Consider the following 47334-nt stretch of genomic DNA (forward strand, 5'->3'; position numbering starts at 1 on the left):
CCCAGGGCCTCATGAGCTTAACCGAACGCTATCTCAGTCTTCGTCAAGCTTGGTGAACCGCCGGATGCGGACCCGCATGTCCGGTGGTGTGAGGGGACGGGGGCTAGCCGCCCCCTCCTACTCGATTACCCCTCGGGCGCAGGCCTTCATAAGGCTTCCTATCCACTCCTGGCCGCCTGGCAAGTGTTTTTTATCCGGCTCGCAGAATATACATTTATAGTGATTCTTGGCTTTAGGGGGATTGAACGTGGGCCGGGTGCGGGTAGTGATAGTGGTTTTGCGTTCCCGTATTTTTAGGCTGGGGCTGCTGGCTCTCTTCGGGCTGGTGCTGGCAGCTATGCCCTTGCACCACCAGGTCTTGCCGGCCCTTGCGGCTCGCAGTGAACAGAAGGAACTGAGAGAGCGTCTCCAGCAGATCTTTACTGCCAGGGTCCGGAGCCTCATCAGCGGTAATTATGAAGGCCTGGAAGCTTATTACGATACAACGATTACCTCCGGCCTGTTTGCCTTAAATCATGAAATCGGCCGCATTAAATATGTCCGGGAATGGGTGAAGGAGCGCCAGATAATTCTCTCAGAGAGCAAGATGGACCTGGCCATTGTTGATACCGGCGATGAAAATGGGAGGCGATGGGCTTCTGTAGCCTTGCATATTATCCTTAATTACCGCCACCGGGGCGAGCCGGAAAAGACAGTCAACCAGATGGGCGTCCGCACCATTCACTGGTTGGAACTGGTGAAGCGGGAAGGTCAGTGGTTAATTACCCGGGACTGGTACTGGGACCCCTTTGAGGCCGACGACCTGGACCCGGATGTTGCTCCCGGCATTGCCAGATGTAACGCAGTAGTTTCCGACCCGCCACCAGGTAAATACCGACGCCAGGCAGCTGTTAAATATGCCGAACGTTACAGCGGTGTCCGGCTTGGCGCAGGGGATGGCCGCTATAACCAGGCTTACCGGGACTTCACCGGCCTGGGCGGTGATTGTGCTAATTTTGCATCACAGGTGCTGAGCGATAAAAATGCCGGTGCTATACCACGGGACTGGGTTTGGAATTACCATAACGGCGAGGGCAGCCAGGCCTGGGCCCAGGCCGGGGCTCTGGTCCAATACCTCCTGGACAGCGGCCTGGCCATAAGAATTATGCGGGGTGATTTTGCGGAGGTTACCAGGACTTCAACCACCTACCCCCAGGGGGCCGTCAATGTTCTCCAGCCGGGAGATATCATTGCCTATGAAGAAAAGGGCGAGGTCAGCCATGTGGCGGTGGTTGTTGGCCGGGATTCTGCAGGGTACCTCCTGGTGAACAGCCATACGGCTGACCGCGACCGTGTTCCCTGGGACATGGGCTGGGACAGAGGGACCATCTACTGGCTACTGCAGGTAGTCTATTGAGGTTGATAAAGGTTAATCATCAAAGCCAATCCAGGTAACAATTTCGTCCAGGCTTTTGCGCGGTGCCGCTTCAGGGCTTTCGGCCGGGTAACCTAAAGGAGTAATGGCTACAATTTCTTTACCGGCAGGTATATCCAGTATTTTCCTGAGTTCTGCCTCGTTGTTTAACGGGCCTGTCATCCAGCAGGTACCCAGGCCCTCGTTGGTGGCTGCCAGGAGCAAATGGGTGAAGGCCGCGGCAACGCTCTCCAGGTTCATTTTGCGGATACCTGGCTGGCCATGGGCCTGGGTCAAGGCGACAATGGCCACAGGCGCGCCACCCAGGGTTCTGGCCCACTGTAAAAAGCCCTCCTGCTGGGGAGTACGCTTACCCTCTGGCGGCATGCTAAATTCCACAATGCGGCCGTAACTACGAGCAAGCTCGTCCTTTTTAGGACCGCTTAAAACCATGAACTCCCATTGCTGCCAGTTGAGCCCTGAGGGAGCCCAGGTGGCCATCTCCAGGATCCGGCTGATTACCTCCCGCGGCACCATGTCTGGTTTGTACTGGCGGACGCTCCGCCGGGCTTTAATGGCTGCGTAGAGTTCCACTTGCAGGTCAGCTCCTTTGGATTGATAATATTAGCTAATATTTTATTCTTTTCCCAGCTAATGTCAAGATTGGGCAGCAGTCAGTTGTTTGTATAAACCCGTATTAAAGGAGGATAAACTAGCGAAAACATTTATTTTTACCTGGAGGTGACGGCATGCCTGATCGGGAAAAAGAATGGGAACAGTGGAAGGATTCCCTCTCTATGATGGTTAATATGGGCGGAAAACTAGGTTTTGAGGAAAAGACTATGAACAATATAGCCTATCGCCTGGGCAACTGGCTGGCTGAACACGTTGACCCTATGAACCGGGAGCAACGGGTCATTAAAGAACTATGGGACGTAGCCAGCGAAGATGAAAGACGGGTCCTGGCGGCCCTGATTACCAGAATGGTGAGCGATGGCCGCCGCCAGGAGGATATGGTCCATTAAAAAAAGGGGAGCTTAAAAATAGCTCCCCTTAAGTACTTTGCTTTCCTCTAGTAGTCGATTATGACTAAATTTCTTTGATAGCGTCGGTCGGACAGGACTCAATGGATTCTCTCGCACAATCCTCGGCGTCTTCCGGTACTTCCTCTACGATAACGTGGGAAAGCCCCTCATCGTCCCAGTCAAAAACGCTTGGGCACAGGTCGATGCAGGTGCCGCAGGCAATGCAGAGATCCTGATCAACGCTGACCTTCAAAGTCATCCCCCCAATATCCCCAAGTATTAGCTATTTTGCACCGCCACCAGCCATTTCATACTAGCGAGTTGCCTCTTTAGTACGTGGTGTTTTCACCCAGGTCTGGGGCTGGCGGTTCAAAGCCTTCATGATAGAAGCCGTTGTGTAGGGTAATGGCAGGAAGAAACTAGCAAGGGGCAAGGCCAGGAGCTGGAGGGCCCCACCCAACTGCTGCCACCAGTTAACTGGGGCCATATGGCGACTGAAGTGGCCATAGGCGTAAAAGGTAAAGGCAAAGTAAACAAATATCAAGTAATGGAGCACCGTACGGAAACCCAGGGGCAGGATGGAAGGATCCAGCCCGCCATTCAGTCCCAGGAATAGGATGGAAAGGGGCACCAGGACGGCACCTTGGTAAAGAAGCCACTCCCCTTGACCCTTCCAGAAAAGATTGTGCAGGATGAGACCCCGTTTATCCCAGGAATACTGGTAGGCATAGCGGAATTTCTCGCATACCTGGAGGTGACCGCTACCCCAGCGCAACCTCTGCCGGAAAAAGGCATAAAAGGTAGCGGGAGTCTGTTCGGTGCTGTAGTAAGGGAAGTATTCGGCCCAGACGCCTGTTTCCAGGTAGGCCCTTACTCCCAGTTCCAGATCCTCCGTCAGGGCGCGGTGGTCATAGCCGCCAATGCGCTCCAGCAGGCGCCGCCCCACGAAAAGGTTGGTTCCCCCCACGAAGGGTAACTTTTTCATTAATACTGGCAGGTAGATCTCGTGGGAAATAGCCTGGTAAATGGCAGCTATTTTAGTTATGAGGCCAAGCTGGTAGAAATTGCGGACCTGGAAAACCGGCCCCTGCCAGATGCGCTCCCGCGGGTCATTGAGCCAGGACCAGGCTATGTAGAGGAGGACATCGGCTTCTGGATGGCTTTCGGCGTCGTAAAAACCACAGATGGTGGTCCTGGGGTCGACAAACTCCAGGCCGTAGTTCAAAGCCCGGCCTTTAGTTGATGGAATGCTGTAGCCCCGGCGCGAACCCCGGAAGCGCCCATCAAAATCATAGGGGACGGTACAGTGTTTTAGCTGCGGTACATCTCGGCGGCCGGCAAATTCCCGGATTTTGGCCTCCACCACTTCCATGGTTGTAGGACCGGTGTGCTCACCGGACGCTCTGGCCAGGGCTTCTTTTTCGTCGGTAATTACCAGGATTTCGTAACGGTCATTGGGATAATTTAAAGCAGCCAGGTGTTCAATGGTATTGGCGATAACGTCGGCCTCGTTGCGGGCCGGGACCAGAATCGTAAAAAAAGGTAGCTCCAGGTTTTTGGTAGCTGCCAGGGCTACCACCTTTTCCTTGTCGAGGGCTAACCGCTTGCTCCAGTAATTACGGTAGGAATACCACATCCAGAAGAAATACCTTAGGAAAAGGGTGAAAAAAAACAGGTAAAAGCCAACAGCAACTAGATATAAAACCTGGGCAGGGCTTATTATTTCCCAATCCATTCTTATCTCCCCCAATCAGGGTATTTACGCCGCCACCTATTATAGCATTAGAAGACATTGCCACCAATTGGGTTTAATGATGGTACAAAGGCAAAAGACATTCTCCAGATTACAAAGAGGTCATTTATCCACATTTTTGTCTCATTTGCTTTGCATTCGGCTTGATTCCTTTTCCTGGCAGTATTATATTGACGGCGTAACTTAAAAATAATATAATCAAAAAGAGGTGAGCAACTCTGGGAAACTGGTCTATAGCCGTGGCCTTCGCCGCCGGTATGCTATCCTTTTTTTCACCCTGTATTATACCTTTGTTGCCGGCCTATTTTACTTACCTAGGCGGCTCAGCCGTAGCTAGCGGTAAGGTAGAGGAACTGGACCGCTCTTTTTTAGCCGGCCGGGCGGCTCTCTTTACCGCCGGCTTTTCCCTGATCTTTATCCTCCTGGGGACCTCGGCCGGTGGCCTGGGCTCTCTGCTCCAGCTGTACCGTCCCTTTTTAAACCGTGCCGGGGGAATCCTGATTATATTCTTCGGTTTGCAGGTGGCCGGAATTGTCCGTCTGCCCTTTTTAAATCAAGAAAAAAAGTGGTACATGCAGCCCCGGGCTCCAGGCGTCGCCCCTTCCTTTCTGCTGGGGATGGCCTTTGCCGCTGGCTGGACGCCCTGCATCGGCCCGGTCCTGGCTTCTATTTTGATTTACGCCGGCAGCCAGGCCACCCTTTTTAAGGGTATGCTTCTCCTTACTTTTTACTCCCTTGGGCTGGCAGTTCCATTTATCGCCAGCGCCCTGGCCCTAGGACCGGTTTTTCGCCTTTTACGCCAGTTTTCTCGTTATTTACCCATTATATCCTTTGTAAGCGGGATTATACTTATTATTATGGGTTTGCTGGTCTTTTTCGGGCGGCTGAATACTTTTATCTAGGAGGAGACCCCATGCCGAAAAACTGGAAGGTGCCCCTCATAATCATAGTCATTATGTTTGCTGTCCTGGCAGCTTCCTTTATCCTGCCGGGCCGCCAGGGCAACAAAGTCCTGGCACCTGCATTTACCCTGCCAACCCTGGATGGTGGTCAGGTCAGCCTGGCAAGCTTTAAGGGCCAGGTGGTAGTATTGAACTTCTGGGCCACCTGGTGTCCCTATTGTGTGGCCGAAATGGAGGAACTGGATAAAGCAGCGGGGAGACTGGCGGACCAGGGGGTGAAGGTCCTGGCCGTCAATATCATGCAGCGGGAGACAGAGGCCGGCATCCGGGCCTTCCTGGGAAATAAGGAGCATAATTACCTCGTACTCCTGGACCACGACAGCCGGGTTGCAAGGAGCTACGGAGTCGCCGGCATTCCCACTACCTTTATCATCGACCGCCAGGGCCAGATCCGCCGGGTCAAACAAGGGCCCCTGGGGCCAGGAGAACTGGATAATCTTGTAAAGGATCTCCTTTGAGTTTGAGCCTCCTTGTTACCCGCGAAAAAACAGCCCCTTAACAATGGGGCTGTTTTTACTTAAGTTTAGCAAGAGATAAGGTAGTGTGTTGCTTTACAAACCCATATAACCGCGCATCATGGCAGGGCCGTAGAAGGCTGAATTCTGGTTACCCGGGTTGGGGTTATTGCCAAAACCGCCCAGGAATCCGCGGCCCCAGCCTCCCATCATGCCATAGCCCGCCCCGCCATGGCAGGCGCCGGGAACTATACCATATTTGCTATGGTATTCTTCCATGTCCCGGATACTTTCTTTAATCGCCTCACCTTGTTCCTTAGTTAGTTCGCCAGCTTCAACATACTTGTCGACAATTTGCTGACGCAGCTCGATAATCTGCTGGTACAAGGAATCAATCTCAGCTTTTTGCTGGTCGGTAACTGCCGCAAAGGCCACCGGTGCCAGCACCCCCAGCATCAACACTATGGCGAGGACGAGGGCAATTTTTTTCGTCACCCGCGCCACCTCCTTTCGAGGTATATTCTACCTGGCAGGAATGATAAAAATATGAATAAAGTATGAAGAAAATTTGAAACTTGACAGAGCTGGAGCCTTTAATTTATACTTTATTCGATAATACTATAAATTAATTTAAGTTAAATCCCAGGAGAGCGAAAGAAAATGCGGGTCTGTGGTAAACGCATCCGGGAACTGAGGGAAGAACGGGGTTATTCACTTCAGGACCTAGCTAAAAAAGCCGAAGTTTCCGTTTCATATTTAAGCGAGATCGAACGGGGAGCGAAAAAACCTTCCCTGAAAACCCTTGATAAAATAGCCGTGGCTTTAAATCTCCCCCGGGAGCAACTCGTGGAGGCCGGTAATGAGCGGGGCCTCGCCCTGGGGGAGAGGCTCCGCCTCTTGCGGGAAAAAAAAGGTAAAAGTTTGAGCACCCTGGCCGAGGAAGCCGGTATCTCTATTTCCTATCTGAGTGAAATAGAGAGGGGAAATGTATACCCGGCCATCGATACCCTGAAAAAAATTACTACCGTCCTCGATGTCCCTTTAAGTACAGTTATCGGTACAGGCGGTTCACTGGGACATAAATTGCGCCAGGCCCGGGAAGAACAGGGCTTTACCCAGGCTGACCTGGCCCGGGCGGCCGGAGTTTCGGCCGGCCTCATCGGCCAGATAGAACAGGGGAAGGTACAGCCTTCGTTAAAAACCCTGGAAAAAATCGGCGAAGTCTTAAATATTTCTCCCTGTTATTTTATAGCTGATGATGCTGGTTTGGATGAGATGCTAAACCAGATGAGCCCTGCAGTACGCCGGTTGCTAATGGAACCCCAGGTACAATCTGTATTGCGCCTGGTGTGTAATTGTACCGAGGATGAACTCCGTTTTATCCTCAATTTTATCCAGCTCTATAAACGCTGCCACTAACCTAAAGACGGAGCCGGGTGATAATATCCTGGAGGATGGTCGCCGAGTGCCTGAGGGCAGCCAGTTCCCCGGTTCCCAGGGGAATGGCCAGGACCTTTTCCCGCCCCTGGCTGCCTACCACACAGGGGAGACTTAAGGCCACCTCACCCTCGAGACCGTAAAGATCGCGGATGACGCTGGAAACGGTGAGGACGCTTTTCTCATCCCGGAGGATACTTTCGGTAATTCGACTTAAAGCCAGGGCTACACCATAAGCAGTAGCCCCTTTGCGTTCGATGATCGTATAGGCAGCCTCCTTGACCTGGCGGCTTATTTCAATACGGAAGGCATCTTCTTCTATAGTACCGTCCAGAAGGTAAAACTCCTCCAGGTATACCCCGGCCACATTGGCTAAACTCCAAACGGGCACTTCGGTATCACCATGCTCGCCGATTACATAGGCATGGATATTGCGGGGGTCGACGTGGAGGTGCCGGCTCAAAAGGTGGCGAAAACGGGCGCTATCCAGGACAGTCCCTGAGCCCAGGACCTTGGTCTCTGGTAGCCCCGAGAGTTTCCAGGCCACATAGGTAAGGACATCAACCGGGTTGGCAACCATAATGATTAAAGCATCCGGGCAGTGCTGCAAAAGGGGCGGCAGGGCCTCGCGGACAATGGCCGTATTGCGGTGCACCAGGTCCAGGCGGGTTTCCCCGGGCTGCTGGTTAGCACCGGCGGTGAAAATAATAATACGAGCACCGGCACAGTCGGCCGGGTTCCCGGCATAAATTTTTACGGGGCGGATTAAAGTGGCCGCGTGGGCGAGGTCCATGGCTTCCCCTTCAGCCCGGGCGCGGTTAATGTCGACGAGGACTATTTCTTTGACGATAGGGCTGAAGAGGAGGGCAAAAGCGGTACTGGCGCCAACATAGCCAGCGCCGATGATGGCTACCTTGGCAGGACCCTGCAAGGGCATAATATCACCTCCACGTATATTTTCCACTGTTACTAGGAGGGTTATACGGCAGCTGGAGCTATAAATTATGAACCTCAATTACTGGTTAACTTTTATTACCACAGTAGAAAAAGGCACCCTTTCCGCGGCAGCCGAGGATCTGCACCTTACCCAACCGGCGGTTAGCAAACAGCTTCAGGCCCTGGAGGATTACTACGGCGCGCGTTTGCTTGAACGCCGGGGCCGCGAAGTACGGCTGACGGCGGCCGGGGAGATTTGTTACCGGCATGCTAAAGCTATTGCCCGCCACCTGGAACAAAGCCGGCGGGAACTGGCAGAACTGACCCGGTTGGTGAAGGGCCGTTTGCTTCTTGGAGCCAGCACTACGCCGGGCCAGTATATCCTGCCCCGGCTGATTGGTAGTTTCCGGCGGGAATATCCCCGGGTGGAAGTCGTGGTAGAGATTGCCGACTCCCAGGAAGTGATCCGGCGCCTGCAGGATGGAGAAATCGACCTTGGGGTTGTCGGCGTCGGGGGCCGAGTCCGTAGCCTTTCCTATAGCCGTCTGGTAGAGGATGAACTGGTCCTCATTGTTCCCCCGGGGCACCGCCTGGCCGGGGTTAAAGTTGCAACTCCCCGGGATTTACAGGGCGAGGCCCTGGTCTGGCGGGAGGCCGGTTCGGGTACCCGCAAGGTGGTGGAAGAACGCCTGCAGAAAGCCGGTTTCACCGTTGATTCTTCCCAGATCGTCATGGAGCTGGGGAGTACGGAAGCCATTGTCAGTGCCGTGGAGGCCGGCCTTGGTATTTCCCTGGTCACCTGCTGGGCGGTGGAAAAAAGCGTCAAACTCGGCCGTCTCTTTACTGTTCCCCTCCAGGGTGTAAATTTAAAGCGCGATTTGTACCTGGTGCGGCGTCGCCAGCTTTTAAGCCCGGCAGCCGAGGCCTTTACCTGTTTTTTGGAAAAACATCATCTTCAGCTACCGTTACCTGTTAATAGTTAATCGGGACTAAAAGGACTATCAATATCTTGACGGGACAAAGGGATAAGAGTATGATAAAATAAAATTACATACCATCTCCGAGCCGGTATCACCTAAGGGCCACCAGCCTATGGGACACCGGCCTGGGTCGTCAGTACCCACGGGGTAGGTCGGGAAACGGGCCTGCCTCCCCTTGCTCGGAAAGGAGATGCGGCGTGGCAGGGCATTGACGCCCCGGCATCCTTTGCGAGCCGGGGCATTTACTTATTTAGGGCCGGCAGGCTCATAAAATTTGCGGGAGGTTGATTAACTTTGAGACGAATCTTGAAGATAGTAGTCATTACTATGCTGGCACTTCTTTTTTTAACTGGTTGTACCTCGCAAAAGGAAAGCGTAAACGCGGCCAGGCAAGGAGAAACTAAAGAGCTGCAAATTTTTGCCGGGGCCGCCAGTAAACCTCCCCTGGAGGAGATTGCTACGCTTTTTTGGCAAAAGTACGGTGTTAAGGTAAACCTTACCTTTGGCGGTTCGGGTTCTGTTCTTTCCCAGATGAAATTATCCCGCCGGGGCGATATTTACATCCCCGGTTCTTCTGATTTTATGGAAATGGCCAAGAAAGAGGGCGTTGTGGATCCCCAAACCGAACAGATACTGGTTTACCTTATACCGGCTATTAATGTGCCCAGGGGCAACCCGCAAGGGATCCGGTCTTTAAACGATCTAGCCCGTCCCGGGGTGCGGGTGGGCCTGGCACGTCCCGATACAGTCTGCGTAGGCCTTTACGGGGTAGAGGTCTTGGAGAAAGCCGGCCTGGCTGACAAGGTCAAAAAGAATATTGTTACTTATGCGGAAAGCTGCGAGAAAACAGCCAATCTGGTAGCCCTAAAGCAAGTAGACGCCGTTTTGGGCTGGGATGTCTTCCAAAAATGGGACCCGGCCAAGATTGAAACAATCTATTTGCCGCCGGAACAGGTAACCCGCATTGGTTATATTCCCGCAGCCATCTCCAGCTTTTCCCAGCAAAAGGAGCTGGCCGCCTTATTTTTGACTTTTCTCACCTCAGAAGAAGGCAAAGAAGTTTTCCGGAAATACGGTTACCTGGGAAGCATTGAAGAAGCGCGTAAATTTGCCCCGGAGGCGCCGGTTGGGGGCGAATACCAGTTGCCTGCAGACTGGAGGTAAGCTACCAGGCCAGGGTTTTAGAAATGAGGGTGAAGAAGGAAAGTGGGCGGGAAAAAAATTGCCGCTAAGGCCTTTACCATGGCTTTCAGCGGCCTTCTTACCATGGTGTCGATGTATATCTTACTACTTTTATTCTCCCAGGTTAGCTATTTGAACAAAGAAGTACTTCTCAGCAGTCTAAAAGATAGAGAGGTTCATTTTGCCCTGGCCCTCTCTTTAGAATCGGCCCTTATAGTGGCTACGCTGGCCCTTTTAGTTGGCATACCTGCCGGTTATGCCCTGTCGCGCTTCAGCGTGCCGGCTAAAGCGGTTATTGATACCATTATGGATCTGCCGGTGGTTATCTCACCCGTTGCCCTAGGGGCGATACTGCTAATTTTTTTTAATACGGCTCCAGGATTGTTTTTTCAGGAGCATTTTTTCCCGGTAGTTTTTAACGTAACCGGCATTATTGTCGCCCAGGCCACCATTGTCATTTTTCTGGCCATTCGTTTGATGAAATCCATTTTTGACTCTATAGACCCGGCCTATGAAATGGCGGCCCGGGTCCTGGGGGAAAGCAGGAGCGGGGCCTTTTGGCGAGTGACTTTGCCCATGGCCAGACCGGGTATTATGGCTACCTTTATACTCTCCTGGGCCCGGGCCCTGGGTGAGTTTGGCGCCACAGTTACCTTGGCAGGAGCTACCAAGATGAAAACCGAGACCTTACCGATTGCCATTTATTTAAATCTCTCTTCTGTAAAAATTGAAAAGGCAGTGGCCCTGGTAAGCATTATAGTTCTGATGGCCTTTTTAATTCTCCTGGCTTTACGTTTACTGACGGATAAAGGAGCATTGTACCAGTGATCCACGTTGAAAATCTAACCGTAGCTGGCCCCGGTTTTTACCTGGACGATATTTCCTTCAAGGTAAACAAAGCCGAATATCTGATTATTCTAGGGCCGTCCGGTGCCGGGAAGACGGTACTGTTAGATACTCTGGCAGGCCTTAAAAAACCCCAGAAAGGCAGGATACTCTTTGCCGGCCGGGACGTTACCCGTGCTTTGCCGGAAGAACGGAAGATTGGTTATATTCAACAAAACCTTGCTTTATTTCCTCACCTTTCTGTCATGGAAAACATCACCTTTGGCGCCCGTCCCAACCGGATCCCGCCTGCCAGGGCCGGCGAGCGAGCCAGGGAATTAGCGGCACTCCTTGGCATTGAACACCTTTTAAGCCGTGCCAATCCCCTGACTTTAAGCGGCGGTGAAAAACAGCGGGTGGCCCTGGCCAGGACCCTGCTGGTAGAACCTGATATTATATTGATGGACGAACCCTTTTCTGCCCTTGATAGTTTTACCAGAAGGCAGTTGATTTTTTTACTCCCGGAGATTTTTGCTCAATTCCAGGTCACGGTTATCCATGTCACCCATGACCTCCAGGAAGCCTTTCTCCTGGGGGATAAAATTGCCGTTTTAATTGACGGGCGCCTGCACCAGATAGGCAGCCGGGACGAGATTTACCGCCGGCCGGCCACCCTGGCCGTAGCCAGGTTATTATTAAACCGGAATACCTTGAGCGGCAGGGTGATAGACTTTTCCACCGGTGAAATTGTCGCCCGTATTGAGGAAGGGCTTGATTTTAAATTGCCGGCAACTCCCCATATACAGCCGGGCGATAAAATTCATTTTGGCATCAACCCGCGGGAAATAGTTATTATTCGCCCCGACCGTCCCCTGACGCCGAGGGTGCGGTCTAATATTTTTCCAGCCACTGTACGGCGGATTTTTGACCAGTATGGTAGTTACTTATTGTTCTTAGATCTTGCCGGTACAGGAATAGAGATTGAATTGGAGCTTCCAAGTTATATTTACCATGATATGGCTATCAGCATAGGTAACAACGTGACTGTATCTTTAAAAAAAGATTCTTTCTGGGTTTTACCGGCAGATAAAGAAGGATAATCTGGCAGTAGAATCTAAGGTAAGATTGCAATAACATATTTATTCAAATATAATCATTTTAAAACCAGGAACCACCTTACCGGAGGCGCAACTTGCAATGTATGAAGCAGCCGGGATCGTCCTGGCAGGAGGCAAAAGTACCCGTATGGGTACCAATAAAGCCCTCCTGCCCCTGGGGAAGGAATCCATGCTGGCCACGGTCGTGGCAGCTTTACGGCCGTTATTTTCTGACATAATCGTTGTCACCAATACCCCGGAACTGTACCGGGACTTAAAGGCGCGCCTGGTCCCGGATGTTATCCCCGGCCGGGGACCTTTAAGCGGTTTCCATGCCGGCCTCTTGGCTTCAACTTATCGATACAACTTTATCGTGGCCTGCGATATGCCTTTCCTGCAACCGAGTTTTATAATGTATCTCCTTGAACAGGCTCCGGGTTACGATGTGGTAGTGCCGCGCCGGGGTGAGTACCTGCAGCCCCTGCACGCCGTTTATTCCCGGGATTGTTTAAAAGCCATTGAAGATTGCCTGATAGAGGGAAAATATAAGGCCTTTGCCTTTTATCCCCGGGTAAAGGTGCGTTATGTGGACGTTGACCGGCTGGTTGGTTCCAATGACCCCGAGAAGATTTTCTTCAATATCAACACCCCGGACGACCTGGCCCGGGCGCGGCGCATGCTGCGGGACAGCACCACCTCCGGTGAAGTGCAGCCTTGATAGCACGAGAGGAATAAATTCGTCTATTCCTGGCGAAAGGATGCAACGCAATGCCACCTTTATCCCTGGAGGTAGCCCGGGCGATGTTACTGACCGGGTTAAAACCGCCCGGCCGGGTTAAAGTAAGACTGGAGGAGGCTGCCGGACGGGTCCTGGCGGTAGCGGTAACAGCCCCGGGGCCCTTTCCACCTTTTCCCCGTGCCCTGGTCGACGGCTACGCCGTGGGGCCGCCGCTCCCCGCCTCCGCTACCATCCCCGCCGGGTCTGCTGATCCGGGGGCAATCTACCGCCTGGTGGGGACGGTTCCGGCCGGCAGCAATCCCGGCATCACCTTAAGTCCGGGGACGGCGGCAGCCATTTTTACCGGTGCCCGTCCTCCGGCAGGGACGGTGGCCATTATTCCCCGGGAGCTGGTAAAACAGCGGGGAGAATTTATCAGCATACCCGGCCTGCCTTCCGGCAGCTATCTGGAACCGGCCGGAGCCGAAGTGAAAAGCGGGGAGGAGATACTGGCCGCCGGTACCACCCTGGGACCCGCGGAAATCGGCCTTCTAGCCGCCCTGGGTTTGCGGGAAGTGCTGGTTTACCAGCGGCCCCGGGTGATTCTGGCCGCCACCGGAAGCGAGTTGTTGGACCCGGCCGGTCCAGGGAAAAGTCTCCCGGGTGACAATCAGGCAGGGAACCCTCCTAACCGCATGGCAGATTATCCTGATGTCAATGTTCCTCCCTATATATATAGCAGTAACTTTTATGCCCTGGCAGCAGCCGTAGAAGCCTCCGGCGGCCAGGCAATATCCTTGGGCCTTTTAGCCGACAACCTGGAAGAACAGGTAAAGGCCTACCGTTGGGGACTGCAGGAAGGGGATCTGCTTCTGACCACCGGCGGCGCCGGCGGCAGCCCCTTTGACTTTACACCTGCTGCCTTTAGCAGGACCGGGTGCGAGATACTCTTTACGGAACTGGCTATTCGCCCCGGACGACGGGTCATAGCTGCACGCTCGGGGGCAAAATTGATGCTGGGCCTGCCCGGAACGCCGCCGGCGGCCATGGTGTTGTTTTACCTCCTGGCGGTGCCAGTTATCCGAGCTCTCGGTGGCCGGGAGCCGGCACCGCTAACTTTTTTAGCTCGGCTGGGGGAAGCCATTGACCGACCGCGACCGGAACGAACCTTTCACTGGGCCCGGGCCCGGGCCTGCGGCAGTTATTGGGAGGTCACACCCTTGCCGCGTCGACCCGGCGGCATTCGCGCTGCTATAGGGGCCAACGCTTTGATTGATTTACCTCCACACGCAGCACCCGCGGCCGGGGAAGAAGTCCGGGTGATAATGATTAAGTAAAATAATGGGAATGGAGGTTTTTGTGATAACATGAGTACACCTGTTATCTCCGTAGTTGGCAAGTCCGATGTCGGGAAAACAACATTACTTACCAAACTCCTGCCGGAGTTAAAACGGCGGGGTTACCGGGTCGCTACTATTAAGCATGATACTCACGGCTTTGACATCGACCGCCCTGGTAAGGATACCTGGCGCCACGCCGAAGCCGGGGCCGACGTTGTCGTAATTTCTTCACCCAGCAAGATGGCTTTCATTGAAAAAGTTGATGCAGAGCTCCCTCTGGATGCCATTGCAGAACGCATTCAGAATGTCGATCTGATTATCACTGAAGGCTACAAGCGCGGTGACAAACCTAAGATCGAAGTCCACCGTGCGGCTGTAAGCGGCGAGCTCCTGTGTGAACCGCAAGAACTTCTGGCCGTGGCTACAGACGAGCCCCTGGCCATTGACGTCCCTTGTTATGGTCTGGATGACGCCGCGGGCCTGGTGGACCTGATTGAAGAGCGGATTCTTGCGCCGGCAGGCAGGAAGCGGAGGGCAATTTAACATGGGCAGAGGAGGAATATTACATGGGCCGGCCACTTAATGCTTATGACCGGGCGTTAATGAACCTGCAAGAAAACATCTTACAACTGGGTGATTACGTTGCCGACCAGGTAGATAAAGCCCTGGCTGCCCTTAAGGCCCAGGATTGTAACCTTGCACGCCTGGTGGTAGAGGGCGATAACTTTGCCGATGACCTGGATTACAACATTGAGATGGCGGCCCTGGACCTGATCTCTCTACAACAACCCCGAGGGGAAGACCTGCGTATCCTGGCTACCGTCATGCGGGTAGGCAAGGAACTGGAACGCATCGGCGATTATGCCGTCAATATTGCCGAGATAGCCGGCCGCCTCGCCAGTCTGGGACCATACTTCAAACCCCTGGTAGATATTCCCCGCATGAGTGACCTGGCCCAGGCTATGCTGAGGAAAAGCCTCCAGGCCCTGGTAGACCGCGACCTGGAGGCAGCCAGGGAAATAGTCCGGGCCGATGATGCCGTCGACCGTCTTTTTGAAGACCTGTACGACGAACTGGTAGGTTTTATGAAGCAGGGGCCGGAGTATGTCGACCAGGCCAGTTATCTCGCCCTGGTGGCCCGTTACCTGGAACGTATTGCCGACCATGCCGTGAACGTCGCCGAGATGGTCGTCTACAGGGAGACAGGACAGCGCCGCGCCTTTAAAGACTACCAGGGGCCTCAGAAAACAATCCTGCCGGGGTGTGACAATAAGAGGACCAGCTCCGGTAATGTAGAGGGATAATAGCTTGAGTTCGTTGATATTCCCCATTGCCACCGGGCTGGCAGGTGGTCTGGCCCTTTTCCTTTTTGGCATGCATCTTATCAGTACCGGCCTGCAAAAGGCGGCGGCCCGCCAGGTGCAGCAGCTCCTGGGGGCGGTAACGAAAAATCGCTTCTTTGGTATGCTGGCGGGGCTGGTGGTGACCATTTTCCTTCAGACCAGCGCTGTCACGACGGTGCTGCTGGTAGGCTTTGTCAGCGCGGAGCTCATGAGCCTGGGCCAGGCCCTGGGGGTCATCCTGGGGGCGGCTATTGGCTCTACCCTGACGGCCCAGCTTATTGCCCTGCGCCTCAGCGACTACGCCCTGTGGGCCGTGGCAGCCGGCCTCATACCATACTTCTTTGCCAGGCGCCTGCGCTGGCGCTACCTGGGACAGGCTATCCTCGGTTTTGGCCTTATCTTTTACGGGGCGGCCCTTATGGGTACGGCCGTAGCCCCCTTAAATACCCTGCCCGGCTTTAAAACTGCCTTGAGCCCCCTGGCCGCCCACCCCTGGCTAATGATGCTGGCAGCCACCCTTTTTACCGGCGTTGTCCAGGCCAGCGCGGCAACAGTGGTCCTGGCTATGACCCTGGCCGCCCAGGGTGCCCTGCCCCTGGAAGCGGCTCTGGCCATGGTCCTGGGAGCCAACCTGGGTACCACAGCTACAGCCCTCATTTCCAGCATTGCCCTGTCCCGGGAAGCCAAAAGGGTAGCCCTGGCCCATTTCTTTTTTAAGCTGGCGGGTACCCTCCTCTTTCTACCCTTTTTGGGACTGTACAGTTATTTATCCCGGCTGACTTCTCCGGATATTGCCCGCCAGGTGGCCAACGGCCACACCCTTTTTAATGTTATTAATATGATCCTCTTTCTTCCTTTTACTCCCCGGGTAGGCCGCCTTATGGAAAAGGTCCTCCCCAGCGCTCCCGAGGAAGAAAAGGTGGCCAAGTACCTGGATACAAAAGTCCTGGAGATACCAGAACTGGCCCTGGCCCGCGCGACCCAGGAGCTTTTACGCATGGCCGGCATCATCAGGGAAGAGATGTTTCCCCGGGTGATGCAGCCCTTAGCCGAGCGGGAAGTTGAATTACTGGAAAAGCTGCGCAGCCTGGATAATATTCTTGACTATCTTTACCGGGCGGTGGCCAGGTATCTCGCCCAGTTGAACCAGGGCAACCTTACCGACGACCAGTTAGTGGCCCAGACCAAGCTCCTCTATATAGCCAATGACCTGGAGCATATTGGCGACGTGGTCGTGGAAATGGCCCACCAGTGGCGGAAAATTGAAGCCAGCGGGGTGGAGTTTTCCCCGGCGGGGCAGGCTGAACTCCAGGAGATGTTTAATAAAGTCAAGGAGAATTTTGCGACGGCCATCCAGGCCTTCGCCGCCGATGACGAAGCCCTGGCTGCCAGGGTCATAAGGGATCATCCTGAAATCTTACGCCTGGAAAAGAACCTGCGCTACTCCCATTTCCAGCGGTTGCAGCAGGAGAACCGCCTCAGTTTAGAAACCACATCCATCCACATGGATCTCATCAACCAGCTCCTGCGCCTCAACATGCATAGCGTCAGCATAGCCCAGGCGGTTATGGGGATTATTTAACTTGCAGGCCCTTGTGGTAAAGTTATTTTTTTGCTAAGATAGCTTTCTGGAAAAAAAGGAAGGAGTTGAATTAACTTTGCAAGGCATCTGGTTTTCTGAACTGCAAACCCCCGGCTTGGCTCTATCCGTCAAGCTGAAAAAAACCCTGCACCACGAAAAAACGCCCTATCAGGACCTGGCTGTGGTGGAGACGGAGGCTTACGGGCGCATGTTGCTCCTGGATAACATAATCCAGACCACAGTGGGTGATGAATTTTTTTACCACGAGATGATGGCCCACGTACCTTTAAATACCCACCCCAATCCCCGTACGGCCCTGGTCATTGGCGGCGGTGACGGTGGTGTTATCCGGGAAATTATCAAACATCCCAGCATTGAAAAAGCCACCCTAGTGGAAATTGACGCCCGGGTGGTGGCCAACGCCAGGGAATACCTGCCGGAGATCGCTTGCGGCCTGGACGATGCCCGGGTGGAGATCCGCTTTGAAGACGGCATCGAGCACGTCCGCCAGATGGAAAACACCTATGACGTGATTATTGTGGATTCCACCGATCCTATTGGCCCGGCGGTAGGGCTCTTCAGCACCGAATTTTACCGTAACGTTTACCGGGCTTTAAAGCCGGACGGGCTCTTTGTCGCCCAGACAGAGTCACCTCTCTTTAACGCCAGGCTTATCCGGCGTATCCAGCGGGATCTGGCAGAGATTTTCCCTATTGCCCGCCTGTACCTGACCACGGTACCCACATACCCCGGCGGTTTCTGGAGCTTCAGCCTGGGGAGCAAGGAGTATGATCCCCTGGAGGTTGACTGGAAAAAGGCACCCCAGCTGGTGACCCGTTTCTACACCCCGGCCATCCACCAGGCAGCCTTTGCCCTGCCGCCCTTTGTCCAGGAAATCCTTGAAAAGCGGGACGAAGAGGAGTTTTAGGGTGCTAAACGGGTTGGGTAAAAAAGGTTGAACGGGGGAAGTAAGATAAGTGTTACCGGGATTTGTCAAAAACCAGGGCTTTATGGCCAGTAGCGATAATTATGAAGCCGCCCGGGTGGTCCTGGCGGGCATCCCCTTTGACGCCACCACCAGCTTTCGCCCCGGCGCCCGCTGGGGCCCCCAGGCCATTCGCGCTGTGTCTGAAGTCCTGGAAGAATACAGCCCGTACCTTAAACGCGAACTGGGGCAGGTGCCTTTTTACGATGCCGGCGACCTCGACCTGGTACCGGGCCGGGTGGAGGCCAACCTGGAACGTATGGAGACGGCTGCTGCCGCCCTTTTCCAGGACGGTAAGCTTCCTTTATTCCTGGGGGGGGAGCACCTGGTGAGCTATCCCCTTATCCGGGCGGCCCGCCGCCACTACCCGGGTCTTGCCGTCCTCCACTTTGACGCCCATGCCGATCTGAGGGAGGAATACCTGGGGGAAAGGCTTTCCCATGCTACCGTCATGCGCCTGGTGGCAGAGGAAATCGGCCCGGGCAACCTTTACCAGTTTGGCATCCGTTCCGGTACCTGGGGCGAATTCGCCTACGGCCAGGAAGAGACCAATTTTTTTATGGACGTCATCACCACCCCCCTGGAGAAGCTGGTACCCGAACTGGCATCTCGCCCCCTCTATGTTAGCATAGATATTGACGTCGTGGACCCAGCTTTCGCTCCCGGCACCGGGACCCCCGAACCGGGGGGCTGTACGCCCCGGGAGATCCTGCAGGTTATCTACCTGCTGCGGCAGGCCAGGGTAGTGGCCTTTGACCTGGTAGAGGTATGCCCGGCCTACGATCACGGTAACATTACCGCCATCCTGGCAAGCAAAATCACCCGTGAGGCTATCCTCGCCTGGGGTTAGCAGGTGGGAGAAAAATATTTGACTTCCCGGCAGGACCATGCTATAATAACTAACGCAACAGGTTAATGGGGGCGGTTAGCTCAGCGGGAGAGCACCTGCCTTACAAGCAGGGGGTCGGCAGTTCGATCCTGCCACTGCCCACCAGGGAAGGAGCCGTAGTGTAGCGGTTTAACATGTCGGCCTGTCACGCCGAAGATCGCGGGTTCAAATCCCGTCGGCTCCGCCAGACATGCCTCGGTAGCTCAGTTGGTAGAGCAGAGGACTGAAAATCCTCGTGTCGGCGGTTCGATTCCGCCCTGAGGCACCAGTACCAAAGGCCTGGAGATACCAGGCCTTTTCTATTATCAAAACTGATTTACGGAGGCTGACTATGATCACCACTGAATACAGGGAGCGAATCAAGCGTTTCCAGGAGGCCCTGCAGGCCCGGGAATTAGACGGCGCTATCATTTTCCAGGCCGTTGACCTGTATTACCTGAGCGGTACGGCCCAGAGCTGCCACCTTTTTATCCCCGCAATGGGAGAGCCTTTACTCCTGGCCTACCGGGATACCGCCAGGGCGCAGGCCGAGGCTGCCTTAAACCGGGTACTGCCCCTGAAGAGCTTCAGAGAAATACCTGTACTACTGGCCGAAGCCGGCTGGCACGGGCTAAAGCGTTTGGGTTTAGAAATGGATGTCATCCCTTTAAGCCTGTTCCGGCGTTACCAGGAGATTTTCCCGGAATGTCAGTGGGTGGACATAAGCCAAATATTGCGCTCCCAGCGCATGGTCAAGTCCGGCCCGGAACTCGACGCCCTGCGCTATGCTGCGGGCAGGCACGCCGAAGTCTTTAAGTACATAAGCAGCGTGATAAGGCCGGGGATGACGGAACTGGAAATCGCCGCCGAGTTTGAAGGCTACGCCCGCCGTCTGGGCCACCAGGGTACAAAACGTTTCCGTGGCCAGGAGCAGGGAATGATACCGGGCATAGTTGCGGCCGGGGCCAATGCCGCCCTGGCTTCCTGTTACGACATACCCCTGGCCGGAAATGGCCTCACGCCCCTGTATCCCCTGGGTCCCAGCCAGCACCGCTGGGAGAAGGGGGAACCCCTGCTCATTGACTACGCCGGCGTTTACGGCGATTATACCGTCGACCAGACGCGCATTTACCTGGATGCAGCCGCGGCGCCTGTTTTGCAAAAAGCCCAGGAAGTAGCCGTGGAGATAGCAGCCAGGGTGGCGGAGAAGGCCAGGCCCGGTGTGACGGCAGGCGAGCTTTATGACCTGGCCGTCAAGATGGCCGGCCAGGCCGGGCTGGGCGAATACTTCATGGGTCATGGCCGCCAGGTTAGTTATATTGGCCACGGTATCGGGCTGGAATTGAACGAGTGGCCAGTCATCGCCAGAGGGAATAATACCGTCCTGGCAGCGGGGATGGTCTTTGCCCTGGAGCCCAAGTTTGTCTTTCCGGGCCAGGGCAGCGCCGGGGTAGAAGATACGTATGTGGTTACGGAAAAAGGAGCAGTAAGCCTAACTTATTAAAGAAAACACTAACATCATTTTTCCTCCGGCCAGAAAATCTTTAAATTTATAAACAGGCCTGGTACCAGGGGGCGAGAGCAGGATTATATTCTTAATTGCCGAATATGTATATAAGAGGTAGTTACATACATTCTATCCGTGGTGGAGTATAGAGAGCCCAATGGATACCGGTTGCCAGAAAGCTATTGATGCACGCCTTAAATTAGCTAAACTTGAACTCCAGGTGGCCTTGCTGGCCCGGGCCGGTTTAAAGCGTTGGGAAATAGCCACGGCTTTAGGTTTACAGCAGGGTACCGTTAAATCCCAGCTTGAAAGAGTGGCTACCAAGCTCGGCTCTAATTGGAAGGACAGGAAAAACATCATCTGGCCGGAACTGGAAGAAGAGGTCTTACGGGCCGTAAGGTCTTTGCAGGAACAGAATAAGCAGGAAATCAGCTTTAACTCTGCCCGCCTGGCAATGGAAGGGGAAATCTCCCCGGATGAAGCTGCTATCCTCCAGCTGCAAGGTGTGCCTTCCAGGGTAGGGAGTACTTACCTGCGCCAAGCCCGGGCCGTCCAGTGGCACCTGCTCCTCCTGGGGGAAGGCCGTGTTTTGCATGTTGGTGCCGCCGCCCGCTTCTGGATAAAACCAGCCCTGGCAGCCCTTGCTGACAACAAATACATCCGTTATTTACACAGCGATAATGGGGACGATCCCTACCGGCCCTGGTGGTTGCCCTATACTACCAGTGGTCGTGCCCGGGGTACCCGGGCTGCCTATTACAAACTCGGAGATGCCTCTGCCGGCGATTACGTCCGCAATTACCTGCAAGCCTGGCTTGATGGCGAGCTAGCGGATTATATCACCCACCTTTATAGCCGTATGCAGCAGCGATGGCAGGCTTTAAGCCGGATTGCCCGAAGCGCCGGGCGACCTGAACCTATACCTCCTCCCACGCGGGCCGAGCTGCTAGGAGAGGCCCGGCAAGTTCTCGGGATAAGTTAAATATTAACCTTGTTACCTTGACGCCGCCCGGAGGGGCGGCGTCAAAAGCTTTACCGGACCACGTATAGTAGTGGTCATGGCCGCTGGCCCGTTATATAACCCGTATCACCTTCATTGCGCATCGCGGCGATAAAAGTTCCGCCTAGCAGAGATAGCCAGTTCTGCCGAAACTAGCCTGGAAAGAATAAAATTTACCAACGGCAGGAAGCGGGGATGTGGTGGCGAATAGTTATTGCAGAGAGGGGTTGAGTCATGAGGATTGTTGTAGTCGGTGGTGGTAAGGTTGGCTACCAGGTAGCCAAACAGTGTGCCGCCTGGGGCTGTAAAGTAGTGATGGTGGAACATGACCAGGAAAAGGGTGAGAAAATTAAGCAGGAACTCGGCCTACCGGTAGTAATTGGTGACGGCACCAGTTCGCAGGTACTCAAAAAGGCCGGAGCTGAAAATGCTGATATAGTTATTGCTATTACGGATGACGACCAGGATAACCTGGTAATCTGCCAGCTGGCAGAGCGCCAGTTTAAAGCCAAACGTACCCTGGCCCTGGTAAATAATCCTGGTAATGAGAAGCTCTTCCGCTGGCTAGGGGTCAACCAGGTAATTGGCCCGGCATCCCTTATCCTGGGATTAATCCAGGAAAGGGTGGATATGGATGCGACTACGGCTCTGTGGATGCAGGGCATTAAAGATTTAAAAATGATCCAGTTTAAACTTGGTCCTGATGCCCCTGTCCTGGAGCGGAAAATAAAGGAGATACCCTTTCCCAACGAATGTATCCTGGTAACCATTGTCCGCGGTGATACGGCCATTGTCCCTTGTGGCAATACGGTCCTGGAAGCAGGGGACCTGGTCTTTGCTCTCACTAATCCGGCTGTCCAGGCGGAGGTTGAGTATATCCTGATGGGCAGGGTCGAAAATGGGGAAGGGTGATAGCCTGGCTTATCCCGTAATAATACTTTTGCTTTGAGCCTGCAAATGCGGCTCTATAATAAAAAGTGTGGGAGGGGATAGGAAGAGATAGAAGGACAGAGGAGAAGAGATTTTAGAAGTTAAAGGAGGAAAAAGAGGGGGGCACATCCAAATCAAATGTTAGCAAACAAAAACCCCATTAGGAAAGGAGTGCCCCCATGAATAAGAATAGCACGATCACCCTCAAGGGACAAGAGAATTTTGATAAAATACTCCAGTCCATTTTAGGAGAACGGCAGGAACGTAAAGATATTGTGTTAAGGGTGACGCTAGAGCCGCCAGCATTATGCCCTGCATGTAACAAAGGCAAATTACATAAGCACGGCATTTTAAAGAAGAACCGGAAGCCCCAAGAAAGGAAAATTCGTCACGCTTTTTTATACGGGAGATGGATTTTTTTATCCTGGGTTCCTGTACGGTATAAGTGTTACCATTGTCATAAGACTTTTACCCTTCGTCCTCCGAATACCATCCCCTGGGCCAGATTTACAAAACTAGGAGTGCAGACAGTAGTGTATTATGCCCAGAGGATGAGCTTTACCTATGCAGCCCGAATATTACACCTTACTCCTAATAGGGTTATAAGATTACTAGACAAGTATATCCAGTCCGGTCTTCCAGCAGATGATACTCAAGAGCCCATAGTCTTAACCTTAGATGAACTGTCCTTTAGCGGGAATGATTATGTATGCGTAGTAGGGCGCCTGGAACCGGATAAGAGGCCTTTGACGATTTTGGGTGATGACAGGAAAGCAACTATAAAGGCTTACCTGGAGGGGCTCAAAAAAGCCGGGGTTAAAGTAGAAGCAGTAGTAATTGACATGAAAGACTCCTGGCGCAAGTTAATAAAAGCAATCTTTCCTTCAGCCAGGATAATAGTAGACCCTTTCCATGTAATTCAGGATGCCAACCGTCGCTTAAATGAAGCACGCAAGATAGAGCAAGAAGCAGGCAAGGAGAATATACCTCGCCTACCCTTGCTCAAGGCTAAAGAAAAACTTACTTCCAGACAACAACAGCAGCTAGAAGAAATTAAGAATAAATACCCGTCCCTCTATGAACTATACCAGCTAAAAGAAGATTTAAGACAAATCATAAAGATGGACCGGGTTGAAGAGGCAGAAATTGCCTTAAGCCGTTGGCTTATAAATGCAGAATGCGCTGAAAATGTAGAGGGACGGGTATGGGCTCGTACTATTAAGTTCTGGAGGTCAGAAATATTAAACCTGGTTAGATACACCCAGCAAGGCCGCCGGTACACCAATGGTTATATAGAAGGCAAGAATACTTTAAGCAAAATGCTGAAACGATTAAGTTTTGGTTTTAGGAATCGTAATCATTTCATCAAGAAAATTTTCCTGGGATGTTGCCCTCAAAATTTAATCCCACAACTATTGACATAGAGCCTGCAAATGCTTGACAGGACTTTGTGCCCGTGCTATAATCTAACATGCAGTGAGCGAGCGGAAATAGCTCAGCGGTAGAGCATCGCCTTGCCAAGGCGAGGGTCGCGGGTTCAAATCCCGTTTTCCGCTCCATTTTTTTACCGTGGCGCGGTGGCGAAGTGGCTAACGCCGCGGTCTGCAAAACCGCTATTCGCCGGTTCAAATCCGGCCCGCGCCTCCAGGTTGGTTACTAGAAGACCATTTTGCACAACGGCAAAATGGTCTTTTTGTATTGTTAAGGCGCTGCTTGCAATTTACGTTTGTATGAAGCATCTTACTTCCCAAAAGTTGACATATCAGCAGTTAACTGTTAGGATGTAATTGTTCCTCCTTTTGTTGCTGGAGTAACTTTTCCAGCTGTGGAACACAGCATGCTTTAAGGAGTGGGCAGGGAAACAACGCTTCAAATCGGCAATTTCCACCTGCAACTGGTTGATGCGTTCTTGTAAAATTGCCACATTAATCCCACCTCTATCCTTTATAGCATAGGAAGGCATAGTGATTTTTTGGGGCAAAACGTTTGCGATTAATTATATCAGAAGGGGTGGCATTATGGGAGGGGATTTTGCTTGGCCGGCGGGCGAAATTGATGCAGAAAAATGGCAGGCCATCGTTCAACCGGACAATCCCTTTGCCAAGTTACTGGGAATAGAAGTAGTCGAAGTAGGGCCGGGGCGCAGCTTGGTGCGCCTGAAAGTGCTTCCTAAACATCTCAACTCCTGGCACACCCTCCACGGTGGCGTTTATGCCGCTCTGGCCGACCGGGCCATGGGAATTGCCGTGCGCTCTACCGGTAAGGAGGCTGTAACCTTGAACCTCCAGGTTGGTTATTTAAAGCCGATTGAAGCCGGTCAGGTGGTGGAGTGCCGGGGAATGATAATCCACAACGGCGAGCGGATAGTAGTAACAGAGGCAAGATTGACTTCTGCCGGCCAAACGATAGCAACAGCGGGGGGAATATTTTATGTGAAATAATCCGGTTTTCACCGGGAGATACTGGCGACATCTACTCCGTGGCGACAAAAAAATACCGCAGTGCATCCGGTGGGTGGCGAGGAAGTTTAAAACTCAGTATTGAATATTCCCATCGTTATATGCTATAATATTCTATGCTTGCGAGAGTGGCGGAACCGGCAGACGCCCGAGACTTAAAATCTCGTGGACCCTTTAGGTCCGTGCGGGTTCAAGTCCCGCCTCTCGCACCACCTTGAGAATCAACGGTTTATGGGCTTAACAAATCGGCCTATAAACCGTTTTTTATTGTATAGTATCGAGTAGCTAAAGAGAGGAGTATCGGGTAGTTGGGCCAAAATCTCGTGTATTGTAGATCCTCACATTAATTCATCCCAAAATAATTCCATGGTCGCAAATTGAACAATCTGCATCTAAAGTTAATACCAGGAGAGTATGAGAATCCTATTTCACTTTACGCCAGTATTCAAACTATAGATGGGTTTAGTCCATCTTCTGGAAGGCGTGCTGCTTGGGGGCGAATAGAGTAGAATATTGGCTGGGAGGGTTTACCATGCAGCTGATATTCTACACCACCGTGTCGCCCGAAGAGTACAGCCGCCAGGGTAAAGATTTCCCCTTTCCGGAACCCGATTGCTGCCCCCATTGCCGGATAAAGATACCGCCCCGAAAACACGGGTTCTTTCACCGCAACGTTATTACCGCTGATTTCAGCGGCCGCATCTTAATCCGGCGTTACTACTGCCAATACTGCCACTCTACCATTTCTTACTTGCCTTCCTTTTGCCTGCCCTATTTTCAGTATTGTGTTGATTTGATTTTTACCGGCCTCAGGCTTATGCTGGAGTTCAATTTCTCCCTGCGAGGTTGCCTTAAGTTTCTAAAAGGGCGCTACCCAAAGCTCTACTGGGACATCTCACACTTACAGTTTTACCTGCGCCGTTTTCTGGCCAATTTGAAATTTATCAAATTAGCCTTACGCCAATTCATGCCCCGGGTTCGGCTGCCGGAGGAAATACCCGCCAAAAAGGAAGGAGCCCAAAAGGTACTCCGCCTCATTACCACTGGATTTGCCCACATCCAGTCCTTCAGTACCAGGTTTTACGAGGCTTGGGGGTACGCTTTTATGGCTCCTTTGCGTAATATTTTAGCATAACCGGAGCTCTTCTGGTACCCCTGGAGGTGAAAAATGGCAGCAACAAAACTTTTGTCTGGGGACCGGCTATCAGAGAATGGTATCATGATACTCAAGGGCGCCTGCGGGCTGTAAGCGCTTACGGCCTCCTAAAATTTAACATTTAGTTTTAAGGAGGCTTACGGTTCTTTATGCTTTCTTCTCAAGAACGGGAAGAGATCGCCCTGAAGAAGTTTGCTTTGATTGCGCCGGTGCTTAACGGCCAGGTGGAAAGTCACCAGGAGTACTTTAAGGACCTGGCCTCTCAACCTATTGTCATGCCCCATTATGGCATAAAGCGGTATTCTCCCAAGAGTTTTGCCTGGTGGTTGTATCTCTACCGCCGCCATGGCCTGGAGGGTTTAAAACCCGGTTATCGTTCCGACCGGGGGAAAAGCCGGCGGATAACGGAAGAGATGGCCCTAAAAATCGAGGCCAAAAGGACAGAGAAACCGGGGCTAAGTGGTATCATGCTCTATGAGGAGCTGGTGAAAGACGGGGTGTTTACTCCTGACAAAGTTTCTCTATCCACCTTTTACCGCTACCTCTCCCGGCACCCGCTTCCTTCGTCTTCTCCGGCAACAAATGCTAAAGGAAAGGAAATCAAGCGCTTTGCCCACCAGTGGGTGAATGAGCTCTGGCAGGGGGATATCATGTACGGCCCTTACCTTAAAACGGCCCGGGGTAAAAGGCAGACTTACCTCATTGCTTTTATCGACGACGCTTCGCGCCTTATCCTTCATGCCCAGTTCTTCTGGGAGCAGAATTATTTGGCGGTGCGCTCTACTTTAAAAGAGGCCATCTTAAAGCGCGGCGTGCCGAAGATGATTTACACCGATAACGGCAGGGTCTACCGTTCTGGGCAGTTGGCCGTAGTCTGTGCCAGTTTAGGCTGTGCTTTGCTCCATGCCGAACCCTTCACCCCTTATGCCCGGGGTAAGATTGAGCGTTTCTTCCGGACGGTCAGGACGCGTTTCTTGCCCCGGCTGGACCTGGAGAAAATTAAATCCCTGGAGGAGTTAAACCTCCTCTTCTGGCAGTGGCTGGAGGAGGACTACCAACGCAAAATTCATAGCTCCCTGGGCCTTAGCCCCCTGGATTATTTCCTCTCCCAAGTTCAGCGGATACGCCTCTTTCCCGACCCGGCGCTTTTGGATGAGTATTTTCTCCTGCGGGTCATGCGCAAGGTTAACCATGATGCTACCTTCTCTTTGGAGAATGTCCTCTTTGAAACGGAGCCGCAGCTGGCCGGATTGCGCCTTGAGGTGCGGTACGACCCGGAGTGGCTTTTAAACCCCGCCCGGCCCGTCCTTTTGTACCGCGAAGGGTTAAAGGTGGGCGAGGCCAGGCAGGTGGACTTTGCCACCAATGCCGGCCTGAAAAGAAGAGGGCGCGGCCGCCCGGCCGGCAAGGACCGCCCACCCCTTCAGTTGCCGGGGAAGGTAAATCTCCCTCATGCGGACAACCCCCTCCCGGCACCGGCGCCTTCCGTCTCTTTTGCCGCTATCCTCACCCCAGAGAACGTTGGAGGTGAAGGGTGATGTTTACCCAGTTCTTTGGCCTTAAATTTAATCCCTTCACCAAAGAAATACCCTTCGACCAGTTGTTCTTAAGCCAGGACCTCCTGGAACTTAACTCCCGCCTGAAGTATCTCCTTAACGTCCGGGGTATTGGACTAATTACCGGCGAGGCCGGCTGTGGTAAAACTACCGCCCTCAGGAAATTTGTCAGTGAACTTAACCCGGCCCACTACAAAGCTTGTTATTTTGCCCTCTCCACCGTCACGGTGCTGGAGTTTTACCAGGGCCTGGCCCTCGCCCTGGGCGAGGAACCCAAGCATAAAAAAGTCCATATCTTCCACCAGATCCAGGCGGCTGTCAATAGCCTTTATGCCGACCGCAATATTATTCCCCTTATTGTCCTGGACGAAATCCATCTCGCTGCCAACAAAATCCTGGAGGACCTGCGCCTCCTCTTTAACTTCCAGATGGACTCCCAGAACCCCTTTGTCCTTATCCTCGCCGGCCAAAACCTTATCCGTTCCCGCCTGAGCTTAAATATTAACGCTCCTTTAAGGCAGCGCCTGGCGGTCAAGTATTTCCTCCAGGGCCTTAGGCCGGAGGAACTGCGGGATTATGTTTTGAGCCGGCTAAAACTTGCCGGCCTTCATGAGGATATTTTTACCCCCTCCGCCCTGGAGGCTATCTACGGCATAACAGGCGGCCTGCCCCGCCTGGTTAACAACCTGGTCACCACCTGCCTCATCTGTGCCTGTGGCAAGAAACAGAGGCTGATTGATGATGAGATCGTCTACCAGGCACAAAGGGAACTGGAGATTTAGAGCCGGAAGAAGGTAAGAATTTGCTAAAGCCGGGTACCAATTTGTGGTGCCCGGTTTTGGCTTTATTTAACCTTTTTGCTGGCGCAATCTTAGAATGATGTTTGTCTATATCCGGTTTAATCTGAGAAACTTTATTCTTTTGCTGCTATCTTCGTCTAATTTATTGTGAGAAGCTTTTCCGAATTAAAGTGAGAATCTACAGTGTATCCAAAATTACACGAAACGCTAGCACCGCTGGTGGGCAGAGGTTGTAAAGGAGTGGAATTTTTAAAGATGACAGTGCCGGAAGAAATAATTGCAACAGTTTGATAGAGGATAGATACTACCGGCGGCGGGCCTACTTTCAGCTTAATTAAAATAAAATTTTTATTATAATGCAGGCAGGATATTTGCAGGTTTTTGTAGAATAGACTGGACAAAAAGGTAAATGATGGGCTGCAAGACTGACACATCCGGCAAGAAAATTTTGTGCCGATGTTTTTGCGGTGCGCAGGCAAAAAACGGTCAAATTTTAGGCAAAAATTGCCCGAGCCCCGCGAAGTAGCGAATCAGCTTTTGGGCCCCAAGGTTTCGTGGGCACGGAGTTACGAACACCCTCACCCCTTCGGGGGACGGAAACTCTTCCAGACGCCAGCTAAAATCAAACCCGTCATCGAGGTTACGAATACCCTCACCCCTTCGAGGGACGGAAAAGTGGCGGTCCGGAAATGCAAAACATGCAAAAAATTATATAATCGCCCCTTGACATGTTCTCTTTTTATGGTTACGCTGGAACCCAAGACCGGCTGAGGTTGATTAACCTGGCCGGTCTTTTACATTTTTCGGCGGGGCCGTCCTTCAGCCGGTCCGGCCCTTATCAGCACGCCCCTGGCCACGTCCTTCCGCATCCAGGTGCAGATGGGGACCGATACAAACGGCCAGCCCGTTTACCGGAAGCGTTCCTACAGCCGGGTGAAACCTGCGGCCGCGGACCTCGACATACCCGGCGCCCACTGCCGGGACGCGGGGATGAACTTCAAGTCCGCCGGCGTGGCCGTCATCGGCAACCTCATGGACCGCCCGCCCACCCCGGAACAGTGGAAATTACTTATCGGGCTGGTGCGGGAGCTGTGCCGGCGCTACAGCGTCCCGCCGGGGCGGGTCCTGGGCCACAGCGAGGTGCCGGGCGCGGCGACTGATTGCCCGGGGCGGCATATGGATATGGCGCGGTTGAGAGAAGAGATAGCCTCAGCAGGTGAGGACGACAGCAGAAAAGAAGCCGCAGCGCCGGGAAAAAGCGGAGGAGAAGGCGGCGGGGCATCAGAAACCTGCCTGTCTGAAAAGGCGAAACCCTTGAAGGGGCGGAAAGCGATAATGCAGATTAATGAAGGAAAATGTATAGCCTTTCACTCTAAGTTTGCCGCCATATCGAAATAGCGATGTATAGCGCCCCGATCAACTGGAATGCTGACTCTTCGTTGGGAAAAAGCGGATTACTACCCACACACCGGCGAATTTCCTGATTGAGCCTCTCGACACCGATGGCAGTGCGTAGCCGCTTGCGGTAGTCTTGGGGAGCGTCATCACCCTGGATAAATATCCCTTACAAAAAGGAAATTATCATTTTCTGGAGAATATGTCCTCATGAAAAGGATTTTTTGGGTTTTCAGTTGGGTCCTTGTGTATCAGGTACGGCAAACCTTTATCGACCTGGTCTGTTTACAAGATAGTTACTGAGTACGCTTTCAGAGCGAAACTGAAAGACGTTTGCCCCTATACGCTGCGGTGCACGTCCTGTAAGAATCTCATAGATGCCGGTATGCCTTTCGATCTGGTGGCGAACAGGGCACTACAAGGTGGAAATTATTAATACGGCACTTTCAATAAAGGACTTGCAGGGAGCAGTAGAAAAGGTGAGGTAGGAATGGCCAGGACGGTTTCTTTGTTGGAATTTCGTATTCTTTCCGAACTCCATTCTCACTTACAAAAACTGGGTTTTTCCACAGATAAGAATGGGAACCTGATCCCGCCAGGACAGAGCAAGGAAGCCCTGCGGGGTTTGCACTATGCGCAGAGAGAGGAAGTATTAAAAAAACAGAGCGATTTTGTTGCTAGGGCATGGGTTAGGTTGTCTAAATATTTTGCTGACGGGCGCAAGGTCGAACCGGAAAAGATATCGCCTAGCCTAGAACTGGTCGAGGGAGAAGGGTGGCGAAGGGATCTTTTCAAATTAGCTACCCTTTCGTGGAGCGTCCCGGTTTCAAATGGCTACGGGCGCAGGATGCGCTTTCTAGTATGGGATGAGCACAACGGGAAGCTCATGGGGATTATTGCTTTGGGTGACCCAGTATTTAACCTTAAAGCGAGAGATAACCTGATTGGCTGGACCGCTCAGGATAGAAAAGAGCGCCTAGTCAACGTGATGGATGCCTATGTGCTAGGAGCCGTCCCGCCTTACAGTTACATACTTGGCGGTAAATTAGTTGCCTGCCTAGTAAGAACGCGAGAAGTAGTAGAGATTTTCTCGCGTCGTTACAGTGAGCGCTCAGGGATTATTTCAAAGCAGAACAAAAATGCTCAGTTAGTACTGGTCACGACCACTTCAGCACTCGGCAGGTCATCGATCTATAATAGGCTAAAACTTAATAATCAAGTATACTTCGAACCTATCGGGTACACCGAAGGATGGGGCCATTTTCACATTCCAGATAGCATATTCGATTTGATGTGTAAGTATCTGGAAAGCACTGGGGATGACTACGTGAAGAGTTATTCGTTCGGGAAAGGGCCAAACTGGAGGTTCCGTGTTATCCGCAGGTGTATTGAGAAAATAGGGTTTAATAGTGATATCCTCAAACATGGTGTCAAGAGGCAGATATTCGCCTGCAGGGTGGCGGACAATGCCTATGATTTCCTGTCAGGGAAATATAGTTCTCCCCGGTATGATACCCTGCTGTCAACTACAGAAGTTGGCGAGCTTGCAAGGGATAGATGGCTCGTCCCCAGGTCCAAGAGAAAACCTGAATACCTTATGTGGAACCGGGAACAATTTTTAAGCCTCCTGGGAGCAGAGTACCAGTCTCTTAAAGGAGCGTTGGGCGTATGACAATAGCGAACCTGGACATGGAAGCCCTGCAGAAAAAGATAATCGAGGCTTACCAGGCCGACAGTCACCTTTTGGAGAAATTTAGGGAATACGCTAGGCGGCTAAAAGACAACGTGCGCCCGCTCAAGGCATATTCGGTGAACGCGGTATCTTTCGTCTCGGCAGACGGTGGAGACAACCGCATCATGTTTGACCCGGCATTGATCGAGCTTGTAAGGGTTGTGGATTCGCGCGGACAGGAGTATGTGCTTGATGTGGTAGCTAGCAGTTCGACCCTGGACGAGCTGGAAAAAAGAATTCAGCCAGGGCCGCAGTGCATTGAGCCATTAAGGAGGCTCTGCTCTGATCTGGGATTGAAATTAGGCGAGCTCTCATACCTGCTTAAAAACATGGGGCAAGGGGGGAACAGCACCAGTGCCCTGCGAGCCTACCGTGACATAGTCGAGTGGGCAGTGCTCTATGAAATGGTCTGCAACCCGCACCTTCAGTGGGGCGGGGACACGATACTTGTCAGGGATGGCCTGCTGCGGACCAAGACCTTCAGGCGAGACATCTTTCCCAAGATAAGGGAAAAGATAAAAGCCGGGATAGAAGTTCACGCCAGACGGAACGTGACTGTCTCCTTAGTCGGGGTAGCCAAGCAGAGCGCAGTCTTGAGCAAGCTGGCGGTAGCATTGGAACTCGAAGGGGTATTTCACAGGAAATACCCCTGTTATGTTGAAGTTCCCCTGGACATCGAAAGGGATTGTTACAACTACGACAGGACCTGGCTGTTGAATTACGATACGGCTGAGACTGAAGAGGAACGCGCGCGATTCCAGAGCATGGGATGCCTGCACTTGGTAAAGTTCGGTGATAAACCCGGGGACCCAGTTTGGCCTGTCGATATAGCGGACTGGCAGCGTGACCAGGCTCCTAAAATCCTGGGACAATTAATATACGATGCTCAGTACGGGTTTCCTATTCCCGATTACCCAATGTGCATTCAGAAGGCCCATGATAGGTCAAGGATTGGTCACATAGAAATAGAGATTCTTCAGGATATGGTTTTCAAGGGACTAACCCAGAATTTGAATGCGGACGAGTATAACAGGCTCCTCCGCTTCAGGTATTTAAGCCAGGATCTCAAAAAGTGGCGGTATATGGAGGGATGATAGTGTTATTCGCCAGCTCGCAGATAATGGGGACGTTCAAGGGGTTCACCGAGAAAGGGATGGAGTTCAATGCAGAGATAGTGGCTCCTTACGATGCCAGCATGCTTGACCGCCCGCAACTGGGCCAGTTTGTCCTTATAGAGCTGGCTACGGAAGAGGAAGCGGCTTTAGGAAGGATTACCCGCCTGGTACCTACTGGAATCCTGGTGTCCCCGCAGGGTGAGGACTATTTCAATACCCTCCAGCAGAGAGGGCACAGTATACCCGAAGACCTTATGGTACATCGCTTGAAGTACCGCGTGCAGTTGAAGCTCCTGGGAGCAGTAAGGATTGAAAAAAACAACATAATATATGTACCGTCCATGCGTAGACTTCCGCACCTTGGAGCCAAGGTAGCGTACCCCAGCGAATCAGTATTGAGGAGAATATGCCAGCTGAGTGGCGGAAAAACAGAACTTGGCGACTATGTTTTGGGAGAATTTGTCTACTGCGGGGCCGGAAAAACTCACAAGGATCCAGCGTTCAGGTCTCTCGACCCGAAGCTTCCGGTAACATTCAATGTCCGAAATCTTGTTTCTAGGCGGACGGTGGTATTTGCGCGGGCGGGCTATGGCAAGTCCAACCTGATAAAATACTTAATTTCTGAGCTTTACAAGGAAGAACCCATGACCAAAGCCGGGTTAAAAGTAGGAACTTTGATATTTGATGCTGACGGTGAATATTTTTGGCCGGACACTGTAGACGGCAGACCGGGTCTTTGCGATGTCCCCCACCTTAAAGATAAGATAATCGTATATACCAGCAGGAAGCCCCAGAATTCTTATTATGGTAGCTGGAAGGTAGGGGGAATAAAGCTTGATATTAGACAGCTGAAACCCCGTGATGTGCTTGGAATAGCCCTACCCTCAGAAAAACAGGAAAACCAGAATGTTCTCAAACTGAAAGGTTTGAATGAAATAGAATGGGCGAGAATGGTTGATTTAATATATAAAAGTGGGTTGAAGGCTCCTGACAATGAAATAGCAGGGATTTTAGGGTATGATTCCTCGGGAGCAAGCAATATAGGGGAAGTAGCAGCTGCCCGCAGTAATATGTATAACGTGGTACGTACCTTGCACGATCCTAACAGCAAGCTTCTGGAAGGCATAAAGAAAGGCCTGAAGGAAGGAATGATAGTTGTTGTTGATATCAGTCTCTTAAGCTCAGCAGTGGGCAAGATGCTTACGGGATTAATTCTAGGAGATATCTTTTCGCATAATCAGGAAAACTTTACAGGTGGAAATCCCATAATCCCAACCATAGCTATCATTGAAGAAGCCCAGAGTGTGCTGGGGAAATATCTTGATGAGAGCAGCCCCTTTGTCGAGTGGGTTAAGGAGGGCCGCAAATACGATTTAGGAGCAATACTCATTACCCAGCAACCTGGCTCAATTGCCCCCGAGATACTAAGCCAGGCCGACAACTGGTTCAGCTTTCACCTGCTTTCTGAAGGAGATGCGGGCACGTTAGGAAAGTACAACTCCCATTTTTCCGATGACATCCTGGCACATTTGGTAGCCGAGCCTATACGAGGTAACTGTTATATGTGGAGTGCTCCTAACCAACCATTTGTCCTACCAGTGCGGGTAAGGGATTTTGAAGAATTATACAGGGCCTATGTCAAGCCAGATGCCAGTGAAGGTGGTATTATCACCAAAGCAGGGATATTGGCGGAAGAACTGGATGCAGATTTCAAAAAAATGAAAGACGAACTAAAGGAAAGGCTTGATAATCCCCAGCGATACAATATCAAATATGCTAAGGCGGAAAAACTCAAAGGTAAAAAAGGTATCTACAAAGGACAGCTTTTCTTCATTATTAAAGAGATAAAAGATAAGTTCCCTGGCAATGCATATGCATCTGTTCCAGAAGATCGGCTGATGGAATTGCTTTTAAATGGAATATACGGTGAGGGAAATGTTTTATTCAAGAGGGCAACAGTAGAAGGTATGGAAAAAGAATACTTCTGGATACCGGCATTATGACCTTAAACTAGAGATGGATCCCGACAGCAGGATATTCCAGGAAACCGTAGAATTATTATCTAAAAAAGAGATAGCAGTAAACCTTACAATGGCCGGCCGTGTCTAAACAGGTCTCACTAAAAGACCTTCAGCAATTATAATGGACCCATAGGTTAAGACACAAAAACAAAAAAATTAAGCTATAATGGTGACATGGAAAAGAGAAAAAAATTTACAGCTGAACAAAAAGCAAACATCGTGTTGGAAATGCTCCGTGGGGAGAAGACAGTAGCCGAGATCGCTGCTCAATACGAAGTCCACCCCACCCAACTACACCGATGGAAGGCTGAGGCCATAGAGAACCTCCCTTCCCTTTTCACCCGCGGCGCCAGCGAACTGGAAAAGATGAGAAAGCAGTATGAAGCCGAGAAGGAGGAACTGATCAAGCAGATCGGCCAGTTGACCATAGAGGTCAATTGGTTGAAAAAAAAATCTGCTGAACTCAACGAGCGCCGTCGAAAGACGTGAAATGGTGGAGCGTCATCACCCCGAAATCTCAGTAAAGAGGCAGGCGGAACTTTTAGACGTCAACCGCACCAGCATATACTACAAGCCATCGGAGGAAGCAGACAAAGACATCGAGCTAATGCACCAGATAGACGAGATCTACACCCGTTGGCCGCATTACGGCTACAGGCGGATCCGGGCAGTGTTAAGGGATATGGGCTATGTAGTCAATAAAAAGCGCGTGCTGCGGCTAATGCGCCGGATGGGGATAGCCGGGTTATGCCCAGGTCCCAACCTGAGCAAGCGAAATCATCAAAACCATACATATCCCTATCTGCTGAGGGGCGTAAAGGCCGAAAGGCCCGACCACATCTGGGGTATCGACATCACCTATATCCGGATGAAAGGCAGTTTTATGTACCTGGTAGCCATAATCGACTGGTATTCACGCTATATAGTGAGCTGGGAATTATCCCAAACACTGGAGCGGTCATTTGTAATGCGAGCGCTTAAGAAAGCGCTGGCAGTGAGGAAGCCGGAAATCATTAACAGCGACCAGGGCAGCCACTTTACCTGCAGCGAGTACATTGAGCTTTTAAAAAGAAACGGGATACAGATCAGCATGGACGGCAAAGGCCGTGCAACCGACAATGCCATTACAGAACGGTTTTTCAGGAATCTGAAGTGGGAAAAAATCTATTACGAAGAGTACCGGAAGCCCCGGGAAGTATACCGGGCGGTACGGACCTATATTGACGAATACAACTTTGAGAGGCCACACCAGGCCATTAACCACCAAAAACCGGCAGACTTATATTTCGGTCAGCTCAAGCTTGCAGAGACTACATTAGTCACCATGTAACAACTAATAACAGGTAAAAGCCATAGATAAATGGCAATTATCAACAAATATGGCAACTTGCAATAAAGAAGAAGGGAGGATAGTATAGCTTAATTTTTTCAAAAAAATGTCTTGACAACGGGGAGCACTACAAATGGCCCCCTGTTTGGTGCGAAAGCTATAAAGCAGTAAGGTTGAATAAAACCCTGGACATCCTGCACTAAAAATAAAGATTGGCCGCGTTTACCGTGGTTTACCAGGGATAGCTCCTGGCCGAATGAGGGGAAAGAGATTTTGAATCTGAGTTTAAAGATAAAGCCAGGATTAAGGCGCCGTGTGCCGGCCTTATTATTCTGGCTTTTGTTACTTTTATCAGGTCTGCCAGTGGGCAAAGGAGATAAGCCCGAAAAACCGAGTAGAGTTTAACAGCAAGGAAGAAGCCATAAAAGCCGGCTACCAGCGATGTAAGGTATGCCGGCCGTAAAGGGAATGAGGGAAAGTTGATATGGCAGAACTAGGCACACTTACTGAAGTAGATATTCGCCAGGTTTGGACCAATGAAGCCAGGGACTTTACCCCGTGGCTAAAAGATAATATCGACCAACTAAATCAAGTGCTGGGGCTCGATATCGAAATAACGGAGCGCGAAGGCGCGGTGGGACCCTTTGCCGTCGACCTGGTAGGAAAGGACCTGAGTTCAGGGCACACGGTAATTATCGAAAACCAGCTCGAACCCACCGATCACACCCATTTAGGCCAATTGCTTACCTACACTGCCGGCCGTGAGGCCAAGATAGTAATATGGATATCACCACAGTTTCGCGAAGAACATCGCCAGGCCCTGGACTGGTTAAACGAAAACACTGGTGAAGATCAGGCCTTTTTTGGCATAGAGATAAAGCTGGTACGTATAGACAATTCCCGACCCGCTCCCCTGTTCAGGTTAGTATCCCAACCCAACGAGTGGCAAAAAAGCGTCGCCAGTTCCAGAACTACAAGTGCCAGAGGTGAAGCCTATCAGGCTTTTTGGACAATCTTTTTGGAGAAGATAAAAAAACAGGCGCCGGGTTTGATTAATGCCAAAAAAGGACTACCCCAGAACTGGTTCAATATCAGCGCCGGCAGGAGCGGCTTCGCGTATTCGGCATCTTTCAAGTCAAAGAGACGTTTTGGCGTGGAGTTATATATCGATACCGGTGATAAAGATAAAAACGAGCAGTATTTTGACCAGCTTTATGAACAGAAGGAAGCTATAGAACAGGAATTGGGCAGCGCATTGAGCTGGGAGAGATTAGAAAATGCCCGGGCTTGCCGTATAGCAATTATTAGGGATGGAAGCATCGAGGCCAGCGAGGAAGAACTAAACGAACTGCAGGAATGGGCCATAACAAAACTGATTAAATTTAGAGATGTATTTGGTAAGCGGATAAAAGGATTAGAAATAAAATCTACGGCAGAGGAATAACTTATGAGTACATCAGATACCCAAAACCCCAAACCTCCTACCTTAGTAACAGCAGGGGTAATATTTAACGAAGGCAAAGTGTTAATCGCCCAGAGGAAAAAAGGCGATCGTCTTGCAGGCAAATGGGAGTTCCCCGGGGGTAAAGTAGAGCCAAAGGAAAAACCTAAAGACTGCCTGATCCGCGAGCTAAAAGAAGAGCTGGGGATAGAAGTAGAGGTAATAGATATTTTTCACGCCTTCACTTATCAGTATCCCTGGGGTAAAATGCAATTTATAGCCTATTTGGCCAGGCTGACACCAGCCTCTAGAGAACCGGAAGCCATAGAATGCGAAGACTACCGCTGGGTGCCAATCAAAGATTTGCCAGAGTACGATTTTGTCCCGGCGGATTGGGAGATAGTAGGCGAGCTGTTAAAACTGATCGCTATTCATTGATGTGAGGGAACAGGTTCTAGCGCCAGGATATCTCCAGGGCAAACTTAAAACAAGCATTCTTCTTTGCTGAATTATTAATTTGTCGTCGAACTCCAAGGATTTTTACCTTATTGGAGGTCGACGACAAAAATGAAGCCTGTCGATCCTTGGAAGCCCTGTGATTCCTAACTTTCTTAATGGGGGTTTTTGACCCGACTATAGGGGACGGAAATTAGCCGATTGGGAGATGCGTCTTGAAATCCCTCAGGGTTTTTGACCCGACTATAGGGGACGGAAACACGTCAAATACTTTGATTAAGCCCGCTAGGCCAGTACGTTTTTGACCCGACTATAGGGGACGGAAACGCGGGCGTAAATGTAAGGGACACCTAATAGGTTACAGGTTTTTGACCCGACTATAGGGGACGGAAACCCGGTAGGTTATACTTACCGCAAGATTATCGCTTATAGTTTTTGACCCGACTATAGGGGACGGAAACACTTCCCGGCCACCGCGCCAGGGTCAGGTAAACCGTGTTTTTGACCCGACTATAGGGGACGGAAACAGGAAGTCCTGCAAACCCTGTGTCGGATCATACGCGTTTTTGACCCGATTATAGGGGACGGTATTGCAAAAGACAAGCAGGAATCAGCAAGAAAATGGCGAAACAAAACAGAAAGAAAATTATTCCAAGGGAAATTCAGGTATTGGAGTTTTCGCTGTGTGGCAGGATTTAAAAATTCTCGATTTGGAAGTAACCCTGGTGGCGGAAGATGAGCTCAGGCTGCCCTTTTTTCGTGAAAACGCCCTGCGGGTAGGCCTGGGGACCTCTTTTCGCCAGACGGTATGCATCAATAAAAAACAAGAGGCCTGCCAGGGCTGTGCCCTGGAGGGCCTCTGCGCTTACAGCAAAATATTTGCAGTGCCTTCATATCCCTATATAAGTTTTTTTAACCCTGATACTTTAGCGATATTATCCCCCGGCACTCCTTTTAAGTTAAACCTGCGCCTTTTCGGGCCAGCGGTGGCCTGCTTCCCATATTTTTATTTCAGCCTAGAAAACCTGGCTGGCCGGGGTATCGGCTTGCGCAATAGCGCCGGCAAACGAGGGCGTTTTATCTTGCAAGAAATAAACGCCATCGCCCCGGACGGCCGGAAGACACCTATCTTTACTAGGGAAAAAGAAACCCGGCTAAAAGAGCCCAGGGCTTTCACCCTGGCAGATTACCTTGATTCTCCTCCGGTCCAGTTTTTGCAAATCAAAACTTTAAGCCCTTTACGCCTGAAATACCAGAACCATTTTGCTACATCTCTAGAATTTCATATATTACTGCGTGCTGCTTTGCGGCGGATATCAAGCCTGTATCTTTTAGCAACCGGGAAAAAACTGCAACTGGACTATAACCGACTTGTAGAAATGGCTATGGCCGTTGAACAGGTGGAAAACAACCTCCGCTGGTTTGACTACCAGCGCTACTCTACCACCCAGCACCAGGAAATGAAGCTGGGCGGGTTGATAGGTGAGGTGGCTTATCGAGGCGAGATGACCGGACTGTATCCCTTTATAAGAGCAGCTGAAATCCTGGCCATTGGCAAAAGCACGGCTTTTGGTTTTGGCCGGTTTAAAGTGGGTATTAAGGAGGGTAAGGATGTTGAAGCGGGAAGCAGTTGTTCTGGGGAGCCTGCTCCATGATATTGGTAAGATTATCTACCGCGCCCTGTCATCTGACGAGCGCTATAGCAACAGGCACCAGGAATTGGGCTATATCTGGGCGCGGGAGATGGGTTTGCCTGTAGAAATCCAGGAGATTATCCGGCGCCATCATAGCATAGACCGGCGAGATGCCAAATATGACGAGCTGTCACCCGACGCTTACCCGGGACCGCTGGAAGTTAAAAACCTTCTATACCTTGTTGGCGAGGCTGACAATATCGTTGCCGGTATGGAACGCGTCGAGCAACAGGGTGGCGGCGATTATGATATCGAACAGGGCCTGGGTGTAATTTTTGATCAAGTAGCCCTGAATAATGCTGAAAAGAAACATCATTGCTGGCAACCGGTTTTTTTGGAAAACGCCCCCTATCCTGTCCCGGCCGAACAGGTTTCCGGGGGCCGGGTTATGGCCTTTTACAAAAAAACCTGGGACGAATTAAAAGATGCCCTGCAGGATAAAAACAACCTGCAGGAGGAACGTTTACTTCTTTTGCTAGAAAAATATTTGAGCCAGGTGCCGGAACATTCTTATGTTACCGCCATCTCCTGGCCGGACACTTCCCTGTACCACCATCTGCGCAGCACGGCCTCCATTGGCTGGTGCATGTATCTCTACCTGACCGCCCACAAGGTGGACTGGGAGCAGGAAAACCTGAAAAGGACCATCGCTGCTCGGAAAGAGGCCAGATACCTCCTAGTCGGCGCTGATCTTTCCGGCATTCAAAAGTTTATCTATACCATCACCTCAAAGGCAGCCCTGAAAACTGTCCGCGCCCGTTCCTTCTTCCTGGACCTGCTGGTGGAGAGCGCCGCTGTCCAGCTGTGTCGCGCCTTGGGGCTTGGCCGTTTCAATATTATTTATGCCTCGGGAGGCGGTTTTTATCTTTTAGCCCCCAATACGGAGGAATGCAAAAAGCAAATAAGGGATTTTCAGGAGAGTTTCAACAACTACCTATATAGTACATTTGGCCCCTCCCTTTATCTATGTCTGGCTTATACAGCGTTGAGCGGTGAGGACCTCAAGGGTAAACGGGGCCGGCTGCAGGCGGCCTGGGGAGAAGTGCAGCGGGAACTGCACTTGGGGAAAAACCGCAAATGGCAGTTCCTGCTGACCGCGGACCCAGCAGGAATCCTGGGCCCCAAACCAGTGACCGCCGAGTGCACCATCTGTCACCGCAGCAATGAAGTAAAGGCTGTGCAACTGGATGAGGATACCCTGGAGCTGTGCTCTTTCTGCCAGGCCATGATCCAGCTGGGCAAAATCCTGCCGGAAATAGATAGCTTTTACGAAACGGTCCCTGGGGCAGCAGTAAAAGGGCTAGCTATCCAGGTAAAGGATTGTATCTATACTTTTGGCGGGCAGCCTTCAGTAATTGCTGGGGAGTACCAGATGCGCCAGCCCTGGCAGCTACCTTCAGGAAACTGGCCGGTGATACCTTTCCCGGTAGGGAGCTATTACAGCCAGAAGGAGTTTACAGAACTGGCCGGGCTTGCCCTGGGTGATAAAAAGATCGGCGTGGTCCGCATGGATGTCGATCACCTGGGGCAGCTATTTGCCCGGGGATTGCAGGAGGCTACTTTCGCCAGGTTAAGCGATCTGTCGTCGCGATTGAATATTTATTTTAAATATTACCTGCCCCGCCTGCTGGAAAAAATCGAAGGCGGTATGCTACCGGTTGAAGCCAGGAAGATACCTGTTAATATCGTTTACGCAGGAGGTGATGACCTCTTTCTGGTAGGGACCTGGGATGCTGCCCTGGAAGCCGCCTGGGCTATCAACAATGATTTTCGGCTATATACGGCTTTAAACCCGGATATCACCATCTCCGGCGGTTTGGTCATCGCCGATGAAAAGGTGGCCCTATACAAACTTGCGGACCTGGCTGCTGCGGCGGAAGGCAAGGCCAAAGATGATGGCCGTAACCGTTTAGGTTTGCTGGGGACAAGCCTCACCTGGCAGGAGATGGAGCGGGTTGCCGCCTATCTTAAAATTTTTGGCTCCGGCCTTAAGCAGGAAGGCCTGAGCGTTAAACCGGAACTTTTCTCCCGGGGCTTCTTTGGCCGCCTTATGGCTCTGGTGGAGAAGTTTAATGCCCCGGGTGATGGAGGATTGCAGGACAGGGCGTGGGTATATCCGGCCCTTTATTACCTCTTTGCCCGGGCCCGGGCGGCAGCCGGCAAAGATAAAGCCAGATTTGAGTTTTACCAGTCCCTGCTGGCTGTTTGCCTGAACACAGAAGCCCTGGAGCGGTTCATGTTGCCGGCTTTGCTTGTCTTAAAGCTTTTGTTGAGGGGAGCGAAGGAAGATGCCTGAAAATAATTTAATGGCTATGCTGAAAGGGAAGCCCCTGGTTGACCAGGCTGTCTGGTACCGGCTTTTAAAGCTGTATGACCTTAATAAAAGAAAATGGAGCAGGAGCCCCGGCGAGAAGTGCAGCGAGTACCTGGTAAATTTTGATAACAACCTGGTGAATTACGCAGAAAATTACCGAGGGCAAAAAAGGGACTGGGATAAAGAACTGGATACTTTAAAAGACGCCATAGTTAAACAGGGCATTGCGGGCAAACTGCGCGGCTTTAACCACCTTGCTGCGATTGCGGCAGAAGACCTGGTCACCTGGGCCCGGGCTTTGGGTGCCGTCCTAGCGGCGGAGTTAAAGACCGCCCAGATCAGGCGTTTCCTGGGAGCCATCCTGGAAGCAGAAGTAGAGGTAAAAAAAGAAAAACCCGAGGATTTTACCAAGGACCAGGCTGTTTATTTAAAAGTTTACCTGGCCTATGCCACGGGCCGCAACGCAGCGGTTTTACCCTTGCTTACGGTCCTGGAGCCGATGATCGACCTGGTCCGTCCTCAAGGTAGGGAAGGCTGGGAAGATTTCAATGAGCTGGTCCGTTTCGTACGGGCGGTAGTTGCTTATCACAAATTTTATGGTGGCAATGAGTAAAGGGGGACAAAACAATGGCCGAGAAAAAACTGGCAGGCAAATTTATCATAGAAGGCATTATTTCTTGTTTGACGGGGTTACATATCGGCGGCAACCAGGATGTAAGTGAAATTGGCGGCATTGACCTGCTGGTCATCCGGGATATGGTCACCCACGAGCCATATATGCCCGGCAGCTCTTTGAAAGGCAAACTGCGCAGCCTCCTGGAACGCTATCACTATGCCCAGGAACCTTCCCTTGATTTTTTTAACCGCGAAATGAATGCCGGCGGCCAGAGAATCCGCCACCATGAATGCGGCAGGGAGGAATGCCCCATTTGCCGCCTCTTTGGCGCCAGCAGGGATAAAAATGTGCAGGAAAACATGCCCGCTAGCCTCTATGTCCGTGACGCTTACCTGACAGCGGAGAGCAAAAAAGAACTGCAGCAGATGGAGAGCGGCTATTATCTAACGGAAGTCAAATTTGAAAACACCCTGGACCGGATCACCTCGGCGGCCAATCCCAGGCAGATCGAAAGGGTGCCCCGGGGGGCCAGATTTAACTTCCAGATGGTTTACAACCTGTGGGAGCCGCAGGGGATAGAGCGCCTGCAGGAAGATTTTACGGAGATCTTTATTGCCCTGCAGCTGCTGGTTGACGATTACTTGGGAGGCCACGGGTCCCGGGGTTACGGTCAGGTACGACTGGACGATTTAAAACTGCACTGGCGCAGCTTGCGGTATTACCAGGGTCAGGAACAGGAAGTCTCCCTGGCGGCAGAGAAGGAGGAAACCATCAACGATTTAGCCCGGCGGGTTATCAATACCTGGTTGCCCAATCTCCTGGCGTAAAGGAGAAAAGGAAGGATGATTAATCTAGTTAAGCTCCATTTCAAAGCCCCCCTGCACCTGGGACAGGCGGGCCTGGGGCTGGAAGAAAGCACGCTGGTGCTGCATTCGGACACCCTTTACAGCAGCATTTTCCAGGTCTGGCTGCGGCTCTATGGGGAACCGCTGCCGCCGGAGATAACCCTGACCTCGGCCTTCCCTTTTATTGCGGGCACCTGCTATTTCCCCCGACCCTTGCTGCCGGCGCCCGGTTATACCACTGAACTGGCAATGAAATATGGTAAAGACTTAAAACGGCTAAATTTTATTAGCCAGGAGCATTTTGCCAGGTGGGTGCAGGGAGTGCCCCTGGACTTTGAGCAACTGGTGGCAGAAGGCAAAAAGCTGGGGGAGGCTATGGGGACCGGCGTTAGGGCGCAGGTAGCCCTGGATCGCCTGCACAGCAATTCAGCCCTGTACTTTGTCGGCGAAACCTTCTTCGCTAAAGACCGTGAGGCCGGCCTCTTTTTCCTGGTAGATTTGCCGGCAGGCTGCTGGCCTGCCTTCCAGGCTGCCATGAAGATGCTGGGCGAAGAGGGTATCGGGGGCAGGCGGAGCCGGGGGTATGGCATATTTGAACCGGAGTTTGTTACCGGTTTCTCCCTGGTAGACATAGATAAACCTGATGCCTATTTAACCCTATCGCTGGTATATCCTGCCGGGCCTGATGAGCTCCAGGACAACCTTATTGCCTACCAGCTTGTTGAACGCATGGGCTGGCTGGAGAACAGGGACGGCAACCTGGCCCAGCGACACCAGCGGGTATTGATGTTCAGTGAAGGCAGCGTCTTTCGCAGGCCTGCCCGCGGCCGGCTGCTTGATGTTGCCCCTCCGGGATTTAAGGCCCATCCGGTGTACCGCAACGGGCTAGCTTTTAATGTAGGAGTAAAACTGGGGGCTGACGCGCAATGAAGACTTACAACCTGATCATAGAAGTCTTGAGCCCGGTTCATATTGGTGATGCCCGCGGGCGGCTGTCAGCCCTGGAATTTTTCCAGGACCGCCAGGCCGTGTACCTGGTAAATGAGAAGGCATGGGCCAAGAAGCTGGCAGCCATGCAGGGCATTGACGACTTTGTCCGCTATGTAGAAAGGGAGAGTTTCCCCAGCCTGGAAAAGTTCCTGGAGGGCCTGGGGGCTTCCCGGGCAAATCCCTTGCGCCAGGGGACGTTTTTACGCCGTATAGCCAAAGGCGAGCCTTTATGGCTTAGTAACTTTCAACCCTTTATCAGCGACAGCGCCTCCCGGCAGCCTTATATACCCGGTTCCAGTTTAAAGGGGGCTATTCGCAGTGCCCTGTTATTTTATCTGGCCGGCAAATCACGGGATAAAGCGGCAATTATAAGCCGGGCCTTGCAGCGTAGGCTTAAACAACCGGGAGAAGGTTTTGATAACCTGCTGCGGGCCAGCCTGCCTGAGAAGAAGGGCACCAGGCGCAGTCCCAATTCAGACTGGCTCCGTGCCCTCCAAATAACCGATGCTTATCCTTTAAATAACGATTGTACCGAGGTGCGGGAAGCAAGGGTTATCAGCCTCAATGAGGGCCGGGGTTATCATTTTGGGGCCAGGGAAGCGCGGCTGTTTGTGGAAGTAGTAAAACCAGGTACCCGTTTTAAGGCGCGGCTAAAGCTGGACCAGCATACCTGGGACATCCTGCATGAGGCTTCCGGGGAAAAGCCGTCTTTTGTCCTGGAAAAATGGCTGGAACTGGGCAGGGATAAATCCCGGCAGGTCCTGGATAAAGAAAAGGAGTTATTCCGGCAGGCCGGCCTAACAGGTATCGTGGAAGAACTCGACCAGATCGCTGCTCGGGGTGCCAACCTGCGGCTGGGCTGGGGGACGGGGTTGCTAAACACTTCCCTGGCACTCCATCTATCTCCGGAAGAGCGCCGGGCTCTGCGTGAAACGTATTTTTCACGCCGCCGCCACCCGGAGTTCCCCCAGTCGCGCAAGGTAGTCACCAAAGGCGGCCAGCCGGCTGCTACCCTGGGATGGCTTAAATTAACATTAAGTTAGGCTAATAATGCTAGCCAGCCAGGCAGGAGGATGATAATGATGGAGGTCCTGCTATCCTTTGTTGGCAACCAGGATCCTATATCAGAAAAGACAAATGAACCCGGTGCTATACTCACCCTGTGCCAGGAAATAAAGCCGGATATTGTATATCTTTTGCCGACAGCCGAGGGCCCGGATGTGGCCAGCGCCACTGAAGCCAATGCCTTGATGAGTAAAGACCTTTTGAAAGATGTATCACCACATAGCGCCTGCTATATCCGCCCCCTGACCCTTGCCGACCCGACAGATTTCCAGGAATTGCTGCCCTGCGTCAAAGACACCGTAAAAAAAATAATTTCTGAGATACAGAAGAGTAACCTGAAGACAAGAATCCACCTCAATTGTTCTTCCGGCACTCCCCAGATGACAGCTTGCTGGTATGTCCTGGCTAACAGCGGTTTTATACCTGCGGCCCACCTCTGGCAGGCCCAGAATCCCAGGATGGTCACGCCCGGCAAGCGCGTGCGCGAGATCCGGCTAAATTTCCTTGAGGAAGAGAATATCCTCTCCCGCATAAACCGGTGCCTGCCGGAATACCTTTTTGAGGTGATGGCTGCTGAATGCCGGGAGCTGCAGAATATCAGCCTCTACAGCGGGCGTCGCATCCGGGCGGAACTAATGGCCATGATTTTTAAGGCTTATAGCTTCTGGGACTTGCTGCAGTACAGGGAAGCCTACCAGCGTTTGGCAGCTGTGGAAAGGCGCTGGCGCAATACCCTGGACGCTGGCGAGGCGGCTGACGTATTGCATAAACAAGTCGCATTTTTACAGTTGTTAGAGCCTGAGCAGGAGATAGAAACGCCGGAAAACCTGGTCGATATCTACTATAACGCCCGGCGCTGCCTCGCCCGGCAGGATTATACCGACACCCTGGCCCGGTTCTGGCGTATATATGAAGGGGTTATATATTACTGGTTACGGGAGAAATGGGGCCTGGAGCCTCAAGATTTAAACAAGAGCAAGAACCCGAAAAACAGAGAGAAGATCCTTGGTATATTAACCTCCCGGGGTTTCACTTTCAGGAGTCAGCGCCAGGTAATGTTAAATTTACACCTGGCCACTGAGCTTTTGCAGAAGGATTTGCAGGACAGGGAGTTTAATAAAATTATGCAGGTGCCCATTAAGGCCCAGAGGAGTAATTCCGTGCAGGAGATGCAATTGGCTGAGCTTCTTGATGAACTGCGTACGAAAAGGAATAACTCCCTGGTCGCGCACGGCATGAGGCCGGTGAGCCAGGAAGACGCCATAAACGGCCTGGAAGCAGCCAGGACGATTTTAACCCTGGTTTTAGCCAGGGGAAACGAGCTTTTAGCCACATATCCATTGCAGGAAGAAAACATTAGGCTGTTAGTGAAACTGCTTGCTGACAGCTAGCGGCTGCTGGCTAAATGTCGTCGATCTCCAGGGATTTTTACATTATTGGAGGTCGACGACAAAAATGAAGCCTGTGGATCCTTGGAAGCCTTGTGATACCTAACTTTTTTGATGGGTTTTTGACCCGACTATAGGGGACGGAAATTCCGAAATCCCAGGAACCTGGGCATTGAGCTATTCCGGGGGTTTTTGACCCGACTATAGGGGACGGAAATCCTGTTGACGCGTCGATCTGTTGCCTGTCTGTTGACGTGTTTTTGACCCGACTATAGGGGACGGAAATGGCTTCTTCCACTTTATATTCCCTCCCTTCCTAGATATGTTTTTGACCCGACTATAGGGGACGGAAATCGAGAATAAAATAGGCCGCCCTACGCGGCCTTTTTTTGTGCGCCCGGCATGGGCGTTAACTTAGTGGTGAAAGTCCACTGCAGGCGAGGCAGCACGAGTCTGCTAGCCAAAGGCAAGGGTGCCCATCGCGAGGTGGGATCTGAAGGAAGCCGGAGGCAAAGCCACGGCCCGATGAACAAGAACCCCATAGGAGGCTAGACCATCCGGATGAGCTGGCGAAACACAGCGAAATCCCAGGCTGCCAAGGGATGGTAGAGTATATGGGGCGGGCGCGGGGCGAAGGTTAACG

44 protein-coding genes, 6 tRNA genes, 1 pseudogene, 1 CRISPR repeat array and 1 riboswitch are annotated in these 47334 nt (G+C 51.9%); of the genes and pseudogenes, 44 read left to right on the forward strand and 7 right to left on the reverse strand.

Annotated elements, in window-relative coordinates; translation table 11 throughout:
* Window positions 1-247: 247 nt before the first annotated feature.
* Window positions 248-1396, forward strand: a complete 1149-nt coding sequence (locus FLZ89_RS10170; protein WP_172613548.1) for an amidase domain-containing protein — start codon at window positions 248-250, stop codon at window positions 1394-1396.
* A gap of 12 nt (window positions 1397-1408) precedes the next feature.
* Here FLZ89_RS10170 and FLZ89_RS10175 read toward each other — a convergent pair whose 3' ends face one another.
* The gene (locus FLZ89_RS10175) at window positions 1409-1987 is read right to left on the reverse strand and encodes a nitroreductase family protein (protein ID WP_141304904.1); all 579 of its coding nucleotides are present in this window, start codon (window positions 1985-1987) and stop codon (window positions 1409-1411) included.
* A 155-nt stretch (window positions 1988-2142) separates the two neighbouring features.
* Between FLZ89_RS10175 and FLZ89_RS10180 the strand changes: the two genes are divergently transcribed.
* Entirely contained in the window at window positions 2143-2418 is a 276-nt protein-coding gene (locus tag FLZ89_RS10180; protein ID WP_141304905.1) for a DUF3243 domain-containing protein, read from the forward strand.
* 64 nt (window positions 2419-2482) lie between these two features.
* On the opposite strand, the gene FLZ89_RS10185 is transcribed toward FLZ89_RS10180, so the two are convergent.
* Entirely contained in the window at window positions 2483-2671 is a 189-nt protein-coding gene (locus FLZ89_RS10185; protein WP_141304906.1) for a ferredoxin, read from the reverse strand.
* A 60-nt stretch (window positions 2672-2731) separates the two neighbouring features.
* A complete protein-coding gene (locus FLZ89_RS10190) occupies window positions 2732-4153 on the reverse strand; it encodes a glycosyltransferase family 2 protein (RefSeq protein ID WP_141304907.1) in 1422 nt (473 codons plus the stop codon).
* 257 nt (window positions 4154-4410) lie between these two features.
* On the opposite strand from FLZ89_RS10190, the gene FLZ89_RS10195 reads away from it, so the two are divergent.
* Both FLZ89_RS10195 and FLZ89_RS10200 read left to right on the forward strand, forming a co-directional pair.
* A complete protein-coding gene (locus FLZ89_RS10195; RefSeq protein ID WP_216363876.1) occupies window positions 4411-5073 on the forward strand; it encodes a cytochrome c biogenesis CcdA family protein in 663 nt (220 codons plus the stop codon).
* Between the two features lie 11 nt (window positions 5074-5084).
* A complete protein-coding gene (locus FLZ89_RS10200; RefSeq protein WP_141265196.1) occupies window positions 5085-5591 on the forward strand; it encodes a peroxiredoxin family protein in 507 nt (168 codons plus the stop codon).
* A gap of 93 nt (window positions 5592-5684) precedes the next feature.
* Here the strand turns inward: FLZ89_RS10200 and FLZ89_RS10205 are convergent, their stop codons facing one another.
* Complete coding sequence (locus tag FLZ89_RS10205) at window positions 5685-6083, reverse strand: YckD family protein (protein ID WP_141265195.1); 399 nt, start codon at window positions 6081-6083, stop codon at window positions 5685-5687.
* Window positions 6084-6248: 165 nt separating this feature from the next.
* Between FLZ89_RS10205 and FLZ89_RS10210 the strand changes: the two genes are divergently transcribed.
* Window positions 6249-7007, forward strand: a complete 759-nt coding sequence (locus FLZ89_RS10210; protein WP_141265194.1) for a helix-turn-helix domain-containing protein — start codon at window positions 6249-6251, stop codon at window positions 7005-7007.
* A gap of 1 nt (window position 7008) precedes the next feature.
* Here the strand turns inward: FLZ89_RS10210 and FLZ89_RS10215 are convergent, their stop codons facing one another.
* Window positions 7009-7962, reverse strand: coding sequence for an L-lactate dehydrogenase (locus tag FLZ89_RS10215; protein WP_141265193.1), 954 nt, complete (start codon window positions 7960-7962; stop codon window positions 7009-7011).
* A gap of 67 nt (window positions 7963-8029) precedes the next feature.
* Between FLZ89_RS10215 and FLZ89_RS10220 the strand changes: the two genes are divergently transcribed.
* The 20 genes from FLZ89_RS10220 to FLZ89_RS10315 all read left to right on the forward strand — a co-directional run bounded on the left by FLZ89_RS10220 (window position 8030) and on the right by FLZ89_RS10315 (window position 23965).
* A complete protein-coding gene (locus tag FLZ89_RS10220) occupies window positions 8030-8944 on the forward strand; it encodes a selenium metabolism-associated LysR family transcriptional regulator (protein ID WP_141265192.1) in 915 nt (304 codons plus the stop codon).
* A 63-nt stretch (window positions 8945-9007) separates the two neighbouring features.
* A riboswitch (molybdenum cofactor riboswitch) is annotated at window positions 9008-9147 on the forward strand.
* A gap of 88 nt (window positions 9148-9235) precedes the next feature.
* Complete coding sequence (gene modA / locus FLZ89_RS10225; RefSeq protein ID WP_216363877.1) at window positions 9236-10105, forward strand: molybdate ABC transporter substrate-binding protein; 870 nt, start codon at window positions 9236-9238, stop codon at window positions 10103-10105.
* 42 nt (window positions 10106-10147) lie between these two features.
* Complete coding sequence (locus FLZ89_RS10230) at window positions 10148-10951, forward strand: ABC transporter permease (RefSeq protein ID WP_141265191.1); 804 nt, start codon at window positions 10148-10150, stop codon at window positions 10949-10951.
* A complete protein-coding gene (locus FLZ89_RS10235; RefSeq protein WP_172613549.1) occupies window positions 10948-12048 on the forward strand; it encodes an ABC transporter ATP-binding protein in 1101 nt (366 codons plus the stop codon). Before FLZ89_RS10230 ends, FLZ89_RS10235 begins: the two co-directional genes overlap by 4 nt.
* Window positions 12049-12145: 97 nt before the next feature.
* Window positions 12146-12763, forward strand: a complete 618-nt coding sequence (gene mobA, locus FLZ89_RS10240) for a molybdenum cofactor guanylyltransferase (protein ID WP_141265189.1) — start codon at window positions 12146-12148, stop codon at window positions 12761-12763.
* 50 nt (window positions 12764-12813) lie between these two features.
* On the forward strand, window positions 12814-14100 hold the full coding sequence (locus tag FLZ89_RS10245) for a molybdopterin molybdotransferase MoeA (RefSeq protein WP_141265188.1): 1287 nt from the start codon (window positions 12814-12816) through the stop codon (window positions 14098-14100).
* Between the two features lie 30 nt (window positions 14101-14130).
* Complete coding sequence (mobB, locus tag FLZ89_RS10250) at window positions 14131-14646, forward strand: molybdopterin-guanine dinucleotide biosynthesis protein B (protein WP_141265187.1); 516 nt, start codon at window positions 14131-14133, stop codon at window positions 14644-14646.
* A 23-nt stretch (window positions 14647-14669) separates the two neighbouring features.
* Window positions 14670-15407, forward strand: a complete 738-nt coding sequence (gene phoU, locus FLZ89_RS10255; protein ID WP_141265186.1) for a phosphate signaling complex protein PhoU — start codon at window positions 14670-14672, stop codon at window positions 15405-15407.
* 4 nt (window positions 15408-15411) lie between these two features.
* The gene (locus FLZ89_RS10260) at window positions 15412-17028 is read left to right on the forward strand and encodes a Na/Pi cotransporter family protein (protein ID WP_172613550.1); all 1617 of its coding nucleotides are present in this window, start codon (window positions 15412-15414) and stop codon (window positions 17026-17028) included.
* Window positions 17029-17104: 76 nt separating this feature from the next.
* A complete protein-coding gene (gene speE / locus FLZ89_RS10265) occupies window positions 17105-17956 on the forward strand; it encodes a polyamine aminopropyltransferase (protein WP_141265185.1) in 852 nt (283 codons plus the stop codon).
* 82 nt (window positions 17957-18038) lie between these two features.
* Window positions 18039-18863 carry an agmatinase gene (gene speB / locus FLZ89_RS10270; RefSeq protein ID WP_141265293.1) on the forward strand — a complete coding sequence of 275 codons (825 nt, stop codon included), beginning with the start codon at window positions 18039-18041 and terminating at the stop codon, window positions 18861-18863.
* 69 nt (window positions 18864-18932) lie between these two features.
* Window positions 18933-19007, forward strand: a tRNA-Val gene (locus FLZ89_RS10275).
* A gap of 5 nt (window positions 19008-19012) precedes the next feature.
* Window positions 19013-19089, forward strand: a tRNA-Asp gene (locus FLZ89_RS10280).
* A gap of 5 nt (window positions 19090-19094) precedes the next feature.
* Window positions 19095-19170 (forward strand) — tRNA-Phe (locus FLZ89_RS10285).
* A 63-nt stretch (window positions 19171-19233) separates the two neighbouring features.
* The gene (locus FLZ89_RS10290; RefSeq protein WP_141265184.1) at window positions 19234-20385 is read left to right on the forward strand and encodes a M24 family metallopeptidase; all 1152 of its coding nucleotides are present in this window, start codon (window positions 19234-19236) and stop codon (window positions 20383-20385) included.
* 160 nt (window positions 20386-20545) lie between these two features.
* Window positions 20546-21370 carry a LuxR C-terminal-related transcriptional regulator gene (locus tag FLZ89_RS10295; RefSeq protein ID WP_141265183.1) on the forward strand — a complete coding sequence of 275 codons (825 nt, stop codon included), beginning with the start codon at window positions 20546-20548 and terminating at the stop codon, window positions 21368-21370.
* A gap of 252 nt (window positions 21371-21622) precedes the next feature.
* Window positions 21623-22300: a potassium channel family protein gene (locus FLZ89_RS10300; RefSeq protein WP_141304908.1), complete on the forward strand. Its 678-nt coding sequence runs from the start codon at window positions 21623-21625 to the stop codon at window positions 22298-22300.
* A gap of 197 nt (window positions 22301-22497) precedes the next feature.
* Window positions 22498-23742, forward strand: a complete 1245-nt coding sequence (locus FLZ89_RS10305; protein WP_141262898.1) for an ISL3 family transposase — start codon at window positions 22498-22500, stop codon at window positions 23740-23742.
* A 60-nt stretch (window positions 23743-23802) separates the two neighbouring features.
* Window positions 23803-23877, forward strand: a tRNA-Gly gene (locus tag FLZ89_RS10310).
* Between the two features lie 12 nt (window positions 23878-23889).
* Window positions 23890-23965: transfer RNA gene (locus tag FLZ89_RS10315), tRNA-Cys, on the forward strand.
* A 115-nt stretch (window positions 23966-24080) separates the two neighbouring features.
* Here FLZ89_RS10315 and FLZ89_RS15720 read toward each other — a convergent pair.
* Window positions 24081-24242 carry a hypothetical protein gene (locus FLZ89_RS15720; RefSeq protein WP_172613551.1) on the reverse strand — a complete coding sequence of 54 codons (162 nt, stop codon included), beginning with the start codon at window positions 24240-24242 and terminating at the stop codon, window positions 24081-24083.
* A 94-nt stretch (window positions 24243-24336) separates the two neighbouring features.
* Between FLZ89_RS15720 and FLZ89_RS10320 the strand changes: the two genes are divergently transcribed.
* From FLZ89_RS10320 to FLZ89_RS10345, 6 genes are all read left to right on the forward strand, one after another.
* The gene (locus FLZ89_RS10320; RefSeq protein ID WP_141265180.1) at window positions 24337-24759 is read left to right on the forward strand and encodes a PaaI family thioesterase; all 423 of its coding nucleotides are present in this window, start codon (window positions 24337-24339) and stop codon (window positions 24757-24759) included.
* 140 nt (window positions 24760-24899) lie between these two features.
* Window positions 24900-24989 (forward strand) — tRNA-Leu (locus tag FLZ89_RS10325).
* 320 nt (window positions 24990-25309) lie between these two features.
* Window positions 25310-25912 carry a DUF6431 domain-containing protein gene (locus FLZ89_RS10330; protein ID WP_141264861.1) on the forward strand — a complete coding sequence of 201 codons (603 nt, stop codon included), beginning with the start codon at window positions 25310-25312 and terminating at the stop codon, window positions 25910-25912.
* A 170-nt stretch (window positions 25913-26082) separates the two neighbouring features.
* Window positions 26083-27471, forward strand: coding sequence for a DDE-type integrase/transposase/recombinase (locus FLZ89_RS10335; RefSeq protein ID WP_141264860.1), 1389 nt, complete (start codon window positions 26083-26085; stop codon window positions 27469-27471).
* Window positions 27471-28271: an ExeA family protein gene (locus tag FLZ89_RS10340; protein WP_141264859.1), complete on the forward strand. Its 801-nt coding sequence runs from the start codon at window positions 27471-27473 to the stop codon at window positions 28269-28271. Before FLZ89_RS10335 ends, FLZ89_RS10340 begins: the two co-directional genes overlap by 1 nt.
* 867 nt (window positions 28272-29138) lie before the next feature.
* Window positions 29139-29687, forward strand: a complete 549-nt coding sequence (locus FLZ89_RS10345; protein WP_256369534.1) for an N-acetylmuramoyl-L-alanine amidase — start codon at window positions 29139-29141, stop codon at window positions 29685-29687.
* Window positions 29688-29694: 7 nt separating this feature from the next.
* On the opposite strand, the pseudogene FLZ89_RS10350 reads toward FLZ89_RS10345, so the two are convergent.
* Window positions 29695-29826: pseudogene (locus FLZ89_RS10350) on the reverse strand (transposase); the annotation flags it as partial.
* A gap of 348 nt (window positions 29827-30174) precedes the next feature.
* On the opposite strand from FLZ89_RS10350, the gene FLZ89_RS10355 reads away from it, so the two are divergent.
* The 13 genes from FLZ89_RS10355 to FLZ89_RS10420 all read left to right on the forward strand — a co-directional run bounded on the left by FLZ89_RS10355 (window position 30175) and on the right by FLZ89_RS10420 (window position 46694).
* Entirely contained in the window at window positions 30175-31356 is a 1182-nt protein-coding gene (locus tag FLZ89_RS10355) for a Druantia anti-phage system protein DruA (RefSeq protein ID WP_141265178.1), read from the forward strand.
* Window positions 31353-32510, forward strand: coding sequence for a hypothetical protein (locus FLZ89_RS10360; RefSeq protein ID WP_141304909.1), 1158 nt, complete (start codon window positions 31353-31355; stop codon window positions 32508-32510). The genes FLZ89_RS10355 and FLZ89_RS10360 overlap by 4 nt, the downstream gene beginning before the upstream one ends.
* Window positions 32511-32512: 2 nt before the next feature.
* Window positions 32513-34534, forward strand: a complete 2022-nt coding sequence (locus FLZ89_RS10365; RefSeq protein WP_172613552.1) for an ATP-binding protein — start codon at window positions 32513-32515, stop codon at window positions 34532-34534.
* A 192-nt stretch (window positions 34535-34726) separates the two neighbouring features.
* Window positions 34727-35882 (forward strand): IS3 family transposase gene (locus FLZ89_RS10370; RefSeq protein ID WP_172613460.1). Its coding sequence is split into 2 segments (ribosomal slippage): window positions 34727-34998 and window positions 34997-35882, totalling 1158 coding nucleotides; the frame shifts between segments, so codons are not numbered across the junction.
* A gap of 484 nt (window positions 35883-36366) precedes the next feature.
* Window positions 36367-37326: a DUF4268 domain-containing protein gene (locus tag FLZ89_RS10380; protein WP_141304911.1), complete on the forward strand. Its 960-nt coding sequence runs from the start codon at window positions 36367-36369 to the stop codon at window positions 37324-37326.
* Between the two features lie 3 nt (window positions 37327-37329).
* The gene (mutT, locus tag FLZ89_RS10385; protein WP_141304912.1) at window positions 37330-37761 is read left to right on the forward strand and encodes an 8-oxo-dGTP diphosphatase MutT; all 432 of its coding nucleotides are present in this window, start codon (window positions 37330-37332) and stop codon (window positions 37759-37761) included.
* Between the two features lie 182 nt (window positions 37762-37943).
* Window positions 37944-38371: direct repeats of the CRISPR family, unit length 30 nt; unit sequence GTTTTTGACCCGACTATAGGGGACGGAAAC.
* Window positions 38372-38462: 91 nt separating this feature from the next.
* A complete protein-coding gene (cas6, locus tag FLZ89_RS10390; protein WP_172613554.1) occupies window positions 38463-39434 on the forward strand; it encodes a CRISPR system precrRNA processing endoribonuclease RAMP protein Cas6 in 972 nt (323 codons plus the stop codon).
* Complete coding sequence (gene cas10 / locus FLZ89_RS10395; protein WP_141304914.1) at window positions 39391-41769, forward strand: type III-A CRISPR-associated protein Cas10/Csm1; 2379 nt, start codon at window positions 39391-39393, stop codon at window positions 41767-41769. Before cas6 ends, cas10 begins: the two co-directional genes overlap by 44 nt.
* Window positions 41762-42400 (forward strand): type III-A CRISPR-associated protein Csm2, encoded by a 639-nt coding sequence (csm2, locus tag FLZ89_RS10400; RefSeq protein ID WP_141304915.1) that lies wholly within the window; start codon window positions 41762-41764, stop codon window positions 42398-42400. The genes cas10 and csm2 overlap by 8 nt, the downstream gene beginning before the upstream one ends.
* Window positions 42401-42414: 14 nt before the next feature.
* Window positions 42415-43230, forward strand: coding sequence for a type III-A CRISPR-associated RAMP protein Csm3 (gene csm3, locus FLZ89_RS10405; RefSeq protein ID WP_141304916.1), 816 nt, complete (start codon window positions 42415-42417; stop codon window positions 43228-43230).
* 15 nt (window positions 43231-43245) lie between these two features.
* Window positions 43246-44178, forward strand: a complete 933-nt coding sequence (gene csm4 / locus FLZ89_RS10410; protein WP_141304917.1) for a type III-A CRISPR-associated RAMP protein Csm4 — start codon at window positions 43246-43248, stop codon at window positions 44176-44178.
* Window positions 44175-45281, forward strand: a complete 1107-nt coding sequence (gene csm5, locus FLZ89_RS10415) for a type III-A CRISPR-associated RAMP protein Csm5 (protein ID WP_141304918.1) — start codon at window positions 44175-44177, stop codon at window positions 45279-45281. The genes csm4 and csm5 overlap by 4 nt, the downstream gene beginning before the upstream one ends.
* Before the next feature lie 36 nt (window positions 45282-45317).
* The gene (locus FLZ89_RS10420; protein ID WP_172613555.1) at window positions 45318-46694 is read left to right on the forward strand and encodes an RNA repair transcriptional activator RtcR family protein; all 1377 of its coding nucleotides are present in this window, start codon (window positions 45318-45320) and stop codon (window positions 46692-46694) included.
* The last annotated feature ends 640 nt before the right edge of the window (window positions 46695-47334 follow it).

The organism is Moorella sp. E306M (assembly GCF_006538385.1).
GTDB lineage: Bacteria > Bacillota > DSM-521 > Neomoorellales > Neomoorellaceae > Neomoorella.

What these genes read in the sequence shown, in the direction of transcription:
- FLZ89_RS10295 (WP_141265183.1), top strand. Translation starts at nt 20,546, where the DNA reads ATGGATACCGGTTGCCAGAAAGCTATTGATGCACGCCTTAAATTAGCT.
- cas10 (WP_141304914.1), top strand. Translation starts at nt 39,391, where the DNA reads ATGTTGAAGCGGGAAGCAGTTGTTCTGGGGAGCCTGCTCCATGATATT.
- FLZ89_RS10305 (WP_141262898.1), top strand. Translation starts at nt 22,498, where the DNA reads ATGAATAAGAATAGCACGATCACCCTCAAGGGACAAGAGAATTTTGAT.
- FLZ89_RS10330 (WP_141264861.1), top strand. Translation starts at nt 25,310, where the DNA reads ATGCAGCTGATATTCTACACCACCGTGTCGCCCGAAGAGTACAGCCGC.
- csm3 (WP_141304916.1), top strand. Translation starts at nt 42,415, where the DNA reads ATGGCCGAGAAAAAACTGGCAGGCAAATTTATCATAGAAGGCATTATT.
- FLZ89_RS10200 (WP_141265196.1), top strand. Translation starts at nt 5,085, where the DNA reads ATGCCGAAAAACTGGAAGGTGCCCCTCATAATCATAGTCATTATGTTT.
- csm5 (WP_141304918.1), top strand. Translation starts at nt 44,175, where the DNA reads ATGAAGACTTACAACCTGATCATAGAAGTCTTGAGCCCGGTTCATATT.
- FLZ89_RS10300 (WP_141304908.1), top strand. Translation starts at nt 21,623, where the DNA reads ATGAGGATTGTTGTAGTCGGTGGTGGTAAGGTTGGCTACCAGGTAGCC.
- FLZ89_RS10290 (WP_141265184.1), top strand. Translation starts at nt 19,234, where the DNA reads ATGATCACCACTGAATACAGGGAGCGAATCAAGCGTTTCCAGGAGGCC.
- mutT (WP_141304912.1), top strand. Translation starts at nt 37,330, where the DNA reads ATGAGTACATCAGATACCCAAAACCCCAAACCTCCTACCTTAGTAACA.
- FLZ89_RS10420 (WP_172613555.1), top strand. Translation starts at nt 45,318, where the DNA reads ATGATGGAGGTCCTGCTATCCTTTGTTGGCAACCAGGATCCTATATCA.
- FLZ89_RS10335 (WP_141264860.1), top strand. Translation starts at nt 26,083, where the DNA reads ATGCTTTCTTCTCAAGAACGGGAAGAGATCGCCCTGAAGAAGTTTGCT.
- FLZ89_RS10380 (WP_141304911.1), top strand. Translation starts at nt 36,367, where the DNA reads ATGGCAGAACTAGGCACACTTACTGAAGTAGATATTCGCCAGGTTTGG.
- mobB (WP_141265187.1), top strand. Translation starts at nt 14,131, where the DNA reads ATGAGTACACCTGTTATCTCCGTAGTTGGCAAGTCCGATGTCGGGAAA.
- FLZ89_RS10215 (WP_141265193.1), bottom strand. Translation starts at nt 7,962, where the DNA reads ATGCCCTTGCAGGGTCCTGCCAAGGTAGCCATCATCGGCGCTGGCTAT.
- FLZ89_RS10210 (WP_141265194.1), top strand. Translation starts at nt 6,249, where the DNA reads ATGCGGGTCTGTGGTAAACGCATCCGGGAACTGAGGGAAGAACGGGGT.
- speB (WP_141265293.1), top strand. Translation starts at nt 18,039, where the DNA reads ATGGCCAGTAGCGATAATTATGAAGCCGCCCGGGTGGTCCTGGCGGGC.
- phoU (WP_141265186.1), top strand. Translation starts at nt 14,670, where the DNA reads ATGGGCCGGCCACTTAATGCTTATGACCGGGCGTTAATGAACCTGCAA.
- FLZ89_RS10340 (WP_141264859.1), top strand. Translation starts at nt 27,471, where the DNA reads ATGTTTACCCAGTTCTTTGGCCTTAAATTTAATCCCTTCACCAAAGAA.
- csm4 (WP_141304917.1), top strand. Translation starts at nt 43,246, where the DNA reads ATGATTAATCTAGTTAAGCTCCATTTCAAAGCCCCCCTGCACCTGGGA.
- FLZ89_RS10355 (WP_141265178.1), top strand. Translation starts at nt 30,175, where the DNA reads ATGGCCAGGACGGTTTCTTTGTTGGAATTTCGTATTCTTTCCGAACTC.
- csm2 (WP_141304915.1), top strand. Translation starts at nt 41,762, where the DNA reads ATGCCTGAAAATAATTTAATGGCTATGCTGAAAGGGAAGCCCCTGGTT.
- FLZ89_RS10320 (WP_141265180.1), top strand. Translation starts at nt 24,337, where the DNA reads ATGGGAGGGGATTTTGCTTGGCCGGCGGGCGAAATTGATGCAGAAAAA.
- FLZ89_RS10220 (WP_141265192.1), top strand. Translation starts at nt 8,030, where the DNA reads ATGAACCTCAATTACTGGTTAACTTTTATTACCACAGTAGAAAAAGGC.
- FLZ89_RS10245 (WP_141265188.1), top strand. Translation starts at nt 12,814, where the DNA reads ATGCCACCTTTATCCCTGGAGGTAGCCCGGGCGATGTTACTGACCGGG.
- mobA (WP_141265189.1), top strand. Translation starts at nt 12,146, where the DNA reads ATGTATGAAGCAGCCGGGATCGTCCTGGCAGGAGGCAAAAGTACCCGT.
- FLZ89_RS10190 (WP_141304907.1), bottom strand. Translation starts at nt 4,153, where the DNA reads ATGGATTGGGAAATAATAAGCCCTGCCCAGGTTTTATATCTAGTTGCT.
- FLZ89_RS10360 (WP_141304909.1), top strand. Translation starts at nt 31,353, where the DNA reads ATGACAATAGCGAACCTGGACATGGAAGCCCTGCAGAAAAAGATAATC.
- FLZ89_RS10180 (WP_141304905.1), top strand. Translation starts at nt 2,143, where the DNA reads ATGCCTGATCGGGAAAAAGAATGGGAACAGTGGAAGGATTCCCTCTCT.